The following is a 46060-nucleotide window of genomic DNA, read 5'->3' as shown; positions in this document are numbered from 1 at the left end:
GAAATTGCAGTTCTTTTTTCTGTTATGGATTCTCAGCGAAGGATACCAGATACAGACCAACCGATCCAACTCCCTTGCGCCGTGCACTCCTCAATCACAAAATTTACTCATCTAAATTCCCACTTAATCATCTTCTTCTTGCTGTACACTGTAGGTCTGTCTCTTTCTTGCCATTTCATCATTTTCCAGATATTCGTCATAGGTGGTAATCTTGTCGATCAGTTTACCGCCGGGAACGATTTCCATAATACGATTGGCGGTCGTCTGTACGATCTGGTGGTCTCTGGAAGAGAAGAGGATGACACCAGGAAACTTGGTCATACCGTTGTTCAGTGCGGTGATAGACTCCATGTCAAGGTGGTTGGTTGGCTCGTCCAGAATCAGTACATTGGCTCCAGAGATCATCATTTTAGATAAGAGGCATCTTACCTTTTCACCACCAGAGAGTACATTGACTTTTTTCACTCCGTCATCACCAGAGAACAACATGCGTCCAAGGAAGCCGCGTACATAGGTTACGTCCTTTTCCTCGGAGTACTGGGTCAGCCATTCTACGATGGAGTAATCATTATCAAATTCACTTCCGCTGTCCAGTGGAAAATATGCCTGCGAGGTTGTAATTCCCCATTTGTAAGTTCCCTCATCCGGTTCCATTTCTCCGGCGAGAATCTGGAACAGTGTTGTCTTGGCGAGCTCGTTGCTTCCTACAAAAGCAACTTTGTCATCGTGATTCAGGGTAAAAGAGATGTTATCCAATACTTTTTCTCCATCGATTGTCTTGCTTAATCCTTCAACGGTAAGGACTTCGTTTCCAATCTCACGGTTCGGACGGAAGTCAATATAAGGATATTTGCGGCTGGATGGCTGAATATCGTCCAGCTGTATTTTCTCAAGGGCACGCTTTCTGGAGGTTGCCTGCTTGGATTTGGAAGCATTGGCACTGAACCTGGAGATGAATTCCTGAAGTTCTTTGATCTTTTCTTCTTTTTTCTTGTTGGCTTCCTTCATCTGACGGATCAGCAGCTGGCTGGATTCGTACCAGAAGTCGTAATTACCAGCATAGAGCTTGATCTTGCCATAGTCTATATCCGCAATCTGGGTACAGACTTTATTCAGAAAATATCGGTCATGAGATACAACGATAACTGTATTATCAAAGTTGATCAGAAATTCTTCCAGCCATGCGATGGCATCCAGATCCAAATGGTTGGTTGGCTCGTCCAGAAGAAGAATATCTGGGTTGCCGAACAATGCCTGCGCAAGAAGCACTTTAACTTTTTCCGGACCATTTAAGTTTTTCATCAATTCGTAATGCATCTCAGTTGGAATTCCAAGTCCGTTTAATAAAGTTGCAGCATCAGATTCTGCTTCCCAGCCATTCATAGCGGCAAATTCAGCTTCTAATTCACTGGCTTTGATTCCATCTTCATCGGTAAAATCTTCTTTTGCGTAAATGACTTCTTTTTCTTTCATGATTTCATAAAGTCTTGCATTTCCCATCATGACAGTGTCTAGGACAGGATATTCATCGTATTTAAAATGATCTTGCTGAAGGAAAGAGAGACGTTCTCCTGGAGTGATGATAACTTCTCCCTTAGTTGGTTCCAGCTGTCCGGAAAGAATTTTGAGAAAAGTAGATTTTCCTGCACCGTTGGCACCAATCAATCCATAACAGTTTCCTTCCGTGAACTTAATATTTACATCTTCAAATAAGGCTTTTTTACCAACACGTAATGTTACATTGCTTGTACTGATCATAGTATCTGCTCCTTATGATTTCAATATCGTTAATAATTACATACATTGCCTATATTAACAAATATAACAGGAAATAGCAAGTTCAGAAAAATTTCAGTTTTCCTGCTTGAAAAATAGGTATATAATAGCAGATAAGAAAGTGGGGTATAGATTATGGTAAAAGCAACAATGGTACTTGAAGGAGGAGCGACCAGAGGGGTATTTACGTCTGGTGTTCTGGATTATCTGATGGAACAGGAACTGTATGTATCTCATGTGATCGGAGTATCTGCCGGATCATGCAATGCGGTGGATTATGTCTCCAGACAGATTGGAAGAACCAGAGACTGTATGATACACAAAGAGAAAGAGTATAGTTATTATTATGGCTTTCGAAAGTTCATAAAGGAAAAAAGTCTTATGAATATGGATATGATCTTTGACAAATATCCGAATGAAATATTTCCATTCGATTTTGAGACTTATTTTGCTTCAGATATAAGATGTGAAATTGTGACGACGAACTGTGATACTGGGCAGGCGGAATATATGACAGAAGAAAAAGACGGCGATCGTCTGATGAAGATCTGCCGGGCATCCAGCAGTATGCCACTGGTTTCTCCAATTGTGAATGTGGATGGAAGCCCTTATCTGGATGGTGGGCTGGCAGATTCTGTCCCGGTAAAAAGAGCAATGGAACTGAAAAATGAAAAAATCATTCTGATTCTGACCAGGAATCCTGGATATCGGAAGAAACCTGTCTCAAAAGGTATGGCTGATCTTTATCGGAGAGCTTACAAATCTTATCCAAATCTTGTACGGACAACGATCCGGCGTAATAGTGAATACAATAAGCAGATGAAGCTGGTAGAACAGCTGGAGAGAGAAGGAAAGATATTTGTGCTGAGACCTCTGATTCCGACGGTATCAAGATTAGAAAAAGATTATGATACTTTGATGCATTTCTATGAGCATGGATATCGTTTAATGAAGAAGGAATATCAGGCGTTAAAAGAATATTTGGAAGGGTAAAAGGAGGATGAAATATGCATTTATACGAACATCACATTTCAACGAAAAAAGCGCAGCAGATGTCAAAGATAACAAATATGATTCGGGAAGATATTGAAAAAAGTGGTGTTTCCGATGGAATCGTAGTCGTCTATTCACCTCACACTACAGCTGGATTTACCATTAATGAGAATGCAGATCCGGACGTGGTGCATGATATGTTGTGTGGATTTGAGGAAGCATTTCCGACAAAGACAGGATATTATCAACATATGGAGGGAAATTCCCATGCGCATATTAAAACTACCTGTGTCGGTCCTTCTCAGACATTGATTTTGAATCAAGGTGAGCTGATTCTGGGGATATGGCAGGATGTTTATTTTTGTGAATTTGATGGCCCTCGTAATCGTAGATTTTATGTAAAGATTATAGAGGGATAGAGTCATGGATAACAGAACCTTACTGGAGTTTATGGCTGTCGCTGAAAAATTAAAGTGTCAGGTCAGACATTCCTGGACTTCTACAGGAAGAAGAGAAAGTGTGGCAGAGCATACTTATCGTCTGTGTGTATTTGCATGGCTTGTAAGAAGAGAATTCCCAGAATGTGATATGGATAGAGTAATGGAGATGTGCTTGTTCCATGATCTTGGTGAAGCAGTGCATGGAGATGTGCCTTGTTTCTTGAAAAATGCACAGGACAATGAAAAAGAAGCAGATGTTATAGAGCAGATTGCGTCAATACTTCCGGAAAAAGAACGAGAAGAATTGAAAGAATTATTCTCTGAATTAGAGGATAACCACACGCAAGAGGCTAAGATTGTTCATGCGCTGGATAAGATGGAGGCTTTGATTCAGCATAATGAAGCTTCTATAGATACTTGGCTTTTGCTGGAGTATGATCTTCAGATGACATATGGTCAGGATCAGGTAAAGTTTTCCCCTTATCTTCAGGCTTTAAGAAAAATGATAGAACGGGATTCTGTCGATAAGATCTCTAAAGCAGAAAAAAATACAAAGCAAATTGAAAGCAGAAATTCTGATGGATTTTATATCAGTAAAGATCCTGAGAAAATAGATAAACGAAGAGTGGTCGAATTGCTCCATCAATCAGAATGGGCAAAAGAGCGTCCTGAGTCTATGATATTTAAAGCAATGGAGAATTCTGTATCTTATGGGGTTTTTGATAAGTATGATTTTATGGTAGGATATGCCAGAATCATCACAGATCATGTCACTACATTTTATCTGATGGATGTTATTATAGATGAAAAGTACAGGCATCAGGGGTTAGGGACCATACTTATGGATGCAATTATGGCAGATGTAGGAGATCTGTGGGGAATCTTGCATACAGAAGATGCACAGGAATTCTATGCCCGGTATGGATTCAAGATAAAAGGATTCGGACTGGATCAGGTTATGGAGAAGGAGCGATAGTCCTTCTCTATAGATCCTCCAGATTGATTTCGCGTGGTGTCTCCATGTGCTGTAATGTTACTTCGTAAATGTGTTTTTCATCTCCGTCTTCCATTGTGTGTAAAATGGCAAGATGTTCATCATAGGTAGTTTTCATACGCCCTTTGTGAGCAAGAGAAAGGGCTGCGAGTTTTTGCATACGGTACATAAAAGTATCAAAAATAGAAGAAAACTGTTCATTTTCAACATAGGATATGATTTTCGTATGGAATTGGAAATCATATTCAGAAAAATCTTCAATCGACTGTGTTGTATCTAAAATTTCTTTCATATTTTCCATAATAAAATGTAATTCTTTGAATAATTTTTTTGCCTTTTTATTATCTGCATCCCGGGCAATCTGAAAAGTGCAGTAACATTCCAATGCAGAGCGGACCTGGAAAGTTTCATATACATCCTTGCGGCTTAACTGATGAAGTGTAAATCCTTTACTTGGAATGATATCAATGTATCCTTCCTGAGCAAGGCGATGAATTGCATCTCGAAATGGAGTGCGTGATATACCTAATTCCTTCGAAAGTTTTGTTTCAGAATAGATTTCCTGGTAGGAAAGCTGATTGGTTGTAATCATATTACGTAAATGCTGGTATGCTTGTTCATTTAATGGGATCATAGTAACTCCTTTATTTATTGATAAATATTTTTTTAACAAAAATAGCGAATGTAATCGTCTAAAACTATGTAAATATCATACAATAATCAAAAAAAGTGGTCAATAGTAGTGGGAAAATAGGGAAAAATATTATTGTATAAAAGTGTTAAATAGATAACGACAAAATATTAACAAAATGAGCAAAATGCACAAAATTGATTAGCTTAAACTGGCAAAAAAGGAGAAAAGGAAATAACATCTTGACCGGTATACCGGTATGTAGTAGAGTGAAGATAGAAACAGAAATAATGAACGGATTATTTCAAAATCAAACACAAATTAACAATGAAAGAGAAAGGAAGAAAGACAATGAAAGTAGGATTTATCGGACTTGGTATTATGGGAAGACCAATGGCAAAAAACTTGTTAAAAGCAGGTGTTGAATTGATGGTTTCTGATCTGAACAAAGAGGCTGTTGCAGATGTCGTAGCAGCAGGAGCTGTTGAGGCTGACTATGCTGAGATAGGTGAACAGTGTGAGAGAATCATCATTATGGTTCCAAGCGGAGCTATTTCAAAATCGATTTTATTTGGTGAAGGTGGAGTTGCATCTACAATCAAAGCTGGCAGTGTAGTGTGTGATATGAGTTCTGTTACACCGGTGGAATCTAAAGAATGTTATGAAGGATTAAAGGAAAAAGGAGTTGGCTTTGTGGATGCGCCTGTGTCTGGAGGAGAACCTGGAGCAGTTGCTGGAACTTTAGCAATTATGGCTGGCGGAGATCAGAAAGATTTTGATGCATTTAAAGAATATTTTGATATCTTGGGTTCCTCTGCATTATTAATCGGAGAATCAGGAAGCGGCAGTGTTACAAAGCTTGCAAATCAGGTTATTGTAAACAATACGATTGCAGTTGTATCAGAAGCATTTGTTCTTGCAACGAAGGCTGGCGCAGACCCTCAGAAAGTATATGAAGCAATTCGCGGAGGTCTTGCAGGAAGTGCAGTTCTGGATGCAAAGATTCCTATGATCATTGAACGTAATTTTAAACCAGGCGGACCAATCCGTATCAATCATAAAGACATCAAAAATGTTGTGAATACAGCACATTCTATAGATGTGCCTATTCCATATACAGCACAGTTATATGAAATCCTTCAGACACTGAAGATTCACGGACATATGAATGATGATCACGGCGGAATTGTACAGTATTTTGAGAAACTTGCTGGTGTTGAAGTGAAAAAAGTTGATTAAGGAGGTGTATAAACATGTCTATTAGTACAGAGGTCTTAACTTCTTACAAAAAAATTGATGAAACATATATCGACGGATTATTGAAAAAAGAAATTGACGAAAACAATAAAAAAATCGTAGTTTTGGATGATGATCCGACAGGTGTTCAGACGGTACATGATATCTCTGTATATACAAACTGGGATAAGGATAGTATTCGTCAGGGCTTTGAAGAAGAGAACAATCTGTTCTATGTTCTGACCAATTCCAGAGGATTTACAGTAGAGCAGACAACAAAAGCTCACAATGAGATTGCTGCTGTTGTAGACGAAGTGGCAAAAGAAACTGGAAAAGAATATATCTTCATCAGTCGAAGTGACAGTACTTTACGAGGACACTACCCATTAGAGACAGAGCTTCTGAAAAGTAATTATGAGAAAAATACAGGAAAGACGATTGATGGTGAGATCCTTTGTCCGTTTTTTAAAGAAGGCGGAAGATTTACGATTGAGAATGTTCATTATGTAAAATATGGCGAGGAGCTTGTCCCGGCGAATGAGACAGAATTTGCGAAGGATAAGACATTCGGATATTCAGCTGCAACTATGCCGGAGTATGTTGAAGAAAAGACAAAAGGAGCATATAAAGCTTCTGATGTAACTTGTATTTCTCTGGAAGATATTCACGATATGAATATCGACAAAATTGAGTCACAGTTAATGGAAGTTAAAGGTTTTAATAAAATCATCGTAAATGCGGTTGATTATGTGGATGTGAAGGTCTTCTGCGTAGCATTATATCGAGCAATGGCAAGAGGAAAAGTGTTTATGTTCCGTACAGCAGCGGCAATCGTAAAAGTTATGGGCGCTGTTACAGATCAGCCACTTCTTACCAGAGAGCAGATGGTAGTAAAAGAAACGACTAATGGTGGAATCGTTGTGGTTGGTTCCCATACGGATAAAACAACGAAGCAGGTAGAGGCGTTGAAAGAATTATCCGATATTGAATTTATTGAATTAGATGCGACACTGGTGAAAGACGATGCTGCATTTGAAGCTGAAGTACAGAGATGTCTGGATAAAGAAGAAGAATGTATGAAAGCAGGAAAGACTGTATGTTGTTATACGACACGTGCGTTGATTACCGCAGATACAGGAGATAAAGAAGATGAATTAAGACTTTCTGTAAAAATCTCTGATGCAGTGCAGTCATTGGTGGGCCGTTTGAGTATTACGCCAAGTTTCGTAATCGCAAAAGGTGGAATCACATCCAGTGATGTAGGAACAAAAGCACTTGCTGTTAAGAAAGCCAATGTTCTGGGACAGATTAAACCTGGAATTCCAGTATGGCAGACAGGGGAAGAAAGTAAATTCCCATTGACACCATATGTGATCTTTCCAGGGAATGTTGGGGAGATTTCAACCTTAAAAGAAGCGGTTGAAGTCTTAATGGATAAGTAGTTGTTGAAAACTAACAAAAATGAACAAATAATTTGTGCGATTAGACAAAGTATATTGATAAAAAATAGATTAAATTGACATAAATGAACATTTGAAGTACAATTAGAACATAAATGAACAAAAGTGGTGTGCTTTTGGAAAGGAGGCTGATTATGCCGCAGTGTGTTGTAATAGCAGATGATCTTACAGGAGCCAATGCCACCGGTGTACTTCTGAAGAAGATGAATTATAAAGCGTATACAGTCATGAATACTGAACGCATTGAGTTGTCAACTTTATCAGATTGTGATTGTGTGTTATATCCGACAGACAGCAGGGGCGTAGATGCACAGATTGCATACAACAGGGTACATAATGTGTGTGATTTGTTAAAAGATGATGATGTGAAGGTGTATTCGAAGAGGATTGACAGTACATTAAGAGGAAATCTCGGAAGTGAGACGGATGCTATGCTGGATTGTCTGGGAGATGATTATGTTGCAATTGTTGCACCTTGTTTTCCGTCTTCAGGCAGAATCGTAATCGGAGGATATATGCTGGTGAATGGCTTGCCACTGCATAAGACGGACATTGCCATTGATCCGAAGACTCCGGTAAAGATATCGGAAGCGGCGGTTCTTTTTGAGCAGCAGAGTAAGTACAAGGTTTCTTCTATCCTGTTAAAAGATCTGATGCATGGTAAGCATTATCTGGCAGATCTGATGAATCAGTATGTTGCTGGTGGAAGCCGGATTTTGGTATTGGATTGTGTGACGCAGGAAGATCTGGATCTGATCGCGGACGCAGTTATTACCAGTAAATTAAAAGTTGTGGCAGTGGATCCGGGAGTATTTACGGCTACACTTTCCAGGAAGTTGATCGTACCGACAGAGAAGAAAGAGAAGAATAAGATTCTGGCTGTGGTAGGAAGTGTGAATCCGAATACGACAGCACAGATGGAAGAATTGTGGCTGTCACAGAGAACATATAATGTCTTTGTGAATACAAAAGCACTGATTGGTACGGAGACGCAGAAGGAAGAAGAGATCTCACGTGTAGTAAAAGAGATTCTGGAGGCATGTGAGCGCAATGTGGTCTGTACAGTAACTGGTGATGGGATATACCCGGAAAATCGAATTGATTTTAAACCATATATGGAACTGTATCAATGTTCTCTGGATACAGTGACGGGAATGATCAATCATGCATTTGCAGAAATCACATATCGTATTTTTAAGGAAGAACCTACATTTAAAGGTCTATATACCAGTGGAGGAGATGTGACAGTCGCTGTATGCCAGAGATTTAAGACTGCCGGGCTGTGCCTGTTAGACGAAGTCCTGCCTCTTGCTGCTTACGGACAGTTTTTGAAAGGCGAGTTTGAAGGTGTCCACATTATCACCAAAGGTGGAAGCCAGGGTGGGCGGAATGCAATTAATCAGTGTATTACATATCTGAAAGAAAAACTATATATTTAAAATCTAAAATTTATCAATGAAAGGATGAGAAATTATGGGAAAATCACTAATCGCAGTACCAATTGGAGATCCGGCTGGAGTTGGACCGGAGATTGTTGCAAAGTCTATTGCTTCTAAAGAGGTATTTGACGCAGCAAATTGTATCATTGTCGGAGATAAGACAATCATGGAAAATGCCATTCAAATTGTTGGAGCTGATCTTACAATTCATGAGATCAATGAGCCGGAAGAAGGGGATTTTCGTGAAGGAATCTTGAATCTGATTAATCTAGGCAATGTTGACATGGCCAAATTTGAGTTTGGCAAGGTCAATGGAATGTGCGGTAAAGCTGCATATGAATATATTGCAAAAAGTATTGAGCTTGCGAATAATGGCAAGGTTGATGCTGTTGCGACGACACCGATCAATAAAGAGTCTTTACGTGCAGGAGGAATCAATTATATTGGACATACAGAGATCTTTGGTGCCCTTACCAATACAGAAGATCCTCTGACAATGTTCGAGACGAATGGAATGAGAGTGTTCTTCCTGACAAGACATGTATCCTTAAGAGAGATGTTGGATATGATCACCAAAGACCGAATTAAGGATTATGTGAAACGATGTATGGAAGCTCTGAAGAAGCTCGGTGTAACAGATGGAACGATGGCGATTGCCGGACTGAATCCGCACAGTGGAGAGCACGGGTTGTTTGGCTGGGAAGAGGTGAATGAGATTACACCGGCGATCGAGGAGTTACAGGCAGAAGGATATAACGTGGTGGGTCCGATTGGAGCAGATTCTGTATTCCATCAGGCTGCGCAGGGACGTTACAACAGTGTATTATCTCTGTATCATGATCAGGGACATATTGCAACAAAGACACTTGATTTCGAAAAGACGATTGCAATTACTAATGGAATGCCTATTCTCCGTACATCTGTTGATCACGGCACTGCATTTGATATTGCAGGAAAAGGAATCGTAAGCGCCGTCAGCATGATCGAAGCTATTTTGTTGGCAGCAAAATACGCACCTAACTTTACAAAATAATATTGAGAAAGGAAGAGGAGTTCTATTATGGTAAACGGACTTAGTGGGGAAAGAATGTTAATTGGTCTGGCAATTGGTATTGCTGTCCTGATATTCTTGGTATTGAAGACAAAAGTACAGGCATTTCTTGCATTGATCATCTGTACGATTATTGTTGGTGTAGTAGGTGGAATGCCACTTGCAAACACAACGATTGAGGTAGATGGTGTCCAGAAGACATTCGGTATCATTAACTCAATTACATCTGGTTTTGGAGGAACACTTGGAAGTATTGGTATCATCATCGGTTTCGGTGTTATGATGGGGCAGATTTTTGAAGTGACAGGAGCAGCAAAGAGAATGGCGCATACATTCTTAAAGTTGTTTGGTAAGAAGAGAGAAGAAGAGGCGCTGGCTTTAACAGGTTTCCTTGTATCTATTCCGATTTTCTGTGATTCTGGTTTCGTAGTACTTGCACCTATCGCAAAAGCTATTTCAAAAGCAACAAAGAAGTCTGTAATCGGCCTTGGTGTTGCACTTGCAGCAGGTCTGGTTATTACACACTCTTTAGTTCCGCCTACACCAGGTCCACTTGGAGTCTGCGGTATCTTTGGCGTAGATGTTGGAAAATTCATTCTGCTGACGATTGTTCTTGCTTTGCCAATGGCAATTGCATGTATAGCTTATGCAAGATTATTCTTGTCTAAGAAATATTATCGCGTTGTCAATGATGAAGGTGAGATCGTTGAAGCAGAATATCGTGAACCTGATTATGAAGCAGCATTTGCAATGGATATGTCTGGTGTTCCTGGAACATTTGAATCATTCCTTCCTTTGATTGCACCGATTATCTTAATCCTTATCAATACAGTGGCATCTGCATTAGGTAAGACTACTGGTATTATGGAAATCCTGATTTTCTTAGGACAGCCTATCGTGGCAGTTGGAATCGGTCTGTTACTTGCAATCTTTACATTGGGAAGAAAATTAGACAGACATACATGTGTTTCAGAGATGGAAAAAGGTATGATGTCCGCTGGTATTATTATGTTGGTAACTGGCGGTGGCGGTGCACTGGGACAGATTATCAAGGATTCTGGTCTTGGTAACTTTATGGCAGAAGGACTTGCTCAGACAGCAATTCCAATTATTATTCTTCCATTATTGATTTCTACAGCGATGAGATTCATCCAGGGATCCGGTACAGTTGCTATGACAACGGCAGCAAGTATCTCCGCACCAATTATCATTGCATCTGGTGTAAATCCTATACTCGGAGCAGTTGCATGTTGTGAAGGTTCACTGTTCTTTGGATACTTTAATGATAGTTATTTCTGGGTTGTTAACAGAACTCTTGGAGTAAGTGAAGCGAAAGACCAGTTGACGATTTGGTCTGTAACATCTACGGTTGCATGGGCAGTCGGTGTTGTGGAAGTATTGGTATTGAGTATTTTTATGTAATGAGCTAAAATAAATGCAGTGGGACGAATGTTTCCACTGCATTTTTAGTCTATATTAACATAAAAGTCAGGGAGGAGAAGTCAGATGCTGGCAGCAGAGAGACAATCCATAATTGTAGAACTTATACATGAGAATGGAAGTGTCCAGGTGGAAGAACTGGCACTGCAGTTAAACGTGAGTCCTATGACGATTCGACGGGATCTTATGAAGCTTCAGGAAGATAATAAGGTGGAAAGGTGTCACGGCGGAGCAGTTGCAAAACAGGAAGTGACTTATGCAGATAAACAGACCAGCCACAAAGAAGAGAAAAAGAAGATTGCAAGAACCTGCCTTTCATTTGTGAAAGAAGGTGATACGGTGTTTCTGGATGCGGGCACGACTACTTATGAAATTGCCAGGTTAATTAAGGATATCCCGGGAATTATGATTGTCACCAATGATTTGGAGATTGCGCAATTGTTAAAAAGCAGCGATGCAGAACTATTTATTTGTGGTGGAAATATTCAGAAGTCAACAGGCAGTATGTTTGGCAGATATGCTACGGATATGTTGGCAGATTTTAAATTTGATGTCGGATTCTTTGGAGCGGCGTCTATCAATGCATCATTTGAAGTAACAACCCCTACAATGGAGAAAATGTGGTTGAAGAGGGAAACTCCAAAACAATGTGAAAAATCCTATCTCGTGGTAGATCAGTCAAAATTTGACCGTCAGGCGATGGCAAAGATTAATGATTTAGGGGATTATACGGGAGTTGTTACGGATAAAAAGTTTGACTTAAGAGAAAGAAAAAGGCTGGATGATTTGGGAGCAATTATTGTTGAAGTGGAATGAATATAATTAATGAAGGAGAAGATACTCAAAAGTATCCTCTCCTTTATCAATTTAATAGGTAATTTCCTGAAGATACAGACCTTTTGGATCGCAAGGTGCACTTGGATTCTGGATTCCGGCAAAGATATCTTCTATGTCTTCTTTCATACGATTGCCAAGGCCGATATCCAGCAATGTCCCGATAAGCAGACGTGCCATATTATGGAGGAAATCGTCTGCATGAATCAGGATCTGCATCTCTTCGGTGTCTCCATAAACTTCGATTTCGTAGATCTCTCGCACTGTGGATTTTGATTTTTTTGCGGAAGAGAAATTTTTGAAATCATGTTTACCGATTAAAAGCATTGCTGCCTGCTGCATCAATTTTTTGTCTGGAATCTTATAACAGTGATAGATATATTTGCGATCGAACACGCTTGGAACATCATCAATAGTCATACGATATACATAAGTTTTGGAAGTAGCATTAAGTTGTGCATGGAATCGCTCGGGCATTTCCTCAACATCGATGATGGCAATATCCATTGGAAGGTAACGGTTCAGATAATGTTTGATATCCTGAACATCCATTTCGGAATCTATTTTGAAGTTCGCAATCTGGGCATAGGCGTGTACTCCGACTTCTGTACGGCAACCGCAGTTTAATTCAATAGTATATTCATCTGTCATTCGTTTTAAAACTTCTATAATTTTATTAGAAATAGTATTGTTGGATTCATCTTTTCCGAGGCGTGTCCATCCCTGATAACGGCTTCCGTCGTATTCTATCGTTAATTTTATATTCCTCATATTGTTATTCTCCCTTAAATTGTCATAAACTATTTTTAGTATATCAAATCTTATGCTATAATAAAAGAGCTTGTCAAGAAAAGAAGTGAAAGATGGCAGAAAATGTAAAGGGAGAATTGCGTATGAGTATAGAGAGTCGAAAGGTATCTGAATCCATGGTTCAGACAGTCCATATGGTTAGACCGAATCATTTAAATGCAGCAGGCCGCCTTTTTGGAGGAATATTAATGCAGTGGATTGATGAGATTGCGGGATTGGTGGCAAAGCGTCATGCACACATGAATGTGATTACTGCATCCGTGGATAATCTGAGGTTTTTAAAAGGTGCTTACCAGAAAGATGTCATTGTAATCAAAGGGAAAGTAACTTATGTAGGAAATACTTCCATGGAAGTGAAGGTAGATACTTATGTGGAAGATATTGATGGTGGGAGAACTCCGATTAATCATGCATTTTTTACTATGGTTGCACTGGATGAGAATGATAGACCGGCACCGGTTCCGAAATTGGAATTAGAGACGGAAGCTGATCGCGAGGATTGGGAAAAAGCTAAAAAACGGCGAGAGATAAGATTGATGAGAAAGGAAGAGGGATTTTAGGTAATTGGTTTTAACCAATTACCTAGATCCCTTTTTTCATATAAGAAGTCACCATTTTTAGCATATTTTCAATTTGTTCTTGTTCTTCTTTTGGCTTTCCTTCTTTTAGAACGGATATGATTAGTGAGACTTCATCGGCGGTAAAATGAATTCCTTTTTTGTTTGCATTTGTAATGAGGGCCAGCATAACTGGAGCCAGAGCTTTTCCGCTTTTTCCTTGTGTTTGTCGTGCTGCCGTTTTAATAAGCTCTAATTTAATTGGATCAATTGTGTTCATTGCTGGATTGTTTATCCATTCATTCATAGTTCGTTTCTCCTTTCTGATTGCCTGAATCAGGTGATTCTGTTTCGTTTTCAAACATTGTATTGTACATTTGGAACATTTGTTGTTGTTCTGGGGTCAGGATTCCTTTCATCATTTCCATAGGATTGAATTCTTCAGATCCAGAGGCTGAATCGCCCATTGTCTGTATACTTTGTATCATTTCCAGCATATTCATCATGCTTTCCATCTGTTCCATCATCTCTTTTTCACTGGGACTCATATAATCTTTGAGCTCTTCCAGTATTTTCAAAGAGGAGCGAGAAGGAAAACCATGAAAATGTTCCAATGTATAACGTAATTCCAGGAATTTGATGTAGCATGCAAGAAACCTTTGGGTGGAAGGTGGCGTGTATGGAATTATTAGTTTTAATGTGTATAAATAAGGTGGTGTAATCAGACTGTCAAAGGGTGTCATGAGTTTTGGGGGCTTGCGTTCCATACATTCCTCTCCTGGAAATAACGTTGTAAATATATATGTTCAGAGAATGGAATTTATGAAATGTGAGAAAACTAAATATGAAAAGATTCATATATTATATTGAAGACATATATCTGATATAGAAGGGAAAACAATGAGTAGAAAATTGATTATTGATGGGAATGCTGTTTATGAGATTGATGAAAAATGTATGTTGAAAAAGCGTCTGGATATTCCGGAGGATGAAATCAAAAAAGAGAATCGTAAAATGAAAGAATGTGAGAAAAAAAGAAAGAGGACGGAGTGATCTCCGCCCTCAGCTGCTCTAAGAAAATTAGCATCCACAGTCAAAATCGTCGTTGCATCCGCATCCGAAACCGCCACAGAAGATCAGAAGCAGGATAATCCAGATACAGCTGTCGTTACAGCCACATCCGCATCCGTTGCGTCCATTGCCAAAGCCGCCACAGCATACAAGAAGAATAATAATCCAGATACAGCTATTGTTGCCAAATCCAAATCCACATCCGCAGTCTCCTCTGTTTCTTCCAGAACCTGAATCGCAGCCACATCCACAATTTGTAGCACTTAAATCACTCATATTGAATCCTCCATTTATGATGTTTACAGTACATAATATGCAGTGGATTCCAATGTGTGAAAATGTAAAATCAATATTTTACCAAGCGTTTTACAGAATGCTGAAACTGATAATTTTTCTTTTGTAATTTTAATTTGTCGATTGCAGAGATACTTTCTTTGGCATAATCGTCATATAGGGTTAATAGATAAGCGATGGTATAATTGCGGTTTTGGAACCAGCGAAAAAGCAGCCAGTTCATGATGTCGGGATGCCAATATCTTTCCGGAATAGAAGCATTGCGAAGCAGAACAATATATTTTAGTGCCTGCATGGACAACTGAGCCAGTCGGCTGGAGTTGTCCTTTGATTTGAAAAGTGCGTCACTTTCTACAACAATGTCATACAGAGAATTGGCAGCTTTCCAATAAGTGACAAAGGTTGAAGAAGATTCCTCGTCTGTCTCTTCCATATTGTGTAGATCAAAAGTTTGCATAACTTTTTTGCTGCCGGAAATTTCTCGGTCATATTCTGCACGTTTTTCGGGATTGGACAGAACATGATATGCTTCTAAGATCTCTTGCATCTGTTCTGTGGTGTCAATCCCTTTTTTTATATTTACATCTGGATGATATTGCTTAGCCAGAGCAGTCTTGGCGGCAGTAATCTCATCTAAGGAAGCTTTCATAGAAACTCCCAATATATCATAATAGTTCTTGTCGTTCATTATATTCTCCCCTTAAAATCCCCTAATCATATACGTGAATATAGAATATATTTATCTTACGACAAATTATGAGAGAAATCAATTTGAATATTGAAAAAGTCTGGCAGGTCATGAGAAAGTATCGGATTGAGAATATAATGAATATTCTGATAAAAAAGGATATTTATATATGTATAAAGTAAAACAACGGATTCATTATTGGTGTCCTGAGATAATAAAAGAACATGTTGCTGGCCAGGGGGTAAGAGTGGCTGTATTAGATACAGGAATGGCTATTCATCCTGATTTTAAAGGAAGAGTTCTGGCATTTGAAGATTGTGTGAATCATAGATTAGAGATCTATGATGACAGTGGTCATGGAACGCATGTGGCAGGAATTCTTGCAGGTGATGGGAGAATGTCAAAAGGATATTATAGCGGGATAGCGCCAGAGGCAGAGCTCATAATTGTAAAAGTATTAGATGAAAAGGGAGAAGGAAGTATCATTCAGATTTTAGAAGGGCTACAATGGATCAGGAAGAACAAAGAGCGATATCAGATCAGGGTTGTCAATCTTTCGGTCGGTGCAAAAATAGATCTTGACGAGACAAAAGCAAAGGAATTAATGGGGGCGGTGGACCGATTGTGGGATATAGGGATTGCTGTGGTCGTATCAGCAGGTAATCATGGCCCTGGAGAAGGAACAATTGCAATTCCGGGAAATAGCAGAAAAGTCATTACAGTCGGTGTGATGAGCGAACCATTTATGAAACGAAATTGTTCGGGAATCGGTCCAACAAAGCAGTGTGTAGTGAAACCGGATCTTGTGGCGCCGGGATATCAAATAGTATCTTGTAATTATGCATACCCGAAAAGAAAAAATGCATATACAAGAAAAAGTGGAACATCAATGGCGACTCCGGTAGTAGCTGGAGCTGCGGCATTATACTTTTCTAAATATCCTGAAGCAGGAAATGTAGAATTGAAATTAAAGCTACATGATACTTGTGAACGACAGCCAAACGGCATAGTACAAGGATGGGGATGCATACGAATTGACCGGATTCTCGGGGAAAATTAGAAAAAAGTGATAAAAACAAAGGTGTCAAGAAAAAACACTTGACACCTATTGTGCTTTGGTGTATGATATCACAGGTGATAAATGTGAATGAGATTCTGGAACAAGCCTTATTATTTGATTTTTATGGAGAATTGCTGACGGATCATCAGAAAGAAATCTATGAGCAATTCGTGCTGGAAGATCTGTCACTTGGAGAGATTGCCAGAGAAGCTGGTATCAGCCGTCAAGGAGTTCATGATCTGATCAGACGTTGTAATCAGACTTTGAAGGGATATGAAGATAAGCTTCATCTGATTGAAAAATTTCTGGCTATCAAAGAAAAGGTAAAAAAGATAGACAATTTGCTGGATGATTATCATGAAGAGAATGCAGAAGAACTGATTGTCAGCATCCGCAGGATATCCGATGAGATTATAGAGGAGTTATAGTATGGCATTTGACAGTTTGACAGAAAAACTTCAAAACGTTTTTAAAAATCTGAGAAGTAAGGGACGTCTCACCGAAGATGATGTAAAAGAAGCTTTAAAGGAGATCAAGCGTGCTTTGCTTGCAGCAGATGTAAACTTCAAAGTAGTTAAAGATTTTATTAAAAGTGTTCAGGAAAGAGCAATCGGCCAGGATGTTATGAATGGTCTGAATCCTGGGCAGATGGTAATCAAGATCGTTAATGAAGAACTGGTCAAGCTGATGGGTTCAGAGACTACTGAGATCCAGCTGCAGCCGGGAAGTGCAATTACCGTCATTATGATGGCTGGTCTTCAGGGAGCAGGTAAGACCACGACTACTGCAAAACTGGCAGGAAAATATAAATTAAAAGGCAAAAAGCCACTGCTTGTAGCCTGTGATGTCTACAGGCCGGCAGCAATCAAGCAGTTACAGGTGAATGGTGAAAAGCAAGGTGTAGAAGTATTCGCCATGGGTGAGAATCATAAACCATCTAATATCGCCAAAGCTGCCATAGAACATGCTCAGAAAAACGGGAATAATATCGTGATTCTGGATACGGCCGGACGACTTCATATAGATGAAGATATGATGGCTGAATTACAGGAAATTAAAGAGACAGTTACCGTTCATCAGACAATTTTGGTTATTGATGCCATGACTGGTCAAGATGCAGTTAATGTGGCGAAAGACTTCAATGAGAAGATTGGTGTAGACGGTGTGATTGTTACGAAGCTGGATGGTGATACACGAGGCGGTGCAGCGTTGTCAGTAAAAGCAGTCACCGGAAAGCCAATTCTATATGTTGGTATGGGAGAAAAACTGTCAGATCTGGAACAGTTCTATCCGGACAGAATGGCTTCACGTATTCTGGGAATGGGAGATGTGCTTACTCTGATCGAGAAAGCGGAAGCAGAGATTGATGAAGAAAAAGCAAAGCAGATGACCCAGAAGCTGAAGAAAAATCAATTTGATTTTGAAGATTATCTGGAAAGTATTAAGCAGATGAAAAGCATGGGAGGTCTTGGAAGCGTCATGAGTATGATGCCTGGACTTGGCGCTCTTGGAGGAAAGGCTGGCAAGATGAAAGGCCTTGATGATGAGCAGACAGCACAGGCAGAAAAAAATATGGCAAGGATGGAAGCAATCATCTATTCTATGACACCGGAAGAAAGAAGAAATCCAGACATTCTGAACCCATCCAGAAAGCATCGGATTGCCAAAGGTGCAGGTGTTGACATCAGTGAAGTTAATCGTATGGTTAAGCAGTTTGGCGAGATGAAAAAGATGATGAAGATGATGGGAAAAGGCGGCAGAAAAGGCAAATTCCGTATGCCGTTCTAAACATGATATATCGCGTATATCGCGTTATATAGATATTAAATAATGAAAAAATTGTGGAGGTGAAATACAATGGCAGTAAAAATCAGATTAAGAAGAATGGGACAGAAAAAGGCTCCTTTCTATAGAATCATCGTAGCTGATTCTAAGTCTCCAAGAGACGGAAGATTCATTGATGAGATTGGTACTTATGATCCAAATTGTGATCCAAGTGCAATTACAGTTGATGAGGAAGCAGCTAAGAAATGGTTAAGTAACGGTGCACAGCCTACAGAAGCTGTAAGCAAGATTTTTAAAGCAGCAGGCATTGAAAAATAATTCTTGCCTTGGAGGTGCGCGTTATGAAAGAATTAGTGGAAGTAATTGCGAAAGCATTAGTTGACGATCCAGACAGTGTTGTTGTGAACGAGAGAGAAGAAAAAAAGACAACGATCCTGGAAGTACATGTGGCAGATTCTGATATGGGAAAGGTCATTGGAAAACAGGGACGTATTGCCAAAGCAATCCGTTCTGTCGTAAAAGCAGCGGCAGCCAAAGAAGACAAGAAGGTCATCGTTGATATTATGGATTAATATGAATGGGGAGAGCCCCTTTCATTCGGGGACAGGCGCGAGAGATTGTTGTCTGTCCCTGTTTATATCTTAAGGAGAATTATATGGAACAATTATTACAGGTAGGGGTAATTATTCAGACACATGGAGTCCGTGGAGAGGTTAAAGTATTTCCGACAACGGATGATGCCGCACGGTTTAAAAAGCTGAAGCATGTGATGTTAGATACAGGGAAAGAAACACTGCCTTTGGAAATTGAGAGTGTAAAGTTTTTTAAACAATTTGTGATCTTAAAATTTAAAGGCTTTGATAATATAAATGATATTGAAAGATATAAAAGATGTCCGCTTTTGATTGAGCGTGAGAATGCTGTTCCGCTTGAGGAAGGTGAATACTTTATTGCAGATATGATTGGCATGAAAGTAATCACCGACGAAGGGGAGAATTTTGGAATCCTTAAGGATGTTATGGAAACAGGAGCTAATGATGTGTATGTGATTGAACATCCTTCAGAAGGAGAAGTCCTGGTCCCGGCAATCAAGGAGTGCATTCTTGATGTGGACATAGAAAATAGACAGATGAAGATTCATGTGATGAATGGTCTGATTTAGAAGGAGAAAATGGATGCAGTTTTATATTATGACATTATTTCCAGAAATGGTAATGCAAGGACTGGATACCAGCATCATTGGTCGGGCAATGAATAAAGGATTGCTTTCGATAGAAGCTGTTAATATCCGAGATTATGCTTTCAATAAACATAATAGTGTCGATGATTATCCTTATGGTGGTGGAGCCGGGATGTTGATGCAGGCGGAGCCGGTATACCAGTGTTATCAGGCTGTAGAAGAGAAGATTGGGAAAAAGCCAAGAGTCATCTATCTCTCACCACAAGGGAAGACCTTTAACCAGAATATGGCAGAGGAATTTGCAAATGAAGAAGAGCTGGTCTTTCTCTGTGGACATTATGAAGGAATCGACGAGCGTGTGTTAGAGGAAATTGTGACGGATTACGTGTCCATTGGTGATTATGTGCTGACAGGAGGAGAACTTCCGGCTATGATCATGGTAGATGCAATTTCCAGACTTGTGCCAGGAGTGCTTCATAATGATGTATCCGCAGAGTTTGAAAGTTTTCAGGACAATCTGTTAGAATATCCCCAATATTCCCGCCCAGAAGTGTGGCATGATAAAAGAGTACCGGAAGTCTTGATGTCCGGACATCATGCGAACATTGAAAAATGGAGAAGGGAGCAATCCGTTATTCGAACTGCGAAGAATAGACCGGATCTGTTGGAAAAAGCTGAATTGACGGAAGCAGAACGCAGATTGGCGGATTCTCTGATGATTGAAATGGAAAGAATCAGATTAGAGTAAATAAAAGCAAAAAACCCTTGCGAAATAGGTATAAATATGATATTATATAGCGTGTTGTGAAGAAAAAAGATGGTCCTCTGGTACAATGAAGTATTAAGAACATCCAAGTAAATAAGGAGGTCACACATAATGAACGATATTATTAAGAACATTGAAGCAGAGCAGTTAAAAGATTCTGTTTCTGAATTCCACGTTGGAGATACTGTAAAAGTATATGGAAAAATCAAAGAAGGAAACCGTGAAAGAATTCAGGTTTTCGAAGGAACTGTCCTGAAGAAACAGGGTGGCGGAGCAAGAGCAACATTCACAGTTAGAAAGAATTCTAACGGAATCGGTGTTGAGAAGACATGGCCACTGCATTCACCAAATGTTGAAAAAGTTGAAGTAGTAAGAAGAGGTAAAGTAAGAAGAGCTAAACTTTACTACTTAAGAGATCGCGTTGGTAAGAAAGCAAAAGTAAGAGAATTAGTAAAATAAGAAACAGTGAGAAAAGGACAAGTACATATTGTATATTGTCCTTTTTGTGTTATAAGGGGAAACTATGAAGCGTAGACGAAAAAAACTTGGATTTGGACGGGTAAGGAAGAGAACAAAGCCGGTCAGAAAATCAAGAAAAAAGAAGTTCCGTATGAATCTGCATCAGTTGTCTATTGTTGGGAAATGGATTTTTAAAATTGCAGTAGTATGTCTTCTGGCCTTTGTAGCGGTGTGGTATTTTGGACAGCAGGTAAGTACAGTTGGAGATTCTATGAATCCAGTGTTGAGTAATGGAGATGTTGTATTGGTCAATCGGATAGTATATAATGCTACAACTCCAAAACGAGGAGATATCATTGTATTTAAACCAAAAGGAAATGAAAATGCCCACTACTATATTAAAAGAATTATTGGTCTTCCGGGCGAAACAGTTGAAATCATGGAGAACCATATTTATATTGATGGTGAAAAACTGGAAGAAGATTATGAAACTACCGATATTGATGATGTAGGAATTGTCAATGAGAAGATACAGCTTGACGGAGATGAGTATTTTGTGCTGGGAGATAATCGCAAGAGCAGTGAAGACAGCCGGAATGCAGATATCGGTAATGTAAAACGGGAGTATATATACGGGAAGGCATGGTTTGTCCTGTCACCTAAGAAAGATTTTGGATTTATCAGATAGAGGAGAAAAAGTATGCATTTTCAGTGGTATCCTGGTCATATGACGAAAGCAAAACGTATGATGCAGGAGAATATAAAATTAATTGATCTGGTCATTGAACTAGTGGATGCGAGATTACCAGTCAGTAGTCGAAATCCAGATATTGATGAACTGGGAAAGAATAAAGCGAGATTGATTCTTTTAAATAAAGCCGATCTTGCGGAAGAAAAATGGAATGATGCATGGGCAGAATATTTTCGAAAAAAGGGGTTTTCTGTAGTGAAAGTCAACTCCAAAAAAGGCGGTGGAATGAAATCTATCCATGGCGTGATTCAGGAAGCGTGTAAGGAGAAGATTGAAAGAGATCGAAAGAGAGGGATTCTAAACCGACCTGTTCGTGCAATGGTGGTTGGAATTCCAAATGTAGGGAAATCGACCTTTATCAATTCTCTGGCAGGAAAAGCATGTGCTAAGACTGGAAATAAACCAGGCGTTACAAAAGGGAAACAGTGGATACGGCTGAATAAACAGGTAGAACTTTTAGATACACCGGGAATTCTGTGGCCAAAGTTTGAAGACCAAAGTGTTGGTTTAAAACTGGCATTTATCGGATCTATTAAGGATGAAATCTTGAATACAGAGGAACTGGCGGCAGAGTTGATCGGATTCTTGAATGAATATTATCCGGGAATACTGGAAGAAAAGTATCATGTCGATTCGGCTGCAGATGTATATGTTATGCTTGGACAGATTGCAGAGAGCAGACATTGTCTGATAAGAGGAAATGAGTTAGATACTGAAAAGGCGGCAGTTTTGCTGCTGGATGATTTCCGAAATGGGAGGCTGGGGAGACTGACACTAGAATATCCGCAGGAAGTGTGATAGAATCTACTAGTGAACCAGAAAGGGGATTATAATATGGCAAGGGATAAAAGAAATGAAGAGAAAGAAAGAGGCATTATCCGAGAATTGCTAGGATGGCTTCTGTACATATTGATTATTATTGGACTTACATACGTGATCATTACGTTTGTAGGGCAGAGGACCAGAGTAAGCGGCTCGTCCATGGAGACGACCTTAAGTGACGGTGATAATCTGATCGTGGATAAACTGACGTATCGTTTTAGAGAACCAAAACGCTATGATATTATCGTATTTCCATACCAATATGAGGAAAATACATATTATATCAAACGTATTATCGGGCTTCCAGGGGAGACGGTCCAGGTAATTGATGGATACGTTTATATTGATGGAAACCTTCTGGACAGTGATATCTATGGCGCAGAGGTGATGAATTCACCCGGAATTGCAGCAGAACCAATTACACTGGGAGACGATGAGTATTTTGTATTGGGAGATAACCGTAATCACAGCTCTGACAGCAGAGATCCTAGCGTTGGGGTGTTGAAACGTAAGAATCTGATAGGAAGAGCATGGGTTCGGATCTATCCGTTTGATGAAATGGGAGTTATTAAGCATGAATAAACGAGAAGAGGATAGACTCCGCAAGCAGCAGGAAAAATTAGAGAAGGAACTGGCGCGCATAGAGAGTATGAGTGTATACGAAAGAGAGTATAGTCAGTGCCAGTATATCTGCGGAATTGATGAGGTAGGAAGAGGCCCCCTTGCAGGCCCGGTTGTGGCAGGAGCTGTAATTTTGCCGAAAAATGAGACTATTTTATATTTAAACGATTCGAAAAAGTTGTCGGAGAAAAAGAGAGAAGCTTTGTATGATGAGATTATGGAAAAAGCGGTCGCAACAGGAATTGGAATTGTTAGTCCGGCACGAATTGATGAGATTAATATTCTTCAGGCGACATATGAGGCTATGCGAATCGCTGTTTCCAATCTGAAGGTACATCCGGATATTTTGCTGAATGATGCTGTTACGATACCAGAGGTAGATATTTTGCAAGTTTCGATTATCAAAGGGGATGCAAAAAGTATATCTATTGCTGCGGCCAGTATTATCGCAAAAGTAACAAGAGATCGCATGATGGTAGAATATGATAAAGTGATACCAGGGTATGATTTTGCCAGTAATAAAGGTTATGGAACAAAAGCGCATATTGCTGGTCTGAAGGAGTTGGGACCTTCCCCAATTCATAGAACAACATTTATTAAGAACTTCGTGTAATAAATCGGAGGTATATGAAAAAGAACAGACGGGAAATCGGTACAGAATATGAGAAAAAAGCAGGAGCATATTTAGAAGGGCAGGGATATGAAGTTCTGGAGTATAATTATCGCTGCCGCATGGGAGAGATTGATATCATTGCCATAGATGGAGAATATCTGGTGTTCTGTGAGGTGAAATATCGCTCAGACTCTGGAAGTGGGCACCCGGCGGAAGCTGTTGACTACAGAAAACAACGAGTGATTTCTAAATGTGCATTGTACTATATTATGCGGCATGGATTGCAGGATATAAGCTGCCGCTTTGATGTGGTGAGCATTGAAGGTAATGTAATTACACTGTATAAAAATGCTTTCGATTATATGGGAGAATAGGAGAATCAAGAGATGAGTCTGGGATTAAAATATAAGAATCATGAACACATTTTTGATGAAAAAGAGGTTAATGGTGTGCCATTCCTTACTTATCCACTGCTTGAGCATACTGGTGTTGTAACGCATGGTTTTTCAACCAGGCTTGGAGGTGTCAGTACTGGATATTGCTCAACGATGAATATCAGCACAACCAGAGGTGATGATCCGAAGGCGATTGAAGAGAATAAGAGGAGACTTGCAACGGCAATTGGAGTTGATGCAGATAGTTTTACTTATACGAATCAGACACATACGACGAATGTTGCAGTAGTGGAACCAAAAGACAGAGGCAGACGTTTTTTGGAAACGGACGGATTGGTGACGAACGTACCGGGAATCTGTCTGGTAACGTTTTACGCAGATTGTGTTCCATTGTATTTTGTGGATCCTGTGAAGAAAGCGATTGGATTGAGTCATTCCGGATGGAGAGGTACTGTTCATAAGATGGGAAAAGTTACGGTAGAGACGATGAGAGATGCTTATGGAACGAGGCCGGAAGATGTAATTGCAGCAATTGGTCCATCAATTTGTCAGGATTGTTACGAAGTGAGCGAAGAAGTTATTGAGCAGTTTCGGAATAATTTTGAGAAAAGTTTGTGTTCAGAATTATTCTATCAAAAAGAAAATGGAAAATACCAGTTGAATCTTTGGAAAGCAAACCAGGTTGTATTGATGGAGGCAGGAATTAAGAAAGAACATATAGCAGTGACGAATGTCTGTACACATTGTAATCCAGATATCTTTTTTTCTCATAGAACAACTGGGGAAAAAAGAGGAAACTTAAGTGCACTGCTGGCTTTGAAAGCATAACAGGAGGAAAAGATGGCAACAGAGACAACGAATGAGGTGGCAGAAGTTACACAAGATACGGTAGAAGAGATGAATCAGTTTGTCCAGTATATACAGGACAGTGTTCCTTCGATGATTGGCTTCGGAATCAGAGTTTTGATGGCGTTGGTAGCTTTTTTCATTGGCAGAATGATTATCAAATGGATTCGAAAGATTGTACGCAGATCTTTGGAAAGATCCAATGCCGATAAAGGTGTCGAACAGTTTGTAGATTCTGTTTTAAAATTTGGTCTTTATTTCTTGCTGATATTTAGTCTGGTATCGGAATTGGGAGTTGATACGACTTCAGTGGCAGCGGTGGTCGCTTCTGGTGGTGTGGCAATTGGTCTTGCATTGCAGGGCAGTTTGTCTAATTTTGCTGGCGGTGTTCTTATACTGATTTTGAAACCATTCCAAGTTGGTGATTATATTATTGAAGACACCAATAAAAATGAAGGAACAGTGAAAGAGATTCAGATCTTCTATACAAAGCTTAGTACGATAGATAATAAAACCATTGTCATTCCAAATGGTATGTTGACGAATAGTAGTCTTACCAATGCAACGGCAAAGGACGAAAGAAGACTTGATCTTAAAGTATCCATTTCTTATGAAGCAGATCTGAAGCAGGCAAAATCATTGATTGAAGAAATTCTGCGAAACGATGAAAGTGTCGAGAAGGATGAAGAAATACTTGTATTTGTGGATGAATTGGCAGAAAGTGCGGTAGTTCTCGGTGCCAGAGCATGGGTGAAGAGTGAAGTGTACTGGGAGACCAGATGGCGTGTGCTAGAGAATATTAAGTTGACGATGGATGCTCAGGGTATCGAGATACCATATCCAAAGCTGTCTGTGCATATGGCGAAAAATAATTGACAAATTTTAAACGGACGAGTAATATAATAGTAAGCAAAGGTGCCTGAAAAATCAGGTGCCTTTTGTTATTATTACGGACAAGGATGTTCTTCTTACGGTTAATCCTCTGTAAGGAGAACATTTTTTCGTTTAGGAAGGTGAGAAATATGGAATATCTAGTGAATCATGTCGAAGGAATTAACAAATTACTGGCACGTTATGGGGTCAAGTTTGGAATTTACAAAAATCAGACATTTCATGAACAGCTTTTTCCTTTCGATGCGATACCGAGAATTATTACGAAAGATGATTTTACATTGTTGGAAAAAGGACTTATTCAGAGAGTAGATGCACTGAATCTGTTTTTGAAAGATGTGTATGGAGAAAAGAAGATAATTAAGGATGGAGTGATTCCAGAAGAATTCGTGTTTTCATCTTCCGGATACCTTCCGGAATGTGAAGGTGCCTGCCCTCCGAAGAATATATACAGCCATATTTCAGGAATTGATCTGGTACAGGGAAAGGATGGAAGCTGGTATATATTAGAAGATAATCTCAGAATACCTTCAGGTGCGTCATATCCTCTGATTGCGCGTGAATTGGAACGAAGAGTAGCACCGGAGACTTTCCGGACGAATCCGATCATTGACAATCGTAATTATGCAAAGATGCTGACGGATACGATGGAATATGTTAATACAGGCGGCATCAGGGTCATAATGACACCCGGAAGATACAATGCCGCATATTTTGAACATTCTTATCTTGCAGAACGAACAGGAAGTGTGCTGGCAATGTGCAGTGATTTGTTCGTAGAAAAAAATCAATTATATTACAGGGATTTCCGTGGTGGAAAACAGAAAGTAGGCGTCATTTATCGACGGATTTCAGATGAATATCTTGATCCAATGACGTTCAATCCGGAATCATTGATTGGTGTTCCAAATATCATGGATGTATATCGCTCGGGAAATGTAGCGATTGTAAATGCACCTGGTAATGGAATTGCGGATGATAAAGGTATCTATTATTTTGTACCGAAGATGATCCGGTATTATCTGGATCAAAAACCGATTCTTAAGAATGCGCCGACATATCTTCCGTTTTATGAAGAGGACCGTAAATATGTCCTGGAGAATCTGGACAAGCTGGTTATCAAAGATGTAGCCGAAGCTGGAGGCTACGGAGTTATCTTTGGAAATGAACTGACAAAAGAAAAGCTGGAAGATATGAAAGCGTTAGTTCAGAAAGAAGCCCGAAGGTTTATAGCACAAGAAGTGATTGATTTTCAGGATCTTCACATTATAGAGGGAGACGAACGGGTTCCAAGGAAAGCAGATCTAAGAGCTTTTGTATTATCTGGCGAGAAAACACAAGTTTGGCCGAGTGGGCTAACCAGATTTTCCAGGAATCCGGATTCGTTCGTAGTAAATTCATCACAGGGAGGAGGATTTAAAGACACATGGGTATTATCTCAATAGAAAAACTGGATCATTTGTATTGGTTAGGAAGGTACACAGAACGTGTATATACGACACTGAGAAAATTTTTTCGGGTTTTTGATGATATGATAGAGGCACCGGAAGGAAGCTATACATATTACTGTGAAAGATTGAATATTCCTGATATCTATACATCAAATCAGCAGTTTGCTGAATCTTATCTTTATGGAAAAGATAATCCGGATTCTTTGTATTCGAATATGAACAGGGCTTTTGACAATGCAATTGTTCTTCGGGATGAACTGAGCAGTAATGTGCTCAGTTATATGCAGATGGCACTGGACGTATTTGAAAAAGAGCAGCGTGAGATGGCGCCGCTTCTGGAATTACAGTCAGTGCTTGATGATCTTCTGGCATTCTGGGGATGCGTAGACGATTATGTGGAAGATGAAGAGTGCCGCAATATTATGAAATGCGGAAAATATGTAGAAAGGTTAGATTTATATATTCGTTTGGAGTATCACACAAAAGATATCGAGAAAGAATTCAGTAAACTTACGAATCGTCTGCATAAAACACCGATGTATTATGATGCGGCAACATTAGAAAAAATAGCAGGTATGATTCATGATAAATTATCTTGTCCAGAAAAAATGGCAGGAAGAGATCAGGAACTTCTCGATTGTCTGGGAAATATTATTGAGGTGAGATAACATGAAGTCATTACAGTTCACATACAGGATGGAGTTAAGATTCGATCAGCCTGTATGTGATCATTACTTTGCTTTGCGTTGTGTGCCGACGTCAAATGATGTACAGAAGATACAGATTACAAGTAGATATGTAAGCCCAACAGATAGCCTGGATGAAGTCATTGATGGATTTGGCAATCATAAATATGTGGGTCATTATGCGAATAACCATATGCGGTTTGCATATGAAGTGGAGGGGATGGCTATTGTGTCTGGAATGCAGGTGCAACGTTGTCCGCTTCATCCAATGTATAGATTCCCTTCCAGGTTTACAGAGCCTTCTGAGGAATTAAAAAAATATGGGAATTCTTTGAAAATCACATCGAAAGATCATCTGAAAGCCGCTGTGCAGATTATGGATGCAATCTATCAGGATTTTTCTTATGTTACTGGAAGTACCAATATTCATACGACAGCGGGTGAAGCATGGAAAGGGCGAAAAGGAGTCTGTCAGGACTATGCACATATTATGATTGCGTTGTGCCGTATGAAGGGGATTCCTGCCAGATATGTAAATGGACTTATGATCGGAGAAGGCTATACCCATGCCTGGGTGGAAATCTATACAGGAGAAGGATGGTATGGACTGGATCCGACGAATCATCTGCATGTAGATGATTATTATATAAAATTGGCCCATGGAAGAGATTATGGGGATTGTGTACTGGATAAGGGATTGTTTCGCGGACAGGCCTGCCAGTCACAGAAAATCTATGTAAATGTGGAGGAAATATAGATGGTCGAGACAGTAGTGTCTATGGGACTTCCGGTAGATGAACGTCTGGAAATAAAAAAGAATCGTCTGATGCCGGAAGAGACATCCGATAATATGAAAAGAATTGGGATCGTAACAGGAACGCATGGAGATGAATTGGAAGGTCAATTCGTGTGTTATGAGTTAAATCAAAGGATTCAGAAACACCCAGAATACCTGCATGGAATTGTAGATATATATCCGGCATTTAATCCCTTGGGAATTGATTCGATTACCCGGGGAATTCCCATGTTTGACCTGGATATGAACAGGATATTTCCTGGAAGCGAAGAAGGACCAATGATGGAAACAATGGTAAGTCGTCTGATGTCTGATCTAAAGGGGGCAGATATGTGCATCGATATTCATGCCAGCAATATTTATCTGGAAGAAATGCCGCAGGTAAGAATTAATGAAGAAACAGCAGATCAACTTGTACCATATGCGAGGCTGCTAAATGTAGATTTTGTGTGGATACATGCGGCAGCAACGGTATTGGAGTCCACTTTGGCATATAGTTTGAATATGATCGGCGTACCGACTCTGGTTGTTGAGATGGGTGTTGGCATGCGAATAACAAAAGATTATGGATATCAATTGGTGGATGGAATTTTAAATCTTATGAAAGAAATGGGAATCTGGAGTGGTCCGGTTGAATCTGTCAGAGAGCCGCTGATATCTTCAGACCGGGCAATCGGATTTGTAAATGCAGATCATCCAGGTATCTATCTTCCTGATGCCAGAATCTTTGATGAAGTAATGAGAGGAGATGTGTTGGGAAAAATTGTAGATCCACTGACAGGAAGTGTGCTGGAGGAGGTTAAAGCACCAATTACAGGAAAAGTATTTACCCGGAGAGAATATCCGATTGTATACAGTGGTTCTCTTTTGAATCGGATCCTTGGAGGTGCGGAAGAATGAAAACAGAAGTCATCTATACATTGGACTCTCCATATAGGGAGAAACTGGAAGTTACGGGATATCGTTTTGGCAGCGGAAGAAAATCTGTCTGTATTGTTGGAGCGATTCGAGGAAATGAGGTACAGCAATTATATGTGTGTTCTCAATTGGTGAAAAAATTGAAAGAGCTGGAAATGCATGGTGCGATTGTATCGGATAATGAGATCATGGTAATTCCTTCTGTGAATCATCATGCCATGAATATTGGGAAACGATTCTGGGCAGTGGATAATACAGATATTAACCGTATGTTCCCAGGATATGATAAGGGTGAGACAACACAGCGAATTGCAGCGGGTGTGTTTGAATGCGTAAAAGAATACAGCTATGGAATCCAGTTCGCCAGTTTTTATCTTCCGGGAGATTTTGTACCTCATGTTCGCATGATGGAGACCGGATATCAGAATACGAGTTTGGCAACTTTGTTTGGGCTTCCGTATGTAGTGGTAAGAAAACCAAAACCTATTGATACAACGACATTGAACTATAACTGGCAAGTATGGGAGACCAGTGCTTTTTCAGTCTATACCAGTGAGACTGATGTCGTAGATGAGGAATCTGCACGTCAGGCTGTATCAGCAGTTCTGCGTTTTTTGACAAGGATGGGAATTCTAAGATATAACAGTCATAATGGCTATATTGCCAGCATCATTAAAGAAGAGGAACTAACGATTGTTAAAACCAATGCATCTGGAATCTACCGTCGTCTGAAATCGCCGGGAGAAGAGGTTCATATGGGAGATGTATTAGGAGAGATCTTAGATCCATATGAAGGGGAAGAAATATGTAAAGTGTTAGCACCGACTGACGGTATCATTTTCTTCGCGCACAAAAAACCTCTGGTCACTGAAAGTGAGATTGTGTATAAGTTGATTCGAAGATTACATGAGTAAAATATATAACAATATAGAAAAAAGTTCTTGCAAATATTTTGAAATTCGCTATAATAATATTTGTGACTGCTGATCGTAGCAGCAGAACGCTGGAATAGCTCAGTCGGTAGAGCACTTCACTCGTAATGAAGGGGTCGTCGGTTCAAGTCCGATTTCCAGCTTAAAATAAAACTACAGCTCTTAGATTAGAGTTGTAGTTTTTCTTTTTTTAACATAAATTTGATAGTTGTAACATAGGATTTGCATTATAATAGTATTAGGAAACAGGATAGAGACTGGAGGAATGTAAGATTAAAAAGGAAGTAAAACAAGAGATAGAGCAGATTGCTGAAGATATGGAAAAAGAAAAGTATGAACTGCGCTATCAATATGTAGTGGGAATATTAAAAGCAAAAATCAATATAATAAATGAACAATTGTCACGTGAGTATGGCAGAGAAATTATTCGGGAGGTCAGCAGCAGACTGAAAAAACCAGACAGTATTCACGCAAAATTGCTCCGAAAAGATTATGAAAGGAATTTTGCGGCAGCAAAGAAAAAGCTGAATGATCTGATTGGGATTCGTATCGTGTGTTTATTTCTTGATGATGTGTATAAGGTTGCAGAAATGCTTCAAAAACAGAGTGATGTAGAAGTCATTAAGATTAAGGATTACATCGAAAAGCCGAAGAAGAATGGCTATATGAGTCTTCATATGATTGTTGAGATTCCGATTTATCTCGGGGAACAGTCTGAGATAAAAAGAGCGGAGATTCAGATCCGTACGTCGGCTATGGACTTCTGGTCTGTATTGGATTATCAGTTGATTTATAAGAAGAATGTGTCTGGAGCAGAGGAAGTGGCGAAGGAATTAAAAGGGTATTCCGAAGAGATCGCTGCATTGGATAAGAAGATGATGAAGCTGCGCAATAAAATAGATAAGATATAAGAAATATGTATCAGGAGGTGCGATGTGTTGCATCTCCTGTGTTGCATTATCGAAGAACTCTTCTAATAATGTCTTGTGCACCATGTCTCCAGAAGGCTGATCAACGAATAGAGAAGCATTGCCATGATACATAGAAGAACGATGCTCATCAGAAGCCAATCCATTTTAAATACTTGACTAGAGTAGATAATCAGATATCCAAGACCATTCCTTGCTGCCAGAAATTCTCCAATAATAACACCCACCAGGCAAAGCCCGATATTTACTTTCATATTGCTGATGATCGCAGGTATTGAACTTGGAATGACAACTTTTGTCAATGCCTGAAAGCGGCTGCCCTGTAAGGTGTAGATTAATTTGATCTTTCCTGGATCTACGGTTGTAAAACTGGTATATAGACTTAAGATACTTCCAAAGATCGCCACTGACATACCGGCAACAATAATTGTCGTTTTTGTCGCACCCAGCCATACAATGAGTAAAGGAGCCAGAGCTGATTTTGGGAGACTGTTCAGTACCACCAGATAAGGATCTAAAATTTCAGAAAGCTTACAACTGAACCATAGAGCAACTGCCACCAAGACTCCGATGGCAGTAACTAAGAGGAAGCTTATGATGGTTTCATACAGTGTGATTCCTATGTGAAGAAAAATACTTTTATCAAGCACCATATTCCAGAAACACAGAGCAATTTTGGACGGGCTGCTGAAAATAAATGAATCAATGATTCCTATATTTGCCGTGAATTCCCAGATAAAGAGGAAACTTAGAAGAATCAAGATTCTGGAAATTCGTACAATACGCTGATGTTTTCGGTGATTTAAAAGGTATTGCTGTTGACCTTGAGATAGATCACTCATCTGTATTCAACTCCTTCCAGATTAGATTGAAATATGTTTTAAATTCTGGGGCATTACGTCTGTTTAACGGAGTGTCGGTATCCAGAGTAAAAATTAACGGTATGGTCTGTTTTATTGTTGCTGGTCGTCCGGATAGGATGATGACACGATCTGCCAATGAGATTGCTTCTGACAAATCATGGGTGACAAGAAGTGCAGATTTTCTTTCGTGGCGGATAATCTGACCAATGTCATCACCAACATTAAGGCGTGTCTGGTAATCCAGAGCAGAAAAAGGTTCATCCAGAAGTAAGATATCAGGTTCTAGCACCAAGGTACGTATTAATGCAGCTCTTTGACGCATTCCACCGGATAACTCCGAAGGACGGGAATTCTCAAATTGTTTCAGACCATACATATTGAGTAATTCATGAGCCTTTTCTTTTGTTCGGGCTGTCAGCATATGCTGTACCTCCAGACCAAGAATTACATTGTTATAGATGGTCCTCCATTCAAAAAGTTCATCATGCTGTAACATATAGCCAACATTTGTAGTACTTTCCCGCAGATATTTTCCATTAATTTTTATCAGACCTTTTTCTGGTGTCAGCAGACCGGCAATCAGGGAGAGAAGTGTAGATTTGCCACAGCCGGAAGGTCCTACTATGGATACGAATTCTCCTTTGTTTAGTGAAAAGGATATATCCGTAAGAGCGGGAGTCTCTCCTTCAAGGGTGTGGTAAGCATAGTGGATATGTTTTAATTCTAATACTTGTTCCATAGGAACCTCCTTGGATGACTATATATTATTTTATGTAAATATTGGAAATTCGTGACGGATTGACCTTGTCAGAACCGATGGAAAAAGCTATAATGCAAAAGTATAATACCACGGTCTACTATAAGGAGAAAGGATTCCTATGAATTATCAGAAAGAACTGGAAAAAACAATTCAGCGTCTGGAGAGAGAAGAGAAGGTACCGCGCTTGTTATTGCATAGCTGTTGTGCTCCATGCAGCAGTTATGTGTTGGAATATTTGAGTGATTTTTTCGAAATTACAGTATTTTATTACAATCCTAATATTTTCCCAGAGAGTGAATATACAAAACGGATTCTGGAGCAGCAGACGCTGATTGAGAAGATGAGGACCAGATATCCGGTTTCTTTCATAGCGGGGCAATACGATAAAGAGCGTTTTTATCAGATGGCTGAGGGAATGGAACATATGAAAGAAGGCGGAGTACGCTGCATGAAATGCTATGAATTGAGATTGAGAGAGACAGCTGAGATTGCCAGTCAAGGAGCTTTTGATTATTTTACAACGACTTTGAGTATTAGTCCGATGAAGAACGCAGAACGGTTAAATGAGATTGGAATGAGACTTGCAGAAGAATACGGCGTTTCTTATCTGCAGTCTGATTTTAAAAAGAGAAATGGATATAAACGTTCAATTGAATTATCAAAAGTATATGGTCTTTATAGACAGAATTATTGTGGATGTGAGTTTTCTATTCGGGAAGAAAACCGTTGAGTATAATAGTGGCAATTCATTTATGAAAATACAAAAAAGTACGAAATCATTTGATTTTATGCAAAAATATGATAAAATCGTTTACAGTATATTTTTACGAAAGGAAGAGAAATCCATATGGCACAGTTATGGGGTGGACGTTTTACAAAAGAAACGGATCAGTTAGTATATAATTTTAATGCTTCGATTTCATTTGATAAGAGATTCTATGCGCAGGATATCAAGGGCAGTATTGCGCACGTCATGATGCTTGCAAAGCAGGGGATTCTAACAGATAATGAGAAAGAGCAGATCATCGCAGGCCTGGAAGGAATCTTAAGTGATGTAGAGAATGGAAAGCTTGATATCTCGGAGAAATATGAGGATATTCATAGTTTTGTTGAAGCAACATTGATCGATCGGATCGGGGAACCGGGTAAGAAGCTGCATACCGGAAGAAGCCGGAATGATCAGGTGGCTTTAGATATGAAACTTTATACAAGAGATGAGGTTCATCTCCTGGACAGTCTGGTGAAAGAATTGTTACATGCAATTCTTGCAATTATGGAAGAAAATACAGATACATATATGCCGGGATTTACACATCTTCAGAAAGCACAGCCGATTACACTGGCGCATCATATGGGTGCTTATTTTGAAATGTTCAAAAGAGACCATGAACGGCTGAGAGATATCTATAAGCGTATGAATACGTGTCCGTTGGGGTCGGGGGCATTGGCTGGAACGACATATCCTCTGGATCGGGAATATACTGCAAGCTTGTTAGGCTTTGATGGACCGACGCTCAATAGTATGGATGGTGTTTCTGACAGGGATTATTTGTTAGAACTATTATCCGCATTATCTATTATTATGATGCATTTAAGTAGGTTCTCGGAAGAAGTGATTATCTGGAATTCCAATGAATATAAATTTGTTGAGATTGATGATGCTTACAGCACTGGAAGTAGTATCATGCCACAGAAAAAGAATCCGGATATTGCAGAGCTTGTCCGTGGTAAGACGGGCAGAGTATACGGAGCATTGAATGCATTGCTTACAACGATGAAGGGGATTCCGCTTGCATACAATAAGGATATGCAAGAGGATAAGGAATGGGCTTTTGACGCAATTGATACTGCTAAGGGCTGCCTGACTTTGTTTACAGGAATGCTTCGGACGATGCAGTTTAATAAGGAACGGATGAAAGACAGCGCAAGACATGGATTTACCAATGCAACGGACGCTGCTGATTATCTGGTAAACCATGGAGTTGCGTTTAGAGATGCACACGGAATCGTTGGGCAGCTGGTATTATTGTGCCTGGAGAAAAAGATTGCGTTGGATGAGCTTCCGCTGGAAGAATATAAAAAGATATCTCCTGTATTTGAGGAAGATATCTATGATGCAATTAGTCTGGAAACTTGTGTAAATAAACGAATTACCATTGGTGCACCAGGTAAGAGTGCAATGGATGAAGTGGTTGATGTATATAAGAAATATATGGATGAATACTAAGAGAAGGAGAGAGTGAAGATGGAAAAGAAACTAAGAGTAGGTATTTTAGGAGCAACAGGAATGGTTGGACAGCGTTTTATCTCATTGCTTGAAGATCATCCTTGGTTTGAAGTTGTAACAGTGGCAGCCAGTCCACGTTCTGCAGGAAAGACTTATGAAGAGGCTGTAGGAGGACGCTGGAAAATGGATACTCCGATGCCGGAGGCTGTTAAAAATCTGATTGTATTAAATGTGAATGAAGTAGAGAAGGTTGCTGAAACAGTAGACTTTGTGTTCAGTGCAGTAGATATGACAAAAGATGAAATTCGTGCAATTGAAGAAGCATATGCAAAGACTGAGACCCCTGTCGTATCAAATAACAGTGCACATCGCTGGACACCGGATGTACCAATGGTAATTCCGGAAATCAATATTGAGCACTTTGGTCTGATCGAGACACAGAAAAAACGCCTTGGAACAACACGCGGATTCATTGCAGTAAAACCAAATTGTTCTATCCAAAGCTATACTCCTTGTCTGGCAGCATGGAAGGAATTTGGACCAAAAGAAGTTGTTGCAACCACTTATCAGGCAATTTCTGGTGCAGGCAAGACGTTTAAGGATTGGCCGGAAATGGTAGAGAATATTATTCCATATATCGGTGGAGAGGAAGAAAAGAGTGAGCAGGAACCACTCCGTGTACTTGGAACATTAGAAGACGGTCAGATTACATTGGCAAAAGAACCAAAGATTACTTGTCAGTGTCTGCGTGTCCCGGTATTAAATGGACATACAGCAGCTGTATTCATTAACTTTGAAAAGAAACCTACCAAAGAGCAGTTAATCGAAAAATTAGAGAGTTTCAAAGGATTTCCACAGGAAGCAGAGCTCCCAAGTGCTCCAAAGCAGTTCATCCAGTATCTGGAAGAGGACAATCGCCCACAGGTAAAGATGGATGTAGATTATGAGAATGGTATGGGTGTGTCTATCGGACGTCTGAGAGAAGACAGCATCTATGATTATAAGTTTATTGGACTGTCTCACAACACCGTACGTGGTGCAGCAGGCGGAGCAGTGCTGTGCGCAGAATCCCTGACAGCCAAAGGATACATTCAGGCGAAGTAGGAATTTAGATTAGTTAGTTGGTAATTGGGTGTGTACGGCGAGAGGACGGATGGGATGGTTGCCATTGCGGAGTCCTTCGCTAAGAATCCATAACAGGAAAAGAAGCAGATATTTTGTGACCAGGCTGATTCACCCCGAAATCCTGATGATTTCGAGGCTCAGCAGCCTTTTCAGATTTGGCTTGAGGCCAAATCATCGCACAAAATATCTGCTTCTTTTCCCATAACGGATTCTATCGCTTGTCCAACGAATGGCAGCCATCCCATCCATCTTCTCGCCTGACATCCCCCAAATCCGCAACTTCCTCATCCGGGAGAATTCCTGCGCGTTATGCAGAGGGAAAGATCATAGCAAAGATATGTCAAAAAACTGGCAGAATAACTAACTGATTCTTCCATTGAAATAATGATAAATAGTATAAAACATCGCTCCCCATTGCGCTTCGCGCCAGGAATTCCTCCAGATGAGTTCGTTCAGTATTTGAGAATGTCAGGCGCAAGGAAGCTTGGTAGGCTGGTTGCTATCCGTCTATCCAAGCGTTAGAATCCGTTACAGAAACAAGAGCCGCCATTTCGTGTGAGAATTTGACCTCAAGTCAAATTCGAAAGGACTGCTGAATCGAGAAATTACCCAAATTTCTCGGTGAATCAGTCCGGTCACGAAATTGCAGCTCTTTTTTCTGTTATGGATTCTTGGCGAAGGATACCGGATAGCAACCAGCCTACCAAGCTTCCTTGCGCCGTACACTCTCAATTACCAACTCACTCATCTAAATTCCCATTTCATTCTTCCTTTTGTGATGGTGAAGTGTTAAAATAAAAAAAGATGTTATAGTGAAAAATGCGAGGTATGCAGATATGGACAAAGAGATATACAATTATACGCAAAACAGAGAATTATCCTGGCTTCGGTTTGATCAGAGAGTCCTGGAGGAAGCACAGGATCCAACGGTTCCGCTTTTGGAAAGAATGAAATTTGTTGCAATATTTACCAGTAATTTGGATGAATTTTTTATGATTCGTGTCGGAAGTTTATTTGATATGGCACAGACAGATGCGAATAATAAGGACAGCCGTACTGGTATGACGCCTAAAGAACAATTGGAAAAGATTTATGGGGCAGTTGCACCTCTTTATAAAGAACGGGATAAGACATATGCGGAGATTAAGAAGCAATTGTCGCCGTATGGAATTTGTGGCCTAGATTTTAAAGAGTTAGAACAGTCTGAGAAGAAATATGTGAAAAAGTATTTTAAAGAGCAGGTTCTGCCGATTTTGTCCCCACAGATTGTGGATGCGAATCATCCGTTCCCGCATTTGTTAAATAAAGCCATCTATGTTACGGCAAATTTAAAGCATAAGGAATCAGAAAAAGGGAAGACGACTCTTGGAATCGTTCCGGTTCCACAGTTCGTATCAGATATTTTGGTTTTGCCTGGGCATGATATCCGTTATATTCGCATGGAAAAGGTAATCATGGAATATTTGAATCTTGTCTTTGAACAGTATGAGGTATCGGATGCCAATTATATTTGTGTTACAAGAAATGCAGATGTATCACCGGATGATGAGGCGCTGGAGGTTAATGATGATTTCAGACTTCTGATGAAAGAGACCCTTCATAAACGCCGCAAAATGGCGGTTGTACGATTAGAAATCGCCGAGAAACTGACTGGGGATATGGAGAAGTATTTCTGCGAAAAATTTAATATTACACCGGCACAGATCTTTCGTACCAAGATGCCAATGAAATTGGATTATATTTTTTCGATTGCAGGAAATCTTCCAGAGTCTATGAAACGGTCTTTGACATACATGCCATTTTCTCCGCAGAATTCAGCTCATGTGCAGGATGGAAGTATGATGAAGCAGGTAAAGAAAAGGGATATCCTTTTGTTTTATCCCTATGAGAGCATGAATCCATTCTTGAAATTGATTAAAGAAGCTTCCGTGGATCCAAATGTTTTGACGATTAAGATTACAATTTATCGTCTGGCCAAGAAAGCTCGTCTGGTAGAATATCTGTGTGCAGCGGCAGAAAATGGAAAAGAAGTTACTGTATTGATTGAATTGCGGGCGAGATTTGATGAGCAAAATAATATAGATTGGTCGGAGCGTCTGGAAGAAGCAGGATGCCGGGTCATCTATGGATTTGAGGGATATAAGGTACATTCTAAGATCTGTCTGATTACATACCGGAACCGTAATGAGATCCAGTATATTACACAGATTGGAACTGGTAATTATAACGAGAAAACTGCGACTATGTATACAGATCTGTCTTTGATGACTGCAAATCAGGCAATAGGAAGAGATGCTGCTGAATTTTTCAAGAATATGTCCATAGGTAATCTAAATGGAAACTATGATTATCTGATCGTGTCACCTACAAGTCTGAAGCAGAAAATATTATATTTGATGGATGAGCAGATTAAAAAAGGAAACAATGGACGAATTATTATGAAGATGAATTCTCTTACGGATGTAGATTTTATCCGTAAGGTTTCTGAAGCGTCAAAGGCTGGTGTGAAAGTCGACTTGATTGTCAGAGGAATATGCTGTATACTTCCAGGAGTACCAGGCTATACAGATAATCTGAGAGTAATGAGCGTGGTGGGAAGATTTTTGGAACATCCGCGTATTTTTAGTTTTGGTACGGGGGCAAATCAAAAGATATATATTGGTTCGGCAGATATGATGACGAGAAATACGGAGAAGCGAGTAGAAGTCGCCTGCCCTGTATTGGATGATAATATAAAAAGCCAGATCAACCATTATCTGAAAGTGATGCTTGGTGATAATATCAAGGCCAGAATCTTACAGAGCAACGGAGCTTTTGTAAAGAAGAAAGCATCAGAGCCAATGATTGATTCACAGGCTGTCTTTATGGAAGAGGCAATCCATGCCAAGAAGGAGACGCCAGAGCAGGAAAATGGACTGGGCAGATGGTTGAAAGGGCTCTTGAAGAGATAAGGAGTTTTGATAAGATTTATGGGGAAATCACTGTATATTGCAGAGAAACCGAGTGTGGCACAGGAATTTGCCAAGGCACTGAAGATAAAGACTAGAAGACAAGACGGATACCTGGAGTCAGACGAGGCAATTGTTACCTGGTGTGTAGGACATCTGGTAACAATGAGCTACCCAGAAGAGTATGATCCGAATTTGAAAAGGTGGAGTTTGGAAACTCTGCCTTTTATACCAAAGAAATTTAAATATGAAGTCATTCCGGCAGTATCCAGGCAATATAAGATTGTTGCAGGACTTCTTAACCGAGAAGATGTTGATGTGATCTATGTATGTACTGACTCCGGAAGAGAGGGAGAATATATCTATCGTCTGGTGGAGCAGCAGGCAGGGGTGCATGGAAAGGAACGGCGCCGTGTCTGGATTGATTCTCAGACGGAAGAAGAGATTTTAAGAGGTATTCGGGAAGCAAAAGATCTAAAAGAATATGACAATCTGTCTGCATCAGCTTATTTGAGAGCGAAAGAAGATTATTTGATGGGAATTAATTTTTCCCGCCTTTTGACATTAAAGTATGGCAACAGTATTTCTAATTATTTGAACACCAAGTATTCTGTGATTTCTGTGGGAAGAGTGATGACTTGTGTGTTGGGAATGGTTGTACGACGGGAGAGAGAGATTCGGGAATTCGTAGAAACGCCTTTCTATCGTGTGCTCAGTACGATCGGTGAGCAAGAACAAAGTTTTGAAGGAGAATGGAGAGCGGTCAAAGGGTCTCGTTGGTTTGAGTCTTTCGACTTGTATAAAGAGAATGGATTTAAAGAACGAGAGAAAGCAGAGAATCTGATTACATATTTGAGTGATGAGAAACCTATGCAGTGTCAGATTGTCTCCATTGAAAAGAAAAAAGAGAAGAAGAATCCGCCTTTGCTTTTTAATCTGGCAGAGTTGCAGAATGAATGCTCTAAGCGTTTTAAGATTAGTCCGGATGAGACACTTCGAATTGTACAGGAATTATATGAAAAGAAACTCGTGACTTATCCCAGAACGGATGCGCGAGTGTTGTCTACAGCCGTGGCAAAGGAAATTCATAAGAATCTGAATGGTCTGATGAAGTATCAGCCTGTGGTGCCATATCTTCAAGATATTGTTGCATTGGGAAGTCATAAGGGGTTAGAAAAAACTCGTTATGTGAATGATAAGCAGATTACAGATCATTATGCGATTATTCCGACGGGACAGGGATTGAATGTGTTAGGTACATTGTCTCATCTGTCATGTCAGGTCTATGATTTGATTGTAAGGAGATTCCTGAGTATATTCTATCCTCCGGCAATTTATCAGAAAGTGGCAATTGTGACCAAGATGAAGGAAGAATCTTTTTTTTCGAATTTTAAAGTGCTTGCAGAAGAAGGTTACTTAAAGGTTGCAGGAATTCCGGGACAGAAGAAAACTATTACATCGGATGACGGGCAGGATGAGGAAAAAGATACAGATGCTTCCTTTTTTCAAAAAATACAATCTTTGCGAAAAGGAATGATTTTAGAAGTGCAATCGCTGGATATTAAGGAAGGAAAGACTTCACCTCCGAAACGTTATAATTCTGGTTCTTTGATCCTGGCCATGGAGAATGCAGGACAACTGATTGAAGATGAAGAATTGCGGGCTCAGATTAAGGGAAGTGGTATTGGAACCAGTGCAACACGAGGAGAGATACTTAAGAAGCTGTTCCATAATAAATATCTGGCTTTGAATAAGAAGACGCAGATTGTGACGCCGACGATGCTTGGAGAAATGATCTATGATGTGGTGGATCATTCTATCAAATCTCTTTTAAATCCAGAATTGACTGCGAGCTGGGAAAAGGGATTGAATTATGTTGCAGAAGGCGAGATTACGCCAGATGAATATATGCGTAAACTGGATCATTTTATTGTAAGTAGGACGCAAGGAGTTAAAGAGCTTTATAATCAGAATCAATTGCGCGCCTGTTATGATAAAACAGCACAATTTTATAAAAAATCTAATCAAGGGCGAAAATATTCAAATAAAAAGTAAAATAAATAAAGGAGTTAGAATCATATGAAAGAATTGACAGTAGCGGAATTGTATACGTTGGATGAGACTATTGCAAAAGATATTTTTGAGGGAGTGACCTATCCTTGGGAAGTTCTTCCGAAAATCAGTGCATTTATTCTAAAGTTGGGAGAGACATTGCCGGAGGAGGACTATGATAAAATAGGTGATGATGTGTGGATTGCTAAATCTGCCAAAGTGTTTGAATCAGCTTACATACATGGACCTGCGATTATTGACAAAAATGCTGAGGTAAGACATTGTGCATTTATTCGTGGGAATGCTATCGTAGGGGAAGGTGTTGTTGTTGGTAATTCCACGGAGTTAAAAAATGTGATTTTATTCAATAAAGTGCAGGTCCCTCATTACAATTATGTTGGTGATTCCATTTTGGGATATAAAGCTCATATGGGAGCAGGATCTATCACATCTAATGTTAAGTCAGATAAAAAACTGGTCGTGGTTAAAACACCAGAAGAGAATATTGAGACAGGAATCAAGAAATTTGGTGCAATGCTTGGCGATGAGGTGGAGGTTGGATGTGGAACTGTTTTGAATCCTGGAAGCGTGGTAGGAAGCCATTCCAATATCTATCCACTTTCAAGTGTCAGAGGCTATGTGCCGGCAAATAGTATCTATAAAAGACAAGGAGAGATAGTAGAAAAGAGATAGAGAAAGGAGAATGTATTATGAATAAAATAGGTTTTATTGGCGTTGGCATTATGGGAAAATCTATGGTGCGTAATCTCATGAAGGCTGGATTTGAACTTCATATTTATGCCAGAAATAAAGAAAAGGTAGAGGATGTAATCAGCGAAGGGGCAAATTTCCATGAGTCGATTCGGGATTGTGTAAAAGATTGTGAAGCAGTAATTACAATTGTAGGCTTTCCAAAGGATGTTGAGGAAGTATACTTTGAGGAAGGAAATATTCTGGATAGTGCAGAGTCAGGAGCATATCTGATCGATATGACAACAACAAGTCCGATGCTTGCTGAAAAGATATTTAAAGAGGGGACAGAAAAGGGGTATCACGTACTTGATGCACCTGTGACTGGTGGAGATACCGGGGCAAAGGCAGGAACTCTTTCTATATTGGTTGGCGGTCTGAAAGAGGATTTTGAAAAATGTATGCCATTATTCCAGGCAATGGGAACAAATATAAATTATCAAGGAAATGCAGGATGTGGACAGCATGCCAAACTTGCAAATCAGATTATGATTGCAGGGACTTTGTCGGGAGTCTGTGAGGCTCTGACTTATGCAAAAGCAAAAGGATTAGACCCACAAGTATTCTTGGATTCGGTATCTACAGGAGCTGCAGGAAGTAAGCAGTTAGATATATTCGGACCAAAGATTCTGGCTGGAGATTATGAGCCAGGTTTTTTCCTGAAACATTTTGTAAAAGATATGAAACTTGCGCTTACAGAGGCTAATATGAGCGAACTGAGTTTGGAAGTGTTGAGTCTCGTGCTCGCAAACTATGAGGAATTAGAGGCTGCCGGCTACGGCAATCTTGGAACGCAGGCTCTTATGAAATACTATGCAGAAGCGGGAGAGGAATGATAATTTCTTGTATATGATGAAAAAATGTAGTACGATAAGAAGGACTCATAGAAAGGAGAATAGAATATGTTAGATAATAATTATGTAACATTTGAGATTGGAAAAGCAAAACATATTGCGTTGGTCGCACATGATGGTAAGAAAAAAGAACTGGTAGAGTGGTGCGATAAGAATAAGGAGATCTTAAAAGGACATTTCTTATGTGGAACAGGAACAACTGCAAGATTAATAGCTGAGAAGACTGGACTTCCAGTAAAAGGATATAATAGTGGACCTCTTGGAGGCGACCAGCAGATTGGTGCGAAGATTGTAGAAGGGCAGATTGATTTTATGATCTTTTTGTGGGATCCACTGGAAGCTCAGCCACATGATCCAGATGTAAAAGCATTACTGCGTATTGCGGTTGTATACGACATTCCAGTTGCGAATAATCTGGCAACGGCAGATTTTATGTTGACTTCTAAATATATGGATGGGACATACAGAAGAAAAGTAGAGAATTTTAATAAGACTGTTCAGGAACGTGTGGAGAAAATGAAATAAACAAGCCATTCTTTCATTGACATATAATAGCCTATGTGATACACTACTTTCAGGTCGAACTTTAATACGTTAAAGTGTTGCGGTTTAAAGCGACAAAAAGGGAATGAAAGTTGAGGAGAAGCATATGGTTATTAAAGTGTTATTGCTTATTGTTTTCTTTGCCGTTATGGTTTCGGTAGGAATTTATTCAAGAAAGCATGCAACGAGTGTGGATGGTTATGTATTAGGAGGGCGTTCTGTAGGGCCGTGGCTTACGGCGTTTGCATATGGAACTTCTTATTTTTCTGCGGTTGTATTCGTTGGATATGCCGGACAGTTTGGATGGAAATATGGTCTTGCTTCCACATGGATCGGTCTGGGAAATGCAATCATTGGAAGTCTTTTGGCATGGGTTGTCTTAGGAAGACGTACCAAAGTTATGACGCAACATTTGAATTCCAAGACAATGCCGGATTTCTTTGGAGTGAGATTTGACAGTAAGGCGCTTAAGATCACAGCATCAGCAATTGTATTTATCTTTCTGGTTCCATATACTGCATCTGTATATAATGGATTATCTAGATTATTCGGGATGGCGTTTAATATTCCTTATACATATTGTGTGCTTGTAATGGCTGTATTTACTGGAATTTATGTTATTCTTGGTGGTTATATGGCAACAGCTATCAATGATTTTATTCAGGGAATTATTATGCTTGGTGGTATCATTGCTGTTATTGCAGCTGTTTTAAGCGGAAAGGGTGGATTTATTGCAGCAATCCGTCAGATGGCAGAGATCCCAAGTGATGTGCCGGCGACAATGGGACAGCCAGGTGCATTTACTTCTTTCTTTGGACCAGATCCGCTGAATCTTCTGGGAGTTGTTATTCTGACATCGCTTGGTACATGGGGACTTCCGCAGATGGTCGGCAAATTCTACGCAATCAAAGATGAGAAATCTATCAACACAGGTACAGTTATTTCTACTTTATTTGCTGTTGTCATCTCTGGTGGATGTTATTTCCTCGGCGGATTTGGAAGATTATTCGATAATCCAACCATTTATGCAGAAGACGGAAGTATGATCTACGATGGAATTATTCCATATATGCTGTCAACGCTACCGGATATTTTGATTGGTATTGTTGTAGTATTGGTGTTATCTGCATCCATGTCGACTCTGGCATCATTGGTGCTGACGTCTAGTTCTACATTGACGCTTGATTTTCTGAAAGGTAATGTGATGAAAGATATGGACGAAAAGAAACAAGTACGTACAATGCAGGTATTGGTTGTATTCTTTATTGTATTATCTGTAGTAATCGCATTGGATCCACCGACCTTTATTGCTCAGCTTATGGGTATCTCCTGGGGAGCACTTGCCGGAGCATTTCTGGCACCATTTATGTATGGATTATATTGGAAAGGCGTTACAAAAGCTGCGGTATGGGCAAGCTTTGCATCAGGTGTTGGAATCACAGTTTCCAATATGTTCCTGCATTATATCGCATCCCCAATTAATGCAGGTGCAATTGCAATGATTGTTGGTTTGATTATTGTACCAATTGTTAGTCTGATCACACCAAAGATGAACAAAAAACAAGTGGATGACATATTTGAATGTTATGAAGAGAAAGTAACCATTACAAAAAAGCGTTCTTTGGAGGTAAATTAGAAGCGATTTTCGTCTGATTCCAGAAGAAGAAAAATGAAATGATACGACATTAAAATACATCAAGGAAAGTGATTAAAATTATCACTTTCCTTTTTTGTTGACATATGTTAGGATAGGATATGATTAAAAAAAAACAATTTAGTTGATGAATTTTATTCGATTTGTCATAGAAGGAGAGGTATTTGTATGAAAAATTGTAAGAAATATGAAAGAACATATTTTATGCCACCGGAGGTTACTTATGATTGGGTGAAAAAAGAATATATTGAGAAACCGCCGATTTGGTGTAGTGTGGATCTGAGAGATGGAAATCAGGCATTAATTGAACCAATGAGTTTGGATGAGAAGTTGGAATTTTTCCAGATGCTGGTAGATATCGGTTTTAAAGAGATTGAGGTCGGTTTTCCGGCAGCATCTGAGACAGAATATCAATTTATGAGAACTTTGATAGAAAAGAATATGATCCCAGATGATGTCACGGTTCAGGTATTAACACAGGCAAGAGAGCATATTATTAAGAAAACATTTGAGGCTGTAAAAGGTGCTCCGCATGCGGTTATTCATTTGTATAATTCAACATCAGTTGCTCAGAGAGAGCAGGTGTTTCGAAAGAGCAAAGAAGAGATTAAAGAGATTGCCATCGCCGGTGCGGAATTACTTCTGAAACTTGCTTCCGAGACAGAAGGA

Annotated in this window: 51 protein-coding genes and 1 tRNA gene (1 of these 52 running past the window's edge); 43 read left to right on the top strand and 9 right to left on the bottom strand. The window is 39.7% G+C overall.

Translation table 11 applies throughout. The features are described from left to right. Nucleotides 1-123: 123 nt before the first annotated feature. The gene (locus tag ABE613_RS11450) at nt 124-1758 is read right to left on the bottom strand and encodes an ABC-F family ATP-binding cassette domain-containing protein (RefSeq protein ID WP_235233455.1); all 1635 of its coding nucleotides are present in this window, start codon (nt 1756-1758) and stop codon (nt 124-126) included. Nucleotides 1759-1911: 153 nt separating this feature from the next. Here ABE613_RS11450 and ABE613_RS11445 point away from each other — a divergent pair, with 153 nt between their 5' ends. From ABE613_RS11445 to ABE613_RS11435, 3 genes are read left to right on the top strand one after another with little or no spacing between them, the layout of a single operon-like run. After that, nucleotides 1912-2769, top strand: coding sequence for a patatin-like phospholipase family protein (locus tag ABE613_RS11445; protein WP_347376428.1), 858 nt, complete (start codon nt 1912-1914; stop codon nt 2767-2769). Between the two features lie 14 nt (nt 2770-2783). Further along, nucleotides 2784-3188 (top strand): secondary thiamine-phosphate synthase enzyme YjbQ, encoded by a 405-nt coding sequence (locus ABE613_RS11440; protein WP_235233457.1) that lies wholly within the window; start codon nt 2784-2786, stop codon nt 3186-3188. 4 nt (nt 3189-3192) lie between these two features. After that, on the top strand, nt 3193-4185 hold the full coding sequence (locus ABE613_RS11435; protein ID WP_347376427.1) for a GNAT family N-acetyltransferase: 993 nt from the start codon (nt 3193-3195) through the stop codon (nt 4183-4185). Nucleotides 4186-4192: 7 nt separating this feature from the next. On the opposite strand, the gene ABE613_RS11430 is transcribed toward ABE613_RS11435, so the two are convergent. Next, nucleotides 4193-4837, bottom strand: coding sequence for a GntR family transcriptional regulator (locus ABE613_RS11430; RefSeq protein ID WP_347376426.1), 645 nt, complete (start codon nt 4835-4837; stop codon nt 4193-4195). Between the two features lie 348 nt (nt 4838-5185). Between ABE613_RS11430 and garR the strand changes: the two genes are divergently transcribed. The 6 genes from garR (at nt 5186) to ABE613_RS11400 (ending at nt 12276) form a co-directional block, all read left to right on the top strand. Next, nucleotides 5186-6073 carry a 2-hydroxy-3-oxopropionate reductase gene (garR, locus tag ABE613_RS11425; protein WP_235233462.1) on the top strand — a complete coding sequence of 296 codons (888 nt, stop codon included), beginning with the start codon at nt 5186-5188 and terminating at the stop codon, nt 6071-6073. A 14-nt stretch (nt 6074-6087) separates the two neighbouring features. Next, nucleotides 6088-7512, top strand: a complete 1425-nt coding sequence (locus ABE613_RS11420; RefSeq protein ID WP_347376425.1) for a four-carbon acid sugar kinase family protein — start codon at nt 6088-6090, stop codon at nt 7510-7512. Between the two features lie 152 nt (nt 7513-7664). Continuing rightward, nucleotides 7665-8969, top strand: a complete 1305-nt coding sequence (locus ABE613_RS11415) for a four-carbon acid sugar kinase family protein (protein WP_347376424.1) — start codon at nt 7665-7667, stop codon at nt 8967-8969. Between the two features lie 34 nt (nt 8970-9003). Beyond that, a complete protein-coding gene (gene pdxA / locus ABE613_RS11410) occupies nt 9004-10002 on the top strand; it encodes a 4-hydroxythreonine-4-phosphate dehydrogenase PdxA (RefSeq protein ID WP_235233467.1) in 999 nt (332 codons plus the stop codon). A gap of 27 nt (nt 10003-10029) precedes the next feature. Then, nucleotides 10030-11442, top strand: a complete 1413-nt coding sequence (locus ABE613_RS11405; protein ID WP_347376423.1) for a GntP family permease — start codon at nt 10030-10032, stop codon at nt 11440-11442. A gap of 84 nt (nt 11443-11526) precedes the next feature. Further along, nucleotides 11527-12276, top strand: a complete 750-nt coding sequence (locus ABE613_RS11400; RefSeq protein ID WP_235233469.1) for a DeoR/GlpR family DNA-binding transcription regulator — start codon at nt 11527-11529, stop codon at nt 12274-12276. Between the two features lie 51 nt (nt 12277-12327). On the opposite strand, the gene truA is transcribed toward ABE613_RS11400, so the two are convergent. Beyond that, nucleotides 12328-13065 (bottom strand): tRNA pseudouridine(38-40) synthase TruA, encoded by a 738-nt coding sequence (truA, locus tag ABE613_RS11395; RefSeq protein ID WP_347376422.1) that lies wholly within the window; start codon nt 13063-13065, stop codon nt 12328-12330. A 122-nt stretch (nt 13066-13187) separates the two neighbouring features. On the opposite strand from truA, the gene ABE613_RS11390 reads away from it, so the two are divergent. Continuing rightward, complete coding sequence (locus tag ABE613_RS11390) at nt 13188-13664, top strand: acyl-CoA thioesterase (RefSeq protein WP_235233471.1); 477 nt, start codon at nt 13188-13190, stop codon at nt 13662-13664. A 22-nt stretch (nt 13665-13686) separates the two neighbouring features. Here ABE613_RS11390 and ABE613_RS11385 read toward each other — a convergent pair whose 3' ends face one another. Next, nucleotides 13687-13968, bottom strand: coding sequence for a hypothetical protein (locus ABE613_RS11385; RefSeq protein WP_235233473.1), 282 nt, complete (start codon nt 13966-13968; stop codon nt 13687-13689). Further along, a complete protein-coding gene (locus tag ABE613_RS11380) occupies nt 13961-14428 on the bottom strand; it encodes a hypothetical protein (RefSeq protein ID WP_235233475.1) in 468 nt (155 codons plus the stop codon). Before ABE613_RS11380 ends, ABE613_RS11385 begins: the two co-directional genes overlap by 8 nt. A 133-nt stretch (nt 14429-14561) precedes the next feature. On the opposite strand from ABE613_RS11380, the gene ABE613_RS11375 reads away from it, so the two are divergent. Next, nucleotides 14562-14714, top strand: a complete 153-nt coding sequence (locus tag ABE613_RS11375) for a hypothetical protein (RefSeq protein ID WP_235233477.1) — start codon at nt 14562-14564, stop codon at nt 14712-14714. Nucleotides 14715-14741: 27 nt separating this feature from the next. Here ABE613_RS11375 and ABE613_RS11370 read toward each other — a convergent pair whose 3' ends face one another. Both ABE613_RS11370 and ABE613_RS11365 read right to left on the bottom strand, forming a co-directional pair. Beyond that, nucleotides 14742-15008 carry a chorion class high-cysteine HCB protein 13 gene (locus ABE613_RS11370; RefSeq protein WP_347376421.1) on the bottom strand — a complete coding sequence of 89 codons (267 nt, stop codon included), beginning with the start codon at nt 15006-15008 and terminating at the stop codon, nt 14742-14744. Between the two features lie 70 nt (nt 15009-15078). Beyond that, entirely contained in the window at nt 15079-15714 is a 636-nt protein-coding gene (locus tag ABE613_RS11365; RefSeq protein ID WP_347376420.1) for a DnaJ domain-containing protein, read from the bottom strand. Between the two features lie 169 nt (nt 15715-15883). Here ABE613_RS11365 and ABE613_RS11360 point away from each other — a divergent pair, with 169 nt between their 5' ends. From ABE613_RS11360 to ABE613_RS11255, 22 genes are all read left to right on the top strand, one after another. Beyond that, nucleotides 15884-16774 carry a S8 family peptidase gene (locus ABE613_RS11360; protein WP_347376419.1) on the top strand — a complete coding sequence of 297 codons (891 nt, stop codon included), beginning with the start codon at nt 15884-15886 and terminating at the stop codon, nt 16772-16774. A gap of 62 nt (nt 16775-16836) precedes the next feature. Next, on the top strand, nt 16837-17202 hold the full coding sequence (ylxM, locus tag ABE613_RS11355) for a YlxM family DNA-binding protein (protein WP_235233529.1): 366 nt from the start codon (nt 16837-16839) through the stop codon (nt 17200-17202). A gap of 1 nt (nt 17203) precedes the next feature. Further along, nucleotides 17204-18562: a signal recognition particle protein gene (ffh, locus tag ABE613_RS11350; protein ID WP_235233484.1), complete on the top strand. Its 1359-nt coding sequence runs from the start codon at nt 17204-17206 to the stop codon at nt 18560-18562. A gap of 69 nt (nt 18563-18631) precedes the next feature. Beyond that, nucleotides 18632-18877 carry a 30S ribosomal protein S16 gene (rpsP, locus tag ABE613_RS11345; RefSeq protein ID WP_235233486.1) on the top strand — a complete coding sequence of 82 codons (246 nt, stop codon included), beginning with the start codon at nt 18632-18634 and terminating at the stop codon, nt 18875-18877. 23 nt (nt 18878-18900) lie between these two features. After that, nucleotides 18901-19131, top strand: a complete 231-nt coding sequence (locus tag ABE613_RS11340; protein WP_235233488.1) for a KH domain-containing protein — start codon at nt 18901-18903, stop codon at nt 19129-19131. Nucleotides 19132-19214: 83 nt separating this feature from the next. Further along, the gene (gene rimM, locus ABE613_RS11335) at nt 19215-19721 is read left to right on the top strand and encodes a ribosome maturation factor RimM (protein WP_347376418.1); all 507 of its coding nucleotides are present in this window, start codon (nt 19215-19217) and stop codon (nt 19719-19721) included. Nucleotides 19722-19734: 13 nt separating this feature from the next. Then, nucleotides 19735-20487, top strand: coding sequence for a tRNA (guanosine(37)-N1)-methyltransferase TrmD (gene trmD / locus ABE613_RS11330; RefSeq protein WP_235233492.1), 753 nt, complete (start codon nt 19735-19737; stop codon nt 20485-20487). A gap of 129 nt (nt 20488-20616) precedes the next feature. Beyond that, nucleotides 20617-20964, top strand: a complete 348-nt coding sequence (rplS, locus tag ABE613_RS11325; RefSeq protein WP_235233494.1) for a 50S ribosomal protein L19 — start codon at nt 20617-20619, stop codon at nt 20962-20964. 64 nt (nt 20965-21028) lie between these two features. Next, complete coding sequence (gene lepB / locus ABE613_RS11320) at nt 21029-21652, top strand: signal peptidase I (RefSeq protein WP_235233495.1); 624 nt, start codon at nt 21029-21031, stop codon at nt 21650-21652. Between the two features lie 12 nt (nt 21653-21664). Beyond that, entirely contained in the window at nt 21665-22513 is an 849-nt protein-coding gene (gene ylqF, locus ABE613_RS11315; protein WP_347376417.1) for a ribosome biogenesis GTPase YlqF, read from the top strand. 36 nt (nt 22514-22549) lie between these two features. Further along, complete coding sequence (lepB, locus tag ABE613_RS11310; RefSeq protein ID WP_347376416.1) at nt 22550-23119, top strand: signal peptidase I; 570 nt, start codon at nt 22550-22552, stop codon at nt 23117-23119. Then, entirely contained in the window at nt 23112-23771 is a 660-nt protein-coding gene (gene rnhB, locus ABE613_RS11305; protein WP_347376415.1) for a ribonuclease HII, read from the top strand. The genes lepB (ABE613_RS11310) and rnhB overlap by 8 nt, the downstream gene beginning before the upstream one ends. Before the next feature lie 14 nt (nt 23772-23785). Then, nucleotides 23786-24145 (top strand): YraN family protein, encoded by a 360-nt coding sequence (locus ABE613_RS11300; protein WP_347376414.1) that lies wholly within the window; start codon nt 23786-23788, stop codon nt 24143-24145. 12 nt (nt 24146-24157) lie between these two features. Next, a complete protein-coding gene (gene pgeF / locus ABE613_RS11295; RefSeq protein WP_235233503.1) occupies nt 24158-24994 on the top strand; it encodes a peptidoglycan editing factor PgeF in 837 nt (278 codons plus the stop codon). 12 nt (nt 24995-25006) lie between these two features. After that, nucleotides 25007-25888, top strand: a complete 882-nt coding sequence (locus tag ABE613_RS11290; protein WP_235233504.1) for a mechanosensitive ion channel family protein — start codon at nt 25007-25009, stop codon at nt 25886-25888. A gap of 146 nt (nt 25889-26034) precedes the next feature. After that, a complete protein-coding gene (locus ABE613_RS11285) occupies nt 26035-27348 on the top strand; it encodes a circularly permuted type 2 ATP-grasp protein (protein WP_347376413.1) in 1314 nt (437 codons plus the stop codon). Continuing rightward, complete coding sequence (locus tag ABE613_RS11280; RefSeq protein ID WP_347376412.1) at nt 27330-28022, top strand: alpha-E domain-containing protein; 693 nt, start codon at nt 27330-27332, stop codon at nt 28020-28022. The genes ABE613_RS11285 and ABE613_RS11280 overlap by 19 nt, the downstream gene beginning before the upstream one ends. A gap of 1 nt (nt 28023) precedes the next feature. Next, nucleotides 28024-28797: a transglutaminase-like domain-containing protein gene (locus ABE613_RS11275; protein WP_235233507.1), complete on the top strand. Its 774-nt coding sequence runs from the start codon at nt 28024-28026 to the stop codon at nt 28795-28797. Further along, complete coding sequence (locus tag ABE613_RS11270) at nt 28798-29736, top strand: M14 family metallopeptidase (protein WP_347376411.1); 939 nt, start codon at nt 28798-28800, stop codon at nt 29734-29736. Beyond that, nucleotides 29733-30668 carry a M14 family metallopeptidase gene (locus ABE613_RS11265; RefSeq protein WP_347376410.1) on the top strand — a complete coding sequence of 312 codons (936 nt, stop codon included), beginning with the start codon at nt 29733-29735 and terminating at the stop codon, nt 30666-30668. Before ABE613_RS11270 ends, ABE613_RS11265 begins: the two co-directional genes overlap by 4 nt. An 88-nt stretch (nt 30669-30756) precedes the next feature. Next, nucleotides 30757-30829, top strand: a tRNA-Thr gene (locus ABE613_RS11260). Between the two features lie 174 nt (nt 30830-31003). Next, complete coding sequence (locus tag ABE613_RS11255) at nt 31004-31597, top strand: GTP pyrophosphokinase (RefSeq protein WP_347376409.1); 594 nt, start codon at nt 31004-31006, stop codon at nt 31595-31597. Nucleotides 31598-31659: 62 nt separating this feature from the next. Here the strand turns inward: ABE613_RS11255 and ABE613_RS11250 are convergent, their stop codons facing one another. Together ABE613_RS11250 and ABE613_RS11245 are read right to left on the bottom strand one after the other, a co-directional pair. Next, nucleotides 31660-32457, bottom strand: coding sequence for an ABC transporter permease (locus ABE613_RS11250; protein ID WP_347376408.1), 798 nt, complete (start codon nt 32455-32457; stop codon nt 31660-31662). Next, a complete protein-coding gene (locus ABE613_RS11245; RefSeq protein ID WP_347376407.1) occupies nt 32450-33217 on the bottom strand; it encodes an ABC transporter ATP-binding protein in 768 nt (255 codons plus the stop codon). The genes ABE613_RS11250 and ABE613_RS11245 overlap by 8 nt, the downstream gene beginning before the upstream one ends. Before the next feature lie 139 nt (nt 33218-33356). Between ABE613_RS11245 and ABE613_RS11240 the strand changes: the two genes are divergently transcribed. From ABE613_RS11240 to ABE613_RS11195, 10 genes are all read left to right on the top strand, one after another. Then, on the top strand, nt 33357-33968 hold the full coding sequence (locus ABE613_RS11240) for an epoxyqueuosine reductase QueH (RefSeq protein WP_235233516.1): 612 nt from the start codon (nt 33357-33359) through the stop codon (nt 33966-33968). Nucleotides 33969-34085: 117 nt separating this feature from the next. After that, nucleotides 34086-35465 (top strand): argininosuccinate lyase, encoded by a 1380-nt coding sequence (gene argH / locus ABE613_RS11235; RefSeq protein ID WP_235233517.1) that lies wholly within the window; start codon nt 34086-34088, stop codon nt 35463-35465. An 18-nt stretch (nt 35466-35483) separates the two neighbouring features. Next, nucleotides 35484-36569: an aspartate-semialdehyde dehydrogenase gene (gene asd, locus ABE613_RS11230; RefSeq protein ID WP_235233519.1), complete on the top strand. Its 1086-nt coding sequence runs from the start codon at nt 35484-35486 to the stop codon at nt 36567-36569. A gap of 857 nt (nt 36570-37426) precedes the next feature. After that, nucleotides 37427-39541, top strand: coding sequence for a polyphosphate kinase 1 (gene ppk1 / locus ABE613_RS11225; RefSeq protein ID WP_347376406.1), 2115 nt, complete (start codon nt 37427-37429; stop codon nt 39539-39541). An 18-nt stretch (nt 39542-39559) separates the two neighbouring features. Beyond that, complete coding sequence (locus ABE613_RS11220; RefSeq protein WP_347376431.1) at nt 39560-41593, top strand: DNA topoisomerase; 2034 nt, start codon at nt 39560-39562, stop codon at nt 41591-41593. Nucleotides 41594-41617: 24 nt separating this feature from the next. Continuing rightward, nucleotides 41618-42283 (top strand): acyltransferase, encoded by a 666-nt coding sequence (locus tag ABE613_RS11215; RefSeq protein ID WP_347376405.1) that lies wholly within the window; start codon nt 41618-41620, stop codon nt 42281-42283. Between the two features lie 17 nt (nt 42284-42300). Continuing rightward, a complete protein-coding gene (locus ABE613_RS11210) occupies nt 42301-43176 on the top strand; it encodes an NAD(P)-dependent oxidoreductase (RefSeq protein WP_347376404.1) in 876 nt (291 codons plus the stop codon). Between the two features lie 66 nt (nt 43177-43242). Next, complete coding sequence (locus ABE613_RS11205; RefSeq protein WP_347376403.1) at nt 43243-43719, top strand: methylglyoxal synthase; 477 nt, start codon at nt 43243-43245, stop codon at nt 43717-43719. 124 nt (nt 43720-43843) lie between these two features. Next, nucleotides 43844-45373, top strand: a complete 1530-nt coding sequence (locus ABE613_RS11200) for a sodium:solute symporter family transporter (RefSeq protein WP_347376402.1) — start codon at nt 43844-43846, stop codon at nt 45371-45373. Between the two features lie 186 nt (nt 45374-45559). Then, nucleotides 45560-46060: the start of a 2-isopropylmalate synthase gene (locus ABE613_RS11195; RefSeq protein WP_347376401.1), read on the top strand. The gene runs 1488 nt beyond the window's last position; the window shows 501 of its 1989 coding nt (coding positions 1-501); its start codon is at nt 45560-45562; its stop codon lies off the right edge, out of view.

This window comes from Dorea chungnamensis, from assembly GCF_039832125.1.
Taxonomy (GTDB): Bacteria; Bacillota; Clostridia; order Lachnospirales; family Lachnospiraceae; genus JAFBIX01.
The sequence above is the reverse complement of the archived record's forward strand: the minus strand, read 5'-3'. Positions and strand labels throughout refer to the sequence as shown.

What these genes read in the sequence shown, in the direction of transcription:
- ABE613_RS11450 (WP_235233455.1), bottom strand. Translation starts at nt 1,758, where the DNA reads ATGATCAGTACAAGCAATGTAACATTACGTGTTGGTAAAAAAGCCTTA.
- ABE613_RS11445 (WP_347376428.1), top strand. Translation starts at nt 1,912, where the DNA reads ATGGTAAAAGCAACAATGGTACTTGAAGGAGGAGCGACCAGAGGGGTA.
- ABE613_RS11440 (WP_235233457.1), top strand. Translation starts at nt 2,784, where the DNA reads ATGCATTTATACGAACATCACATTTCAACGAAAAAAGCGCAGCAGATG.
- ABE613_RS11435 (WP_347376427.1), top strand. Translation starts at nt 3,193, where the DNA reads ATGGATAACAGAACCTTACTGGAGTTTATGGCTGTCGCTGAAAAATTA.
- ABE613_RS11430 (WP_347376426.1), bottom strand. Translation starts at nt 4,837, where the DNA reads ATGATCCCATTAAATGAACAAGCATACCAGCATTTACGTAATATGATT.
- garR (WP_235233462.1), top strand. Translation starts at nt 5,186, where the DNA reads ATGAAAGTAGGATTTATCGGACTTGGTATTATGGGAAGACCAATGGCA.
- ABE613_RS11420 (WP_347376425.1), top strand. Translation starts at nt 6,088, where the DNA reads ATGTCTATTAGTACAGAGGTCTTAACTTCTTACAAAAAAATTGATGAA.
- ABE613_RS11415 (WP_347376424.1), top strand. Translation starts at nt 7,665, where the DNA reads ATGCCGCAGTGTGTTGTAATAGCAGATGATCTTACAGGAGCCAATGCC.
- pdxA (WP_235233467.1), top strand. Translation starts at nt 9,004, where the DNA reads ATGGGAAAATCACTAATCGCAGTACCAATTGGAGATCCGGCTGGAGTT.
- ABE613_RS11405 (WP_347376423.1), top strand. Translation starts at nt 10,030, where the DNA reads ATGGTAAACGGACTTAGTGGGGAAAGAATGTTAATTGGTCTGGCAATT.
- ABE613_RS11400 (WP_235233469.1), top strand. Translation starts at nt 11,527, where the DNA reads ATGCTGGCAGCAGAGAGACAATCCATAATTGTAGAACTTATACATGAG.
- truA (WP_347376422.1), bottom strand. Translation starts at nt 13,065, where the DNA reads ATGAGGAATATAAAATTAACGATAGAATACGACGGAAGCCGTTATCAG.
- ABE613_RS11390 (WP_235233471.1), top strand. Translation starts at nt 13,188, where the DNA reads ATGAGTATAGAGAGTCGAAAGGTATCTGAATCCATGGTTCAGACAGTC.
- ABE613_RS11385 (WP_235233473.1), bottom strand. Translation starts at nt 13,968, where the DNA reads ATGAATGAATGGATAAACAATCCAGCAATGAACACAATTGATCCAATT.
- ABE613_RS11380 (WP_235233475.1), bottom strand. Translation starts at nt 14,428, where the DNA reads ATGGAACGCAAGCCCCCAAAACTCATGACACCCTTTGACAGTCTGATT.
- ABE613_RS11375 (WP_235233477.1), top strand. Translation starts at nt 14,562, where the DNA reads ATGAGTAGAAAATTGATTATTGATGGGAATGCTGTTTATGAGATTGAT.
- ABE613_RS11370 (WP_347376421.1), bottom strand. Translation starts at nt 15,008, where the DNA reads ATGAGTGATTTAAGTGCTACAAATTGTGGATGTGGCTGCGATTCAGGT.
- ABE613_RS11365 (WP_347376420.1), bottom strand. Translation starts at nt 15,714, where the DNA reads ATGAACGACAAGAACTATTATGATATATTGGGAGTTTCTATGAAAGCT.
- ABE613_RS11360 (WP_347376419.1), top strand. Translation starts at nt 15,884, where the DNA reads ATGTATAAAGTAAAACAACGGATTCATTATTGGTGTCCTGAGATAATA.
- ylxM (WP_235233529.1), top strand. Translation starts at nt 16,837, where the DNA reads ATGATATCACAGGTGATAAATGTGAATGAGATTCTGGAACAAGCCTTA.
- ffh (WP_235233484.1), top strand. Translation starts at nt 17,204, where the DNA reads ATGGCATTTGACAGTTTGACAGAAAAACTTCAAAACGTTTTTAAAAAT.
- rpsP (WP_235233486.1), top strand. Translation starts at nt 18,632, where the DNA reads ATGGCAGTAAAAATCAGATTAAGAAGAATGGGACAGAAAAAGGCTCCT.
- ABE613_RS11340 (WP_235233488.1), top strand. Translation starts at nt 18,901, where the DNA reads ATGAAAGAATTAGTGGAAGTAATTGCGAAAGCATTAGTTGACGATCCA.
- rimM (WP_347376418.1), top strand. Translation starts at nt 19,215, where the DNA reads ATGGAACAATTATTACAGGTAGGGGTAATTATTCAGACACATGGAGTC.
- trmD (WP_235233492.1), top strand. Translation starts at nt 19,735, where the DNA reads ATGCAGTTTTATATTATGACATTATTTCCAGAAATGGTAATGCAAGGA.
- rplS (WP_235233494.1), top strand. Translation starts at nt 20,617, where the DNA reads ATGAACGATATTATTAAGAACATTGAAGCAGAGCAGTTAAAAGATTCT.
- lepB (WP_235233495.1), top strand. Translation starts at nt 21,029, where the DNA reads ATGAAGCGTAGACGAAAAAAACTTGGATTTGGACGGGTAAGGAAGAGA.
- ylqF (WP_347376417.1), top strand. Translation starts at nt 21,665, where the DNA reads ATGCATTTTCAGTGGTATCCTGGTCATATGACGAAAGCAAAACGTATG.
- lepB (WP_347376416.1), top strand. Translation starts at nt 22,550, where the DNA reads ATGGCAAGGGATAAAAGAAATGAAGAGAAAGAAAGAGGCATTATCCGA.
- rnhB (WP_347376415.1), top strand. Translation starts at nt 23,112, where the DNA reads ATGAATAAACGAGAAGAGGATAGACTCCGCAAGCAGCAGGAAAAATTA.
- ABE613_RS11300 (WP_347376414.1), top strand. Translation starts at nt 23,786, where the DNA reads ATGAAAAAGAACAGACGGGAAATCGGTACAGAATATGAGAAAAAAGCA.
- pgeF (WP_235233503.1), top strand. Translation starts at nt 24,158, where the DNA reads ATGAGTCTGGGATTAAAATATAAGAATCATGAACACATTTTTGATGAA.
- ABE613_RS11290 (WP_235233504.1), top strand. Translation starts at nt 25,007, where the DNA reads ATGGCAACAGAGACAACGAATGAGGTGGCAGAAGTTACACAAGATACG.
- ABE613_RS11285 (WP_347376413.1), top strand. Translation starts at nt 26,035, where the DNA reads ATGGAATATCTAGTGAATCATGTCGAAGGAATTAACAAATTACTGGCA.
- ABE613_RS11280 (WP_347376412.1), top strand. Translation starts at nt 27,330, where the DNA reads ATGGGTATTATCTCAATAGAAAAACTGGATCATTTGTATTGGTTAGGA.
- ABE613_RS11275 (WP_235233507.1), top strand. Translation starts at nt 28,024, where the DNA reads ATGAAGTCATTACAGTTCACATACAGGATGGAGTTAAGATTCGATCAG.
- ABE613_RS11270 (WP_347376411.1), top strand. Translation starts at nt 28,798, where the DNA reads ATGGTCGAGACAGTAGTGTCTATGGGACTTCCGGTAGATGAACGTCTG.
- ABE613_RS11265 (WP_347376410.1), top strand. Translation starts at nt 29,733, where the DNA reads ATGAAAACAGAAGTCATCTATACATTGGACTCTCCATATAGGGAGAAA.
- ABE613_RS11255 (WP_347376409.1), top strand. Translation starts at nt 31,004, where the DNA reads ATGGAAAAAGAAAAGTATGAACTGCGCTATCAATATGTAGTGGGAATA.
- ABE613_RS11250 (WP_347376408.1), bottom strand. Translation starts at nt 32,457, where the DNA reads ATGAGTGATCTATCTCAAGGTCAACAGCAATACCTTTTAAATCACCGA.
- ABE613_RS11245 (WP_347376407.1), bottom strand. Translation starts at nt 33,217, where the DNA reads ATGGAACAAGTATTAGAATTAAAACATATCCACTATGCTTACCACACC.
- ABE613_RS11240 (WP_235233516.1), top strand. Translation starts at nt 33,357, where the DNA reads ATGAATTATCAGAAAGAACTGGAAAAAACAATTCAGCGTCTGGAGAGA.
- argH (WP_235233517.1), top strand. Translation starts at nt 34,086, where the DNA reads ATGGCACAGTTATGGGGTGGACGTTTTACAAAAGAAACGGATCAGTTA.
- asd (WP_235233519.1), top strand. Translation starts at nt 35,484, where the DNA reads ATGGAAAAGAAACTAAGAGTAGGTATTTTAGGAGCAACAGGAATGGTT.
- ppk1 (WP_347376406.1), top strand. Translation starts at nt 37,427, where the DNA reads ATGGACAAAGAGATATACAATTATACGCAAAACAGAGAATTATCCTGG.
- ABE613_RS11220 (WP_347376431.1), top strand. Translation starts at nt 39,560, where the DNA reads ATGGGGAAATCACTGTATATTGCAGAGAAACCGAGTGTGGCACAGGAA.
- ABE613_RS11215 (WP_347376405.1), top strand. Translation starts at nt 41,618, where the DNA reads ATGAAAGAATTGACAGTAGCGGAATTGTATACGTTGGATGAGACTATT.
- ABE613_RS11210 (WP_347376404.1), top strand. Translation starts at nt 42,301, where the DNA reads ATGAATAAAATAGGTTTTATTGGCGTTGGCATTATGGGAAAATCTATG.
- ABE613_RS11205 (WP_347376403.1), top strand. Translation starts at nt 43,243, where the DNA reads ATGTTAGATAATAATTATGTAACATTTGAGATTGGAAAAGCAAAACAT.
- ABE613_RS11200 (WP_347376402.1), top strand. Translation starts at nt 43,844, where the DNA reads ATGGTTATTAAAGTGTTATTGCTTATTGTTTTCTTTGCCGTTATGGTT.